The organism is Halorussus salinisoli, assembly GCA_005239435.1.
Taxonomy (GTDB): Archaea; Halobacteriota; Halobacteria; order Halobacteriales; family Haladaptataceae; genus Halorussus; species Halorussus salinisoli.
Genome location: SZNP01000007.1, coordinates 111,135 through 168,333 on the forward strand (window position 1 = coordinate 111,135; position 57,199 = coordinate 168,333).

54 protein-coding genes (2 of these 54 only partly in view) are annotated in these 57,199 nt (G+C 66.0%); 27 read left to right on the forward strand and 27 right to left on the reverse strand.

Features of this window, described 5'->3' with window-relative positions:
* A protein-coding gene (locus tag E2484_RS19215) for a transglutaminaseTgpA domain-containing protein (protein WP_137286814.1) crosses the window boundary here: on the reverse strand, positions 1–2,620 show its 5' portion. It extends 386 nt beyond the left edge of the window; the window shows 2,620 of its 3,006 coding nt (coding positions 1–2,620); the start codon lies at positions 2,618–2,620; its stop codon lies beyond the left edge, outside the window.
* Between the two features lie 445 nt (positions 2,621–3,065).
* On the opposite strand from E2484_RS19215, the gene E2484_RS19220 reads away from it, so the two are divergent.
* The 7 genes from E2484_RS19220 (at position 3,066) to E2484_RS19250 (ending at position 11,578) form a co-directional block, all read left to right on the forward strand.
* Positions 3,066–4,811 (forward strand): thiamine pyrophosphate-binding protein, encoded by a 1,746-nt coding sequence (locus tag E2484_RS19220; protein WP_137286815.1) that lies wholly within the window; start codon positions 3,066–3,068, stop codon positions 4,809–4,811.
* A gap of 144 nt (positions 4,812–4,955) precedes the next feature.
* Positions 4,956–5,843, forward strand: a complete 888-nt coding sequence (locus tag E2484_RS19225; protein WP_137286816.1) for an ABC transporter ATP-binding protein — start codon at positions 4,956–4,958, stop codon at positions 5,841–5,843.
* Positions 5,840–7,717: an ABC transporter permease subunit gene (locus E2484_RS19230; RefSeq protein WP_137286817.1), complete on the forward strand. Its 1,878-nt coding sequence runs from the start codon at positions 5,840–5,842 to the stop codon at positions 7,715–7,717. The genes E2484_RS19225 and E2484_RS19230 overlap by 4 nt, the downstream gene beginning before the upstream one ends.
* Positions 7,710–8,759: an ABC transporter permease gene (locus E2484_RS19235; protein ID WP_137286818.1), complete on the forward strand. Its 1,050-nt coding sequence runs from the start codon at positions 7,710–7,712 to the stop codon at positions 8,757–8,759. The genes E2484_RS19230 and E2484_RS19235 overlap by 8 nt, the downstream gene beginning before the upstream one ends.
* A gap of 42 nt (positions 8,760–8,801) precedes the next feature.
* A complete protein-coding gene (locus tag E2484_RS19240) occupies positions 8,802–9,017 on the forward strand; it encodes a hypothetical protein (RefSeq protein WP_137286819.1) in 216 nt (71 codons plus the stop codon).
* Positions 9,018–9,058: 41 nt separating this feature from the next.
* Entirely contained in the window at positions 9,059–10,087 is a 1,029-nt protein-coding gene (locus E2484_RS19245; RefSeq protein WP_137286820.1) for a hypothetical protein, read from the forward strand.
* A gap of 102 nt (positions 10,088–10,189) precedes the next feature.
* Complete coding sequence (locus E2484_RS19250; RefSeq protein ID WP_137286821.1) at positions 10,190–11,578, forward strand: cytochrome P450; 1,389 nt, start codon at positions 10,190–10,192, stop codon at positions 11,576–11,578.
* A 107-nt stretch (positions 11,579–11,685) separates the two neighbouring features.
* Here the strand turns inward: E2484_RS19250 and E2484_RS25785 are convergent, their stop codons facing one another.
* Entirely contained in the window at positions 11,686–11,817 is a 132-nt protein-coding gene (locus E2484_RS25785) for a hypothetical protein (RefSeq protein ID WP_321112747.1), read from the reverse strand.
* 44 nt (positions 11,818–11,861) lie between these two features.
* Between E2484_RS25785 and E2484_RS19255 the strand changes: the two genes are divergently transcribed.
* From E2484_RS19255 to E2484_RS19270, 5 genes are all read left to right on the forward strand, one after another.
* A complete protein-coding gene (locus E2484_RS19255; RefSeq protein ID WP_137286822.1) occupies positions 11,862–13,295 on the forward strand; it encodes an FAD-binding oxidoreductase in 1,434 nt (477 codons plus the stop codon).
* Positions 13,296–13,391: 96 nt separating this feature from the next.
* Entirely contained in the window at positions 13,392–13,556 is a 165-nt protein-coding gene (locus E2484_RS25195) for a hypothetical protein (RefSeq protein WP_170977427.1), read from the forward strand.
* Entirely contained in the window at positions 13,553–13,978 is a 426-nt protein-coding gene (locus tag E2484_RS25200) for a hypothetical protein (RefSeq protein WP_170977428.1), read from the forward strand. The genes E2484_RS25195 and E2484_RS25200 overlap by 4 nt, the downstream gene beginning before the upstream one ends.
* Positions 13,933–14,469, forward strand: coding sequence for a sensor histidine kinase (locus tag E2484_RS19265; protein ID WP_137286824.1), 537 nt, complete (start codon positions 13,933–13,935; stop codon positions 14,467–14,469). Before E2484_RS25200 ends, E2484_RS19265 begins: the two co-directional genes overlap by 46 nt.
* 164 nt (positions 14,470–14,633) lie before the next feature.
* Positions 14,634–15,416 (forward strand): DNA-directed RNA polymerase subunit epsilon, encoded by a 783-nt coding sequence (locus tag E2484_RS19270; protein WP_321112749.1) that lies wholly within the window; start codon positions 14,634–14,636, stop codon positions 15,414–15,416.
* A gap of 313 nt (positions 15,417–15,729) precedes the next feature.
* Here the strand turns inward: E2484_RS19270 and E2484_RS19275 are convergent, their stop codons facing one another.
* Positions 15,730–16,296, reverse strand: a complete 567-nt coding sequence (locus tag E2484_RS19275; protein WP_137286825.1) for a HalX domain-containing protein — start codon at positions 16,294–16,296, stop codon at positions 15,730–15,732.
* 145 nt (positions 16,297–16,441) lie between these two features.
* Entirely contained in the window at positions 16,442–17,533 is a 1,092-nt protein-coding gene (locus E2484_RS19280) for a helix-turn-helix transcriptional regulator (protein ID WP_137286826.1), read from the reverse strand.
* Between the two features lie 282 nt (positions 17,534–17,815).
* Here E2484_RS19280 and glmU point away from each other — a divergent pair, with 282 nt between their 5' ends.
* Positions 17,816–18,997: a bifunctional sugar-1-phosphate nucleotidylyltransferase/acetyltransferase gene (glmU, locus tag E2484_RS19285; protein ID WP_137286975.1), complete on the forward strand. Its 1,182-nt coding sequence runs from the start codon at positions 17,816–17,818 to the stop codon at positions 18,995–18,997.
* Between the two features lie 240 nt (positions 18,998–19,237).
* Here the strand turns inward: glmU and E2484_RS19290 are convergent, their stop codons facing one another.
* Together E2484_RS19290 and E2484_RS19295 are read right to left on the reverse strand one after the other, a co-directional pair.
* Positions 19,238–19,666 carry a DCC1-like thiol-disulfide oxidoreductase family protein gene (locus tag E2484_RS19290; RefSeq protein WP_137286827.1) on the reverse strand — a complete coding sequence of 143 codons (429 nt, stop codon included), beginning with the start codon at positions 19,664–19,666 and terminating at the stop codon, positions 19,238–19,240.
* Positions 19,667–19,779: 113 nt separating this feature from the next.
* Entirely contained in the window at positions 19,780–20,142 is a 363-nt protein-coding gene (locus E2484_RS19295) for a 2Fe-2S iron-sulfur cluster-binding protein (protein ID WP_137286828.1), read from the reverse strand.
* A 153-nt stretch (positions 20,143–20,295) separates the two neighbouring features.
* Here E2484_RS19295 and E2484_RS19300 point away from each other — a divergent pair, with 153 nt between their 5' ends.
* Positions 20,296–21,645 carry an FAD-dependent oxidoreductase gene (locus E2484_RS19300; RefSeq protein ID WP_137286976.1) on the forward strand — a complete coding sequence of 450 codons (1,350 nt, stop codon included), beginning with the start codon at positions 20,296–20,298 and terminating at the stop codon, positions 21,643–21,645.
* A 113-nt stretch (positions 21,646–21,758) separates the two neighbouring features.
* On the opposite strand, the gene dps is transcribed toward E2484_RS19300, so the two are convergent.
* Positions 21,759–22,418: a DNA protection during starvation protein gene (gene dps / locus E2484_RS19305; RefSeq protein ID WP_137286829.1), complete on the reverse strand. Its 660-nt coding sequence runs from the start codon at positions 22,416–22,418 to the stop codon at positions 21,759–21,761.
* A gap of 120 nt (positions 22,419–22,538) precedes the next feature.
* On the reverse strand, positions 22,539–23,426 hold the full coding sequence (locus E2484_RS19310) for a DUF4352 domain-containing protein (RefSeq protein WP_137286830.1): 888 nt from the start codon (positions 23,424–23,426) through the stop codon (positions 22,539–22,541).
* A 351-nt stretch (positions 23,427–23,777) separates the two neighbouring features.
* Between E2484_RS19310 and E2484_RS19315 the strand changes: the two genes are divergently transcribed.
* The 5 genes from E2484_RS19315 (at position 23,778) to E2484_RS19335 (ending at position 28,669) form a co-directional block, all read left to right on the forward strand.
* Positions 23,778–26,102 (forward strand): DEAD/DEAH box helicase, encoded by a 2,325-nt coding sequence (locus E2484_RS19315; protein ID WP_137286831.1) that lies wholly within the window; start codon positions 23,778–23,780, stop codon positions 26,100–26,102.
* 239 nt (positions 26,103–26,341) lie between these two features.
* Positions 26,342–26,737: a thioredoxin family protein gene (locus E2484_RS19320; RefSeq protein ID WP_137286832.1), complete on the forward strand. Its 396-nt coding sequence runs from the start codon at positions 26,342–26,344 to the stop codon at positions 26,735–26,737.
* Between the two features lie 161 nt (positions 26,738–26,898).
* The gene (locus E2484_RS19325; RefSeq protein WP_137286833.1) at positions 26,899–27,345 is read left to right on the forward strand and encodes a DUF7552 domain-containing protein; all 447 of its coding nucleotides are present in this window, start codon (positions 26,899–26,901) and stop codon (positions 27,343–27,345) included.
* The gene (locus E2484_RS19330) at positions 27,342–28,148 is read left to right on the forward strand and encodes a DUF7260 family protein (RefSeq protein ID WP_137286834.1); all 807 of its coding nucleotides are present in this window, start codon (positions 27,342–27,344) and stop codon (positions 28,146–28,148) included. Before E2484_RS19325 ends, E2484_RS19330 begins: the two co-directional genes overlap by 4 nt.
* 98 nt (positions 28,149–28,246) lie before the next feature.
* A complete protein-coding gene (locus E2484_RS19335; RefSeq protein ID WP_137286835.1) occupies positions 28,247–28,669 on the forward strand; it encodes a DUF7552 domain-containing protein in 423 nt (140 codons plus the stop codon).
* A gap of 25 nt (positions 28,670–28,694) precedes the next feature.
* Here E2484_RS19335 and E2484_RS19340 read toward each other — a convergent pair whose 3' ends face one another.
* The 3 genes from E2484_RS19340 to E2484_RS19350 form a co-directional block, all read right to left on the reverse strand.
* Entirely contained in the window at positions 28,695–29,711 is a 1,017-nt protein-coding gene (locus tag E2484_RS19340) for a DUF7544 domain-containing protein (protein WP_137286836.1), read from the reverse strand.
* A gap of 62 nt (positions 29,712–29,773) precedes the next feature.
* Complete coding sequence (locus tag E2484_RS19345) at positions 29,774–30,544, reverse strand: TrmB family transcriptional regulator (protein ID WP_137286837.1); 771 nt, start codon at positions 30,542–30,544, stop codon at positions 29,774–29,776.
* Positions 30,544–33,672, reverse strand: coding sequence for an MMPL family transporter (locus tag E2484_RS19350; protein WP_170977429.1), 3,129 nt, complete (start codon positions 33,670–33,672; stop codon positions 30,544–30,546). The genes E2484_RS19345 and E2484_RS19350 overlap by 1 nt, the downstream gene beginning before the upstream one ends.
* A gap of 308 nt (positions 33,673–33,980) precedes the next feature.
* Here E2484_RS19350 and E2484_RS19355 point away from each other — a divergent pair, with 308 nt between their 5' ends.
* Complete coding sequence (locus tag E2484_RS19355; protein WP_137286838.1) at positions 33,981–34,265, forward strand: HalOD1 output domain-containing protein; 285 nt, start codon at positions 33,981–33,983, stop codon at positions 34,263–34,265.
* A gap of 113 nt (positions 34,266–34,378) precedes the next feature.
* On the opposite strand, the gene E2484_RS19360 is transcribed toward E2484_RS19355, so the two are convergent.
* A complete protein-coding gene (locus tag E2484_RS19360) occupies positions 34,379–34,549 on the reverse strand; it encodes a S8 family serine peptidase (RefSeq protein ID WP_137286839.1) in 171 nt (56 codons plus the stop codon).
* A gap of 75 nt (positions 34,550–34,624) precedes the next feature.
* On the opposite strand from E2484_RS19360, the gene E2484_RS19365 reads away from it, so the two are divergent.
* Positions 34,625–35,713: a CNNM domain-containing protein gene (locus E2484_RS19365; protein ID WP_137286840.1), complete on the forward strand. Its 1,089-nt coding sequence runs from the start codon at positions 34,625–34,627 to the stop codon at positions 35,711–35,713.
* An 83-nt stretch (positions 35,714–35,796) separates the two neighbouring features.
* Here the strand turns inward: E2484_RS19365 and E2484_RS19370 are convergent, their stop codons facing one another.
* The 6 genes from E2484_RS19370 to E2484_RS19390 all read right to left on the reverse strand — a co-directional run bounded on the left by E2484_RS19370 (position 35,797) and on the right by E2484_RS19390 (position 38,601).
* Positions 35,797–36,579 carry a rhodanese-like domain-containing protein gene (locus E2484_RS19370; protein WP_137286841.1) on the reverse strand — a complete coding sequence of 261 codons (783 nt, stop codon included), beginning with the start codon at positions 36,577–36,579 and terminating at the stop codon, positions 35,797–35,799.
* Between the two features lie 93 nt (positions 36,580–36,672).
* Positions 36,673–37,200 (reverse strand): DUF7504 family protein, encoded by a 528-nt coding sequence (locus E2484_RS19375; protein ID WP_137286842.1) that lies wholly within the window; start codon positions 37,198–37,200, stop codon positions 36,673–36,675.
* The gene (locus E2484_RS19380; RefSeq protein WP_137286843.1) at positions 37,184–37,537 is read right to left on the reverse strand and encodes a hypothetical protein; all 354 of its coding nucleotides are present in this window, start codon (positions 37,535–37,537) and stop codon (positions 37,184–37,186) included. The genes E2484_RS19375 and E2484_RS19380 overlap by 17 nt, the downstream gene beginning before the upstream one ends.
* Positions 37,534–37,818 carry a hypothetical protein gene (locus E2484_RS19385; RefSeq protein WP_137286844.1) on the reverse strand — a complete coding sequence of 95 codons (285 nt, stop codon included), beginning with the start codon at positions 37,816–37,818 and terminating at the stop codon, positions 37,534–37,536. The genes E2484_RS19380 and E2484_RS19385 overlap by 4 nt, the downstream gene beginning before the upstream one ends.
* 51 nt (positions 37,819–37,869) lie before the next feature.
* Positions 37,870–38,019, reverse strand: coding sequence for a hypothetical protein (locus E2484_RS25205; RefSeq protein ID WP_170977430.1), 150 nt, complete (start codon positions 38,017–38,019; stop codon positions 37,870–37,872).
* Positions 38,020–38,070: 51 nt separating this feature from the next.
* A complete protein-coding gene (locus E2484_RS19390) occupies positions 38,071–38,601 on the reverse strand; it encodes a GNAT family N-acetyltransferase (protein WP_137286845.1) in 531 nt (176 codons plus the stop codon).
* Positions 38,602–38,976: 375 nt separating this feature from the next.
* Between E2484_RS19390 and E2484_RS19395 the strand changes: the two genes are divergently transcribed.
* Positions 38,977–40,008: an NAD(P)-dependent alcohol dehydrogenase gene (locus tag E2484_RS19395; protein WP_137286846.1), complete on the forward strand. Its 1,032-nt coding sequence runs from the start codon at positions 38,977–38,979 to the stop codon at positions 40,006–40,008.
* Between the two features lie 3 nt (positions 40,009–40,011).
* Here the strand turns inward: E2484_RS19395 and E2484_RS19400 are convergent, their stop codons facing one another.
* A complete protein-coding gene (locus E2484_RS19400) occupies positions 40,012–41,121 on the reverse strand; it encodes a phosphotransacetylase family protein (RefSeq protein ID WP_137286847.1) in 1,110 nt (369 codons plus the stop codon).
* The gene (gene acs, locus E2484_RS19405) at positions 41,118–43,238 is read right to left on the reverse strand and encodes an acetate--CoA ligase alpha subunit (protein ID WP_137286848.1); all 2,121 of its coding nucleotides are present in this window, start codon (positions 43,236–43,238) and stop codon (positions 41,118–41,120) included. Before acs ends, E2484_RS19400 begins: the two co-directional genes overlap by 4 nt.
* A 284-nt stretch (positions 43,239–43,522) precedes the next feature.
* Between acs and E2484_RS19410 the strand changes: the two genes are divergently transcribed.
* On the forward strand, positions 43,523–45,073 hold the full coding sequence (locus tag E2484_RS19410) for a phosphoenolpyruvate carboxykinase (ATP) (RefSeq protein ID WP_137286849.1): 1,551 nt from the start codon (positions 43,523–43,525) through the stop codon (positions 45,071–45,073).
* Between the two features lie 71 nt (positions 45,074–45,144).
* Here the strand turns inward: E2484_RS19410 and E2484_RS19415 are convergent, their stop codons facing one another.
* Positions 45,145–46,029, reverse strand: a complete 885-nt coding sequence (locus E2484_RS19415; protein WP_137286850.1) for a mechanosensitive ion channel family protein — start codon at positions 46,027–46,029, stop codon at positions 45,145–45,147.
* A gap of 105 nt (positions 46,030–46,134) precedes the next feature.
* The gene (locus E2484_RS19420; RefSeq protein WP_137286851.1) at positions 46,135–46,575 is read right to left on the reverse strand and encodes a GIY-YIG nuclease family protein; all 441 of its coding nucleotides are present in this window, start codon (positions 46,573–46,575) and stop codon (positions 46,135–46,137) included.
* A gap of 246 nt (positions 46,576–46,821) precedes the next feature.
* On the opposite strand from E2484_RS19420, the gene E2484_RS19425 reads away from it, so the two are divergent.
* The gene (locus E2484_RS19425) at positions 46,822–47,466 is read left to right on the forward strand and encodes a trimeric intracellular cation channel family protein (RefSeq protein ID WP_394347934.1); all 645 of its coding nucleotides are present in this window, start codon (positions 46,822–46,824) and stop codon (positions 47,464–47,466) included.
* Positions 47,467–47,508: 42 nt separating this feature from the next.
* Here E2484_RS19425 and E2484_RS19430 read toward each other — a convergent pair whose 3' ends face one another.
* The 5 genes from E2484_RS19430 to E2484_RS19450 all read right to left on the reverse strand — a co-directional run bounded on the left by E2484_RS19430 (position 47,509) and on the right by E2484_RS19450 (position 52,293).
* A complete protein-coding gene (locus tag E2484_RS19430; protein ID WP_137286853.1) occupies positions 47,509–47,985 on the reverse strand; it encodes a YbaK/EbsC family protein in 477 nt (158 codons plus the stop codon).
* 132 nt (positions 47,986–48,117) lie between these two features.
* The gene (locus E2484_RS19435; protein WP_137286854.1) at positions 48,118–48,657 is read right to left on the reverse strand and encodes a hypothetical protein; all 540 of its coding nucleotides are present in this window, start codon (positions 48,655–48,657) and stop codon (positions 48,118–48,120) included.
* Between the two features lie 64 nt (positions 48,658–48,721).
* Complete coding sequence (locus E2484_RS19440) at positions 48,722–50,290, reverse strand: alpha,alpha-trehalose-phosphate synthase (UDP-forming) (protein WP_137286855.1); 1,569 nt, start codon at positions 50,288–50,290, stop codon at positions 48,722–48,724.
* Positions 50,291–50,463: 173 nt separating this feature from the next.
* Positions 50,464–51,438 (reverse strand): carbohydrate kinase family protein, encoded by a 975-nt coding sequence (locus tag E2484_RS19445; RefSeq protein ID WP_137286856.1) that lies wholly within the window; start codon positions 51,436–51,438, stop codon positions 50,464–50,466.
* Positions 51,439–51,510: 72 nt separating this feature from the next.
* Complete coding sequence (locus E2484_RS19450; RefSeq protein ID WP_137286857.1) at positions 51,511–52,293, reverse strand: sugar phosphate isomerase/epimerase family protein; 783 nt, start codon at positions 52,291–52,293, stop codon at positions 51,511–51,513.
* A gap of 338 nt (positions 52,294–52,631) precedes the next feature.
* On the opposite strand from E2484_RS19450, the gene E2484_RS19455 reads away from it, so the two are divergent.
* The 3 genes from E2484_RS19455 to E2484_RS19465 all read left to right on the forward strand — a co-directional run.
* Positions 52,632–53,306 (forward strand): cupredoxin domain-containing protein, encoded by a 675-nt coding sequence (locus E2484_RS19455; protein WP_137286858.1) that lies wholly within the window; start codon positions 52,632–52,634, stop codon positions 53,304–53,306.
* A gap of 76 nt (positions 53,307–53,382) precedes the next feature.
* Positions 53,383–56,061, forward strand: a complete 2,679-nt coding sequence (locus E2484_RS19460) for an NEW3 domain-containing protein (RefSeq protein WP_137286859.1) — start codon at positions 53,383–53,385, stop codon at positions 56,059–56,061.
* Positions 56,062–56,786: 725 nt separating this feature from the next.
* Positions 56,787–57,199, forward strand: the beginning of a protein-coding gene (locus tag E2484_RS19465) for a hypothetical protein (protein WP_137286860.1). 2,530 nt of this gene lie beyond the right edge of the window; the window shows 413 of its 2,943 coding nt (coding positions 1–413); it begins with the start codon at positions 56,787–56,789; its stop codon lies off the right edge, out of view.

Consider the following 57,199-nt stretch of genomic DNA (forward strand, 5'->3'; position numbering starts at 1 on the left):
GGAGCCACGCCCGAAGTCGGGCGAGGAGTTCTCCAATCGTGGTCTCGCCCGCCCGAAGGTCGCGGAGGGCGTCGACGACGGTTTGGACCGCCCACGAGAGGCGGTCTGCCGCACCGAACAGCGCCGCGACCACGAGGTCCGGAATCGCTCGGATTGCTCCGAGCAGAACCGCGAGGAGTCGCCGCGGCCCGACTCCCCGGCGGTAGGCCGCGAAGCCGAGAGCGCCGAGGACCAGCGCGGCCCCGCCGAGGACGCCCGCGAGGTTGACGAACAGGCCCGAGACGGTCGTCCTGCGGGTCTGGCCGCGGGCCGAGACGACCACCTCGGCGCTCCCCTGGAACGGGAGCGAGGCGGTGGCGGTGCCGTTGATACCGGTCGTTCGATTCGCGTCCGCGACGCCCGTGACGCCGACGCTGGCGTTCGTGAGGGGGTCGCCGCCGTAGGTCGCACAGATTTCGACCGGCGTTCCGGGGAGCGCGACCGGGAGCGCCGGACTCACGGCGACCCGGAGACGCGGGATAGAGACCGTCTGCTCGCCCGTAACCGAACCGCGAGAGACCGCGATGGTGACGTTTCCGGGCGAGTCGGGGAGTCGGACCTCCACGCGGCCCTTCTCGTTCGTGGTGCCTACCGACTCGCCGTCGAGGGTCACGTCGGCGTTCCGGACCGGCACGTCTCGGACCGTCGCAGTCACGACGACTACGTTTCCGGTCGCGACGTCGCCCGAAATCGTGAGCGTGGCGTTCGTGGACAGCGTGTACTCGGTACCGTTGCCGTCGCTCTCGTTTCCGGGCGAGAGCGTTCCGATTGCAAGCGTTTCGGGCGACAGCGCGCGCGGCGGCCCCCCGTTCAGCGCCATCGGCGCGTCGAAGTTCGCGGGAGGCGGGGCTATCGCCATCGGTTCGGTGTTCGCGGGAGGCGAAGTCATCGACTCGGCCTCCTCTCCGGATTTGCCGCCGACGGAGATTCGGAGTTGCTCGGCGTAGGGGACCTGCGCGGTCACGGTTCCCGAGTCGTCGGTGATTCCGACGCGCTCGCCGTTGAAGTAGACCGGGACGCCGATGGCGAGGGTCGCGTTGTCGCTGACCGTGACCTCGACGGTCGCGCCGGGGACCGGGGTGCGGTTGAGTCGGACCTCGTACCGAGTTTCGGACCGTGAATCCTCGGGGTCGCTGGTGGTCGTCCCGTCGTCCGTCGTTCCGTCACCGTCGCTGGTGGTCTCGTCGGTCGTTTCGCCAGTTCCGTCGGTGGCCGTCGAGGACCCGGAGTCGGTCGCGGTGCCCGATTCCGTGGCGGTTCCGGAGGCGGTGGCGGTGCTGGAGTCCGGCGTGGCGGTTCCCAGGTCGCTCGGCGTTCCGCCTCCGGCGGTCGTCCCGGTTCCGCTCTGCCCGCCGGTCGCGTCGTCGTCAGATTCGTTCGGCGAGAACTCCTCGTCGGGGCTGCCCGACTCGGTGGGGTCGTACTCGCTCGCGTCGGCGTCGGTCTGGTTCTCGAACGCCTGCTGTTCGGCCTCCAATCGGGCCTGTCCGGGCGTCGGGTCGAAGCGGACCCAGCCTACGTCGGGGAAGTAGGCTTCGACCCACGCGTGGGCGTTCATCGCCCGGACGCGGTAGGTGTTCGTGCCGACCGATTGGCCGGTCGAGTATCCCACGACGTACCGGGCGGGGACGTCCTGCGACCGGAGCATCGTGACCATCGAGGTGGCGAAGTACTCGCAGTAGCCCTTCTCCATGTCGAAGATGAACTGGGAGGCCACGTCGTCGCCCGCGGGTTCCGAGACGTTCAGCGAGTAGTTCTTGTTCGACTCCAGCCACGCCTCGATTCGTTTGGCCGACTCGTAGGGCGACCCGGCGTCGCTGGTGAGTCCGTCCGTGAACTGACCGACCCGGCGGTCGGTCTCCTCGGGGAGCGCGGTGTACCGGCGCTCGATTTCGGCGGGGTAGTTCCGACCGGCGGTCCGGAGAACCGCGGGGTCGCGCGCCGGCAGGTGGCTGACGCCCGAGTAGGTCGTCCCGGCGGGCACGGGGTCTTCGGTCACGAACGCGCGCTGGTCGGTGACCGACAGCGAGTCGCTACCGGTCTGAGAGACGGAGTTGGCCCGCCAGACGCTCGGCAGGGCGGTGGCCGGCTGGCGCAGAGTGACGCGATACTCGACTTCGCGGCCACGAATCCCCTCGCCCTCGATGGGACCGGTGTAGGGTCGTCGGTCGCCCGACTTCTCCCACCCCGACCCGGTGTAGGTGTCGTACGCGCCGGTCCGCCAGTACGACGCGGTCGAACTCCGGACCGTGAAGTGGGTCTCGGCGTTCTGGGACCGGAAGGCGCTCTCGTCGCTGGCGAGCGACCCACCCACGGAGGTCTGGTCGCCGGGATTCAGCGCGCCCAGACCGCCGCCGCTCCCGAGACCACCGCCACCGCCTCCGGACGGGCCGTAGGGGTTGACGTTGGGTTGGGGCACGACGGACCCGAGCGGCGTCTGACCCAGTCCGGCACCCGAGACGGCGGGGACGACGGTGCCCGCGAGGACGACCGCGAGGACGCAACACAGCGCCAGCGCGGCGCGGAGTCGGTCGCGCGTCTGTTCGTCGTCGGGCAACAGGGGCGAGGACTTCTCGGACATGGGAGGTTTGGAACTGGTCGGCGGTCGGGTCGCAGGCGTCGGCTGACGGTCGATTCGAGGGTCGTCGCGGACTTCGGTCGTCGACGCGACGACCCTCGCGCAGAGTCTGGATGCAACGTGCACAGAGACACGTAAAAAGACTGGTGGAGATCCAGAGGGTTGACAGAAACCACGGTTTGTGGTCTCCGCGAGCGAAGCGAGCGCAGGCTCGTCAGAGTTTTCGCTGGCGGTGCTGTGCAGTTATTCCGTGATTCGGGGGCCAGCGCGCGCCGAGGTGACTGATTCCCACGACCGCCGTGAAGGGCGTGTAATTCTTCTTCTAAGCAATATATAAAGTACTGATAAACGACTATATGTTTCTCGAACACGACGAAACCGTTCCACACCCAACGTCGAGGCGTGGCGAGACGAACATCTTTCACGTACGCTTGCGAACGACACACTCATGACCGACGAGTACACCGGAGCCGACCTGTTCGTGGACGCGCTGGAGCAGTACGGCGTCTCGAACGTCTTCGGCAACCCCGGAACCACGGAACTCCCCGTGATGAAGGCGTTGGGCGACAGCGACCTCGAATACGTCCTCGGACTCCACGAGGACGTGGCCGTCGGGATGGCCGCCGGATACGCCAGCACCCGGCGCTACCACGCCGACCGCGCCGAGCGCGACGGTGGCGTCGAACGTGACGGGGACGACGACGGCCGCGAGGACGACGACCCCGTGATGCCCGTCGGCGTCGTGAACCTCCACGTCGCGCCGGGGTTAGCCCACGGCCTCGGCAACCTCTACGGCGCGAGCGTGGCGGGCGCGCCGCTGGTCGTGACCGCCGGAAACCACAGCACCGACTTCCGCCACGAGGAGCCGATTCTGTCCGGCGACCTCGTGGACATGGCCGACGAGTTCGCCAAGTGGAGCGCCGAGGTGGGCGACGTGTCGGCCCTGCCGACGATGCTCCGGCGGGCGTTCCGGGTCGCGCTCACGCCGCCGACCGGCCCGGTGTTTCTGGCGCTCCCGCTCGACGTGATGATGACCGCGACCGACGCCGACCCGGAGCGTCTCGGCGAGATTCCCGACGCGGGCCGGGGCGACCCGACGCAGATAGAGCGCGCCGCGGAACTCCTCACGGACCCGTCCGAGGACGTGGCCCTCGTCGTCGGCGACGGCGTGGCGCGCTCGGGCGTCGACGCGGTCGAGGCCGCGGTCGAATTCGCCGAGAGCGCCGGGGCGCGGGTCCACGGCGAGATTCTCGCCTGCGAGGTGGACTTCCCCACCGGCCACGACCAGTGGGTCTCCTACATTCCGCCGGACGAGGACCTCGCTTCGACCCTGCTGGGCGTGGACAACCTCGTCTTCGCGGGGTGTTCGACCAACACGACGCTGACCCGCCACGAGCGCGAACTCGTCTCGACGGACACCACCTGCGTCCACGTCAGCGACGACGCGTGGCAGGTCGGGAAGAACCAACCCGCCGACGCCGCGGTCGTGGGCGACCCCGGCCGCGTCCTGTCGGAACTCGCCGACCACCTCCGAGAGCGCCTGTCCGACGAGGACCGCGACGAGCGTCTCGAACGCGTCGGCACGGTCAAGCAGATGGTCGAGTCCCAGATGGCCGCGATGGGCGAAGACAAGGCCGACGACCCACGGGCTTCGAAGGCCCAACTCGTGGACGCGATGCACGACGTGGCTCCCGACGCCTACGTCGTGGACGAGGGCGTCACCGCCAAGTACGCCATGCTGACCCGGTGGCCCTTCGAACCGGAGCAGTACGTCTCGAACAAGGGCGGCGGACTGGGCTACGGTCTCCCGGCGTCGGTCGGTGCCGGAATCGCCGAGAGCCAGACCGACGACCCCCGCGACGTGGTCGGATTCATCGGCGACGGCTCGTACCTCTACTACCCCCAGACGCTCTACTCGGCCGCTCGCTACGACGTGGACCTGACGGTCGTGATTCCCGACAACCGCAACTACCGCATCTTGAAGGACAACGCGCTCGACCTGTTCGGCGGCGACGAGGACGACTACGAGTTCGTCGGCATGGACTTCGAGCCACCGGTCGACATCCCGGCGAACGCCGAGAGTCACGGCGCTCGCGGCCGTCTCGTGGAGGACCCCGACGAAATCGGGTCTGCGCTGGCCGAGGCACTGGACAGGGACGGACCGGACGTGCTGGACGTGCTGGTTCACGACTGAATCGGGGATTCGGGTCGACCATCGTGTAAGTGGCGACGAACAACGGATTCGTGGAAGTAGAACGAAGCCCACCACGAGGGCACCTGATTTCTCGCCAGTAACCACAAAATCAAGTCCCCCCGGTGACGACTCCGAAGTGTCCCGATGATAGAAGTCGAAAATCTACGCAAAGTGTACGGCGACTTCACCGCCGTCGAGGGGAGTAGCTTCTCGGTCCCCGAAGGCGAAGTGTTCGGCGTCATCGGCCCGAACGGCGCGGGCAAGACCACGACCCTGAAGATGCTCGCCGGACTCGTGGAACCGACCGGCGGGTCGGCCCGAGTCGCTGGCTACGACGCCCAGGACTCCGAGATGCGACAGCATCTCGGGTTCCTGCCCGAGGAGTCGCCGCTCTACGAGGACATGACCGCCGTCTCCTATCTCCGGTTCTTCGCCGACCTCTACGACGTGCCGCCCGACGCGGCCCGCGAGCGCATCCACGACACCTTGGACCGCCTCGACCTGGACCACCGCGACCGCAAGATCGGCGACACGTCGAAGGGGATGACCCGGAAGGTCGCCATCGCGCGCTCGCTGGTCAACGACCCCGACGTGCTCATCTACGACGAACCCGCGAGCGGACTCGACCCCCTCACCACCAACTACATCATCGAGTTCACTCGCGACCTCGCCGAATCCGGCAAGACCGTCGTGTTCAGCGCGCACAACCTCTTCCACGTCGAGAGCATCTGCGACCGCGTGGCGGTGATGAACGACGGCCGCATCGTCGCCCGCGGGAGCGTCGAGAACATCCGCGACGAACACGGCCGTACCGAGTACCGGGTCTACACCACGGTGGAGGTCGAGGGGTCGGTCCGAGAGAACGGCCACTACTGCCGCGCTGTCGAGAGCATGGACGCCGTCGAGGAGACCCGCGAACTCGCCGAGGCCGCGGGCGGCGAAGTCGCCGACATCCAGACCCACACGCCGAGCCTCGAAGACATCTTCCTCGACCTCGCCGAGGAGTCTCCGGACGTGGAGGGCCGCCCGTGAAACTCCGAAAGACCCTCCGCATCGCGCGCTGGGAGGTCTCGAAGAACGCGGGGCAACTCGACCGCCGGACCGTCGCGGTCGGAGTCGTCGTCCTGCTCGCGGTTGGCGCGCTCACCCCGATGGTCGCCAGCGAGGGCGTCACCCTCGACGACGGCATCTACCGGGTCGGCGTCTCGCAGGACAGCCCGTACTACGAACCGGTCGCGCAGGACCCGACGTTCGTCGCGGTCGAACCGAACGACGGCAGGGCGTTGCGAGACGACGTAGACGTTCGCATCGATTCGGACGGGTCGTTCGCGTGGGACGATACGCCGAAAGGGCAGGCTGCACTTGCGGAACTCCAGAAGTCCCTCGAGCGGTACAACGACCGGATGATGTCCCGGGAGTCCGACCAGGCCGCCGCTTTCCCGGTGGAAGTCTCGGTTCGCTACGAATCGCAGGACGACCTCCGCGCGACCGGTGGAGGCTCCGGGTCGGCCGCCACGCGCACGGCCCGAGAGGGCGAGAAACGTCTCGGCGGCGGCGAAAGCCAGAGTTCCGGCGGCGACTCCGGCGGTGAGTCCGGCGGGTCGGCCACCGCCTCGCCCGGCGATAGCGAGGAGACGAGCGACGGACCCGTGCAGGCACCCTCCGTCGGAAGCGGCGGGTCGCTGTTCGGCGGGAACGAGCGCAGTGGGACCCCCGCCGACGTCGCGCCGCCGTTCCCCTTCGAGTCGCTCGTGCTGGCGTTCGCGTTCGTCCTGCCGATGAACTTCGTGATTCAGGCGTACGCCTCCACCATTCTGGACGAACGCATCAACGACCGCGGCGAACTCCTGCTGGTCTCGCCGGTTTCGCGCGGCGACATCATCGCGGGCAAGACCCTGCCGTACCTCCTCGGGATGGTCGCCATCGCCTCGGTGACGGCGGTCGGCATCGCCACCCTGACGCCCACTGCGGAGGGGGCCGTGGCGGTCCTCTCAACCGCCGCGGCGTCGGTCTCGGCAGTGATTCCCATCGCGCTCCTGTTCCTCGCGTCGTCGTTCGTGGGCGCGATGTTCGCCCGGTCGTTCAAGGAGTTGACGTTCGTTACGGTCACGCTTTCGGTGTTTCTGACGAGTTACGCCTTCGTGCCGGCGATTTTTACGAACGTCCATCCAGTCGCGGCCATCTCGCCACTGACGCTCGTCGTGAAGGCCCTGCGCGGAACCGCGTTCTCGCTCGGCGAGTACGCCTTCTCGACCGGGCCGCTCTACCTCTCGGCGGGCGTCCTCTTCGCGCTCGGGGCGGGCGTCTACCGCGAGGAAGACATGTTCACTCAGCGCCCGGTTCCCCTCAAGTTCCTCGACGCGCTCGATAGCCAGATTTCGGGTCGGCGCTCCGTGGCGAAGTTGAGCGCGCTCTCGATTCCGTTCGTCTTCGTCGGGGAACTGCTCGCGGTGGCGCTCCTGTTCGCGCTCCCCGTCTCGCTCTCGATGCCGGTCCTGCTCGTCGCCATCGCCTTCGTGGAGGAGGTCGCCAAGAGCGTCCACGTCTACGCCGGATTCGTCCACTCGCGGTTCGAGCGGACGCTCCGGTCGGCCGCGGTTCTGGGGTGTCTCTCGGGACTGGGCTTCTTCCTCGGCGAGAAGGCGACCGCGGTGGCCCAGTTGGTCGGTCTGCCCGACCTCGAACTCGGGCAGGCGGCGTTCGGCACCGTGACGGGCCTCGGCGTCGAAACCTCGCCGCTGGTCCTGCTCGGCCTGCTGTTCGCTCCCCTCGCGCTCCACGCCGTCACGGCGACGATTACGGCCTCTGGGGCGACTCGGGACCGAAACTGGTACGTCGCCACGCTGGCGGTGGCGACCCTCGCTCACGCCGTCTACAACCTAACGGTGGTGAGCTACCTTGGGTAAGCGCCTGACGGTCGCTCGCAGGGAGTTGGCGTCGCTCCGGAGCGAGAAGACCATCGTGCTGGCCATCCTCATCCAGTTGTTCGTCGCGGCGTTCTCGTCGTTCCTCGCCGTGGGGTTGGTCTCGCTCTACGACCCCGGGTCGGTGTCGAACCAGTTCGTCGTGGAGTTCGGCGTCACGGGCGAGGCGGGCGAGGACCTCACGCCCGTCATCGAGGACGAGCAGGGTTGGCGCGCCGTCGAGTACGGCGACGAGTCGGCCGCGATGCGGGATTTCGACCGAGGTGAGATTCACGCCGTCCTCTGTGTCGAGCGTGCGCCCGACGGCCGGGCGCGCGTCCGCGCAGTCGCGCCCGACGGAAACGTCCGGACGACGCTGGTCGTGACCCAGATAAAGGGCGTCTTGGAGGCGTTCGAGCGCCACGAGCGCGGTCGACTGAGTTCCCGACTCGAGCGCCTACCGGTCGAGCTCCCGCCCGATTCGTCGTCCAGCCCCTACTTCGGTTTCACCTACACCGTGCTGGTACCCCTCCTCACGTTCCTGCCGGTGTTCGTCAGCGGGAGCATCGCGGTGGACGCCATCGCCGAGGAGTACGACAGGGGCACGCTGGAACTCCTCCGGGTGACGCCACTGACCGCGACCGACATCGTGGACGGGAAGATGCTCGCGATGGGAGTCCTCGCGCCCGTGCAGGCTGGCGCGTGGCTGGCGCTCCTGTCGTTCAACGGGACCAGTATCGCCAACCCCGCCGAAATCCTCCTGCTCGTGACGGGCTTCTCGGTCGGCGTAGTCACGATGGGCGCGACTGCCGCGCTGGCGTTCCGCGAGCGCAAGCAGGCCCAGTTCCTCTTCTCAATGGGCGTGGTGGTCGCGTTCAGCGCGACCTACCTCCTGCCGGAGTCGCCCGCCAACGCGGTGGCGAAACTGGCTATCGGGAGTCCGACCCAGTCGACCCACCTCTCGGTCGTGGGCTATCTGGTGGTCTCGCTCGTGGCGTTCGCGGGGCTTCGGCGACTGGTGGGTCGGCGAGGACTCGATTCGTAGGGCCGTCACCTTTAGCCCGCTCACTCCCGCCAGTTGTAGCACATGAGTTCCGACGCGCCTCCCCGGTGGGAGTACCGAGTCGTCAAACCACCGCGCGAACCCTCGCAGAAGGAGGCCCGCGACCCCACGGCCACGCTTGACGAGTTCGCCGACGACGGGTGGGAACTCGACCAGACAATCGACTACGTCGGCGGCGGGACCAAGTTCCTCGTCTTCAGACGACCCGCCGGAGCGGACGCCGAGGCCGACGATGAGTGAGAGTGGAGGTCCGACGGTGAGAGAGACCGGAGGCTCGGACGATGAGTAAATCCGGCGAGTCAGACGCGATTCGGTCGGCCAACACGCTCCGCGAGCGCGTCGAACTCAACCGATTCTACAACTGGTTCCTCCTCGGGGGCAATCGGTTCGTCGTGACCGGCCTGTTGGCGGTGGTCGTCTTCGGGACGTTCGTCGCGGTCAGCACCGTCGTCGTCCCGTCGCTCGAAGTCGCAATTCGGTCGGCCGACACCGTAGAGACCATGTTCTCGACCATGATTGGGACCGTCATCACGGGGACGACGCTGGTCGTCACCATCAGCCAGTTGGTCATCTCGCAGGAGAACGGACCGCTGGGCGACCAGCGCCAGCGGATGAGCGACGCGATGGACTTCCGAACCTACGCGACCGAACTGTTCGAGACGGCCCCCGAAGCAGACCCCGCGGCGTTCCTCGGACAACTCCTCGAAGCGAACCGACGCCGGGCGGACGCGCTCGAGGAACGACTCGCCGACAACGACGACGAGGACCTCCGCGAGGAGGTCGGCGAGTTGCTCGACAGTCTGCGGAACAACACCGAGACGGCGCTGAGCCAACTCGAAGGAGCGCAGTTCGGCACGTTCGAAGTGGTGGGTGCGGCGCTCGACTACAACTACTCGTGGAAGATATATCAGATAGAACGACTCACCGACACCTTCGCCGACAGTCTGGACGAAGGCGACCGAGAGGCGTTCCGCGAGTTGGAGACGGCGCTGACCATGTTCGGCCCGGCGCGCGAACACATCAAGACGCTGTACTTCCAGTGGGAACTCATCGACCTCTCGCGGTACATCCTCTACGCCGCGGTCCCGGCGCTGGTCGTGGCCGGGACGATGCTCGCGTTCGTCGGCGCCGAGACGTTTGCGGGCGCTATGCTCGGCGTTCCGACCGTCACGTGGGTCGTCGGGGTCGCGTTCACCGTCACGCTCGTCCCGTTCCTGCTGTTTCTCACCTACATCCTGCGAATCGTCGTCGTAGCGAAATACACGCTCGCAATCGGGCCGTTCGTCCTCCGGCAGTCGTTCAGTGAGTGACGACCAGTCGAATCTTCGAGATGCCGGTCGGCGTGAACCCGTCTCTGGTTGTACTTCGTTGCTAACGCGGTGTACTTGGGTCTCCACGGTGTACCGGACTGCATGACGAACCGAGGGAACGCCAGAACCCCGCCCGGCCCGAACGGTCTCCCGGTCGTCGGGAGCCTGCCCACGTACGCCCGCGACCCGTTCGACTTCGAGCGCCGGATGCACCGCGAGTACGGCGACGTGGTTCGCTGGAAACTTCCCGGTGGGTGGATGTACCACCTCGCGGACCCCGATCACATCGAACACGTCCTCGTGCAGAACAACGGCAACTACGTGAAGGGCGAGGCGTTTCAGGAGACGCTCGGTCCTGTTCTGGGAAACGGCCTGCTCAACGCCGAAGGCGAGTTCTGGCGGCGACAACGCCACCTCGTCGAACCCGCGTTCCACCCCGACCGCATCTCGACGTACGCCGAGATGATGGTAGACGCCTCCGAGCGCGGAACGACGGGATGGCGAGACGGTGAGACTCGAGACGTTCACGCCGAGATGACCGCGCTCACGCTCGAAATCGTCGGCCGGGCGCTGTTCGGCGTGGATTTACGCGACGAGTCCGTGCGCGTCGGCGAAGCGCTGGAGGTCGTGATGGCCGGATCGGAGTTCTCGCTGACCGACCTGCTCCCCGAGGCGATTCCGACGCCCGGCCGCCGCCGGTTCGACGCGGCAGTCGAGACGCTGGAGCGCGTAGTCGCCCGCATCGTCCGCGAGCGCAAGCGGAATCCGACCGACGAGGACGTGGTGTCGATGCTCCTCTCGGCCCGCGACGAGGCGGGCGAGGGGATGAGCGACCGGCAGGTCTACGACGAGGTGATGACCCTCCTGCTCGCCGGCCACGAGACCACCGCGCTGGCGCTCACGTTCACCTTCTTCCTGCTCGCCCAGCACGGCGACGTAGAGCGGAAACTGGTCGCGGAGTTGGAACGAGAGTTGGGCGGCGACCCGCCGACGATGGCGGACGTAGGCGACCTCACCTACCTCGAACGAGTCGTGCAGGAGTCGATGCGCCTTTACCCACCGGTGCCGGGCATCGTCCGCGAACCGGTCGAGGACGACCGCGTGGGCGACTACCGGATTCCCGCTGGCGTGACGGTCAGCATGAGCCAGCACGTCGTCCATCGCGACCCCCGTTGGTACGACGACCCGATGGCGTTCCGACCGGAACGCTGGACCGACGGGTTCCGCGAGTCGCTGCCGCGACTCGCCTACTTCCCGTTCGCGGCCGGGCCGCGCCGGTGCATCGGCGACCGCTTCGCCCTGCTGGAGGCCCGCCTCGTGTTGGCGACGATTCTTCAGGAGTATCATCTCGAACTGGTCTCCTCGCCCGCGCTCGACCTCCGGCCGAGCATCACAGCCCGGCCGAAGAACCCGGTCGAGATGAAGGTTCACGAGCGAGAGGGAAGTCGATGGGACGTGTCGCAGAGCGAAGTCGAGCCGGCGATGGACTAAATTTATATTTCTTATTACATATTTTTTATTTGTGGTAGTATTATATAGTTGTCTTTAGATTGCGTATTCGTTTGCTCGAATCGGTGGGTGGTCCCGTCGGTGGTTGGCTACCGCGTGCGTTCGCGCTCGGCCGTGACCGCACCGCAGATGCGGCCGAGCGCGAACGCGGCGCGTCCTGTAGTCTGTGGCGATTCGCGGACCCGTGGTCTGAGAAGGTTCTCGAACTCGTGGTCGGACAAGATTCGCGTCCAAAGTTTAAGCCGCTCCCGAACCACGTTAGCGTATGGCATACGACTGTTCGTTCCTCTCGGACCTCGCGCTCGACGGCGAGGTGTCGTTCGGCGACTCGGCGCGCGAGAGCCACGCGGCCGACTTCGGCGCGGACGAGCGCGGACAGGGCGTCACGCCCGACGCCGTGGTCTGGCCCGAAACGACCGCCGACGTGTCGGCCGTCCTGTCCGCGGCGGACGACCGACGGGTCCCCGTCACGCCCTACGCCGCGGGGACCAGTCTGGAGGGCAACGCCGTCCCCGTCCATCGCGGAATCAGCCTCGACTGCTCGCGGATGGACTCGGTGCTGGACGTGCGCGCCGACGACTTCCAGATCGACGTGGAACCCGGCGTCTACGGCTCTGCGGTGGACGAGGCGGTCGCCGACGAGGGCCTGTTCTTCCCGCCGCTCCCCTCGTCGGGCGACATCTCGACCGTCGGCGGGATGGTCGCCAACGACGCCTCCGGCATGAAGACCGTGAAGTACGGCGAGGTGTCCGACTGGGTGCTGGAGTTGGAAGTCGTCCTCGCCGACGGGTCGGTCGTCACGGCGGGGAGCAAGGCCGCGAAAACGTCGAGCGGCTACAACCTGAAGGACATCTTCGTCGGGAGCGAGGGCACTCTCGGAGTCGTCACGCGCGCGACCCTCGAACTCGCGGGCAGGCCAGCGCAGATTCGCGGCGCTCGCGCGCTCTTCCCGTCGCTCGACCACGCCGCCGAGGCCGTCTTCGACGCCGTGCGCTCGGGCGTGGACGTGGCGACCATCGAACTCGTGGACGCCGATTCGGCCCGGATGGCCAACGCCTACACCGGCACCGACCTGCCGGACGTGCCGACCGTCTTCCTCGAGTTCCACGCCGACTACGGCGTCGAACGCGAGATCGAGTTCTGCCGCGAGGTGTTCGCCGACCACGGCGTCCGGCAGTTCGAGACGGCCGACGACGGCGCGGCGATGGACGACCTCTGGGAGGCCCGCGAGGACCTCGCGTACGCCATCCAACTCTGGGACCCCGACCTGACCGCGCTCCACCCCGGCGACGTGACGGTGCCCATCAGCGACTACCCCGAGATGGTGAAGTTCGTAAAAGGTCTCGCCGACGACCGTGACCTGCTGGTCCCTTGCTTCGGCCACGCCGGCGACGGCAACCTCCACTACTCGGTGCTGGTGGACGAGGACGACGACGAACAGGTCGACGCCGCCGAGGAGGTGTACCGGGCCACCGTCGAGATGGCCATCGACCTCGGCGGCACCGCGACCGGCGAACACGGCATCGGACTCGGCAAGCGCGACTTTCTGGAGGTCGAACACGGCTCCGAGTCCGTCGAGGCGATGCGCCGCCTCAAGCGCGCGTTCGACCCGCGCGACACTCTGAACCCCGGAAAGATATTCCCCGAGACCGCCGGGGGCGAGCGCGTGCGAGCGGACTCGGCCGACGACGTTCGATGAAGTCGGGTCTGCACCGTGTTACGGGGCGGGCGGTCTCGGACGTCGACCGTGAACTCTGTCCCAAAGCTAATGGAATTCTCTCTGGAAGTTACCGTCATGGTGCGCCGCGCTCTCTGGCGGTGGTCCCCGGCGGTGGTCCTCGCGGTCGGCGGGACGCTGTTCGCCGCGTCCGTGGCGCACCACGTAACGGAAGTCGGCCGGCTCGACCGACTCAACGGTCCGATGTTGGCGCTAGCGCCCGACACGGGACGTTGGCGATGACGGTCGCGTACGGCGGCTACCGGTTGGCCGACTCCGAACTCGCGCCCGAACATCGGTGGCAGGTCGCCAAGTGGTGTCTCCTCGGAATCGTCGTCCTCGTCGGAACCACCGCGGCGGGCGTCCTCGTCCGTCGATTCGAGGGCCGAATCGTCGCCGAACCGACGTTCCAACTCCTGCTCACGGCCGACGCGGGTGCGGTCGCGGGACTGGTTGCCGGCTACTACAACGCCCGAAATCGGACGAACGCCCGGCAGGCCGAGCGAGCGACGACGACGCTCCAGTTCGTCAACGACCTCTTTCGACACGACGTCAAGAATCACACGAGCGCCATCTTGGCCCACGCGGGCGTCATCCGGGCCGAGAGCACGACGAACGGGTGGCCGACTCCGTGGCCACCATCCGCGAGCAGGCCCGCGAAGTGAACGCGCTCGTCGAGAACGCGGAGGCGATAGTCGAGACGGTCTCGGAAGACGCCGGGGTCGGTCGAGTCGACCTCTCGACCGTCGCCGCCGAGTCGGCCGACCACGTCGCGGAGACGTTCGACGCCACCGTCACCACCGACCTGCCCGAGCGTGCGCCTGCGGCCGCCAACGACGCGGTTCAGTCCGTCGTGAACAACCTCGCGGAGAACGCCCTCGAACACAACGACGCCGACGACCCGCGGGTCGAACTGGCGGTCACGAACTGCGACGAGTCGGTTCGGCTTCGCGTGGCGGACAACGGCCCCGGCATCGCCGACTCGCGCAAACCCGAACACTTCGAACCGAACGACGGAAGCCGACACGGCGGCGGTCTCCATCTGATGGAGACGCTCGTCGAGAGCTACGGCGGGGAGGTCCGGGTCGAAGACAGCGACGCGGGCGGTACGGCGTTCGTCGTGGAGTTACCTCGATGCGACTCGGACTTCCTTTAAGTGCTTCTGGCGACAAGGGATAGATACGAGGGAAGACGGCTCGTTCTACCGGACTCAGTTCTCGACAGTCACGTCTCTCGACACGGGATGGTCGAATCTCCAAACTCGTCGGCGCTTCGTCTCAGGCACATGTTTAAACTGTCCCCGCGAACTACAGACCAGTAATGACCGAGGGGTGGACCGACCCGCAGACGCCATCGTGGCAGTCCGGGCCAGTTGCAGACGAGCGAGATGCGGAACGACCGTTCAGTCAGCGTCCCGGCGACGGTTCGGTCGGCCGGGCCGACCTCCAGCGCGACCAGACGGTCCGACAGTGGGGGCCGGTCACGCCGAGCGCGACCCAGATCGGCCGGGCGGAGTCGCCCGACGCCGACCTCTCGGAGAGCGTCCGCCGACTCCACGAGGAGCGCCACTCCGCGATGGCCGGACACAGTTCGCGGATGCACCGCCTCGACAAACTCCGGATCGCCCACGCGCTCTGCAACGACCTATCGCTGACGCCGTGGCAGCGCGACAGAGTAGTCGGCATCATGTCGGACCTCGACCTGACGGCGTTCGGTAGCCAGCGCGCGATTCCGAAGGTGGCATTGGTGGTCATCCGGCACGTCGTTGACCACGAGCGCGAACACTACCTCGGTCTCCACGACCAAGAGTGGATTCGTGAACTATCACCGGCCGAACTGAACGAACTCTACGACCAGTTCCGGTCGATAACCGACGAGGAGCGGTTCTCCGAACTCGTCGCCAAACACGGGTTGAACGTCACGAACCTGAATCGGCTCCGGCGCACTCTGAAGGACCAACTCCGGGAGCAGGACCTCGAAGACGCGGTGTACGGCCGGAATCCGCACCGAGACCCGAACCTACCGAGTCTCGGCGCTCGCCGGGCGGACGACTCTCACGAGGAGCGCTCTCACGAGAAGCGAGTAGACGTAGACGACGAGTGAAAGGCGGAGTAGTAGGCGAAGACGGAAAAGCGGAGTAGACGAAGACCGAAAACGAACCGAAGTACGAATCTTCCTCGTATCTGCTCATTGTCGCCAGAAACAGTTAAAGGGACCCCGAGTCGCCGGCTCGACTCGCCGACTTTCGTTCGACTTTCGGGTACGGTTTCAGACGGTACGAATACCAGTCGCTACCGAGTACAACTCCGTCAGAACGGGACCGTCTTCCCTCGTATCTATCCCTTGTCGCCAGAAGCACTTAAAGCCGGACGAGGCGACTGAGTGACCCACGATTTCGGACCCGCGTTCCGAATCGCTACTCGTCGCGGTCGTAGAACTCCGCGCGCAGGTCGTCGTCGTTGAGGTTCGTCGCGGTGTCCGAGAGTTGCGTCCGGAGCTCGGTGAGTTCGTTCGTGAGCTCCTCGTACTCTTCGTTCGCCTCGAGTTCCTCGGGACTCTTCTTCGTCTCCAGCGCCGCCTTCTTGTTCGCCAGCGAGAGGAACCGTTGCATCTGCACGTCGTAGGTCGAGCGCCGGAGAAGCGTCTCGACGGTTTCTAGCAGTTCCTCGGCCTCCGAGACCGGCTTTTCGAGGTAGGCGTCGAACCCGAGATCGAGAATGTCGAAGTCGGGTTCGACCGCCGAGACGAGCGCGACTCGGCAAGTGAACCCCTCCTCGTGAATTCGGTTCAGTACGTCCTCGCCCGAGAGGTCCGGCATCCGTCGGTCGAGGAGAACTACGTCCACCTCCTCGTCCAACTTTTCTAGGGCTTCGGACCCGCTGTACGCGGTTCGCACGCGGTATTCGTCGTCCAGCCATTGGGCGTAGGCGTCCGTAATCGGCTTCTCGTCGTCGACGATTAACACTGTGGCGTCGTTGGGCATAGTTCCGGTATCGCTTGCGGTCTGTATTGAGTCACTCATGCTCCGTTGATTCAAGCGGCGATGTCCCGGCGACGCTGGCCGTCGGTCGCCGGAACTCGTGTGACGAGCGGTCGATCGGTGCCCGTCGAATTGTCTTCTTCATCTATCAGTCCGTCTCCTGTTCGAAGGGTGATTTGGCTGTCTCGGGTTCGTACCCGCTCAAGAAGACGAGGTTCCCCCGTCCTACCTGTACGCGGGTGATGAGGCCCTTCTCCTCCATCTTCGAGAGCTTCCGACTGACGGTCGATTTCGACCAGTCGGTCTCCTCGGTCACGTCGGCCTGCTTCATCCGACCGCCGTACTGGGTGAGCAGTTCCCGGATTCTGTCCTCGTCGGTCAGCATCGCCTCCTCCGGGAGGTCGTCGACGCCCGTTTTCGGTCCCGACTGCGAGACGGACGCCTCCGCGTCTTCGACCGCGCTCGGCGAGTCGGAGGCCGCGGCGTCGCCCGACCTGGAATCGCTCTCGGCCGAGAAGACGCCCGTCAGTGAGTCCCGAATCGACGTAAACAGGCCACTCTCGGTCTCGGGAACGGACACGTCCGTGTCGTGAGACTGGACGTGTTCGCTGGTCACGCTCCTGTCGCCGTAGGTCTCGGCGACCGACCACTCTTCGCCGTCGTCGGACACCTCGACGACCGCGTCGAACAGGGTCTTCAGCGTGTTGACCGTCTCCTCGTCGTGGATGTCCGGGTCCATGTGGTAGAAGCCGATGGCGTCGGCGGCCTGTACCCGGTGGGTGAGGATGTGGAGATATCGGAATGCAGTGTCGAAGTCCACGTACTCCAGTAGGATGGTCAGCGTCTGAACCGAGACGACCGTCTGGTTTCTGTTCCCCTTCCACCGAGTCAACTGCTCGCTCAGTGGCGCGATGATGTCCATCGGCTGGTTCGGGTCCACCCGAGCGACGGACACGTCGAGGGGAAGTTCGGTACTGTCGTCTTCGCCCGTCTTCTCCACCGTGTTGGCGTGGATGAACGCGAGTTCTGCCGGAAGTTCTCCGTTGTGTTCCTTCCAGTCGGAAATCCACGTCTCGGGCGGCGGCGTGTACGTCACTGCGGCGACGTTCGCCCTCTCCGGTGACGTCGTGGAGGCAAGCAGTTCGAGACACGCTCGGTTGCCGGTCGGTGTCAGGGGTGCCAGCAAGAGAACGTTCGAGGACTGCTCCAGTTGTCTCCTGTCGGATGTATCGATGTTCATTCGTTAGTTGTCATATTGCGCGGTTGTTTCCTCAGTTTTGAAGATGTCACGAGACTATTTGCAGGTAGTAGGTGTTGACGGCCCGATGGATATTAAGTCGTTTCCCACGCAAAGGGGTACCGAAAACGCCGTGACCGACAACACGCTGGCCCAGTGCTTTACTACGAAGAAGAGACCCTGAACGTAAAAGGGGCCGGCAGTACCAATCACGGTAGTTAAATGGGGGAAGGTGTTCTCGGCGACTCCGGGAGACTGAAACGGGTCGCTATCGAAGCGACGACCATGCAAGCAGTGATCCTCGCGGCTGGAGAGGGAACCCGGATTCGGCCGCTGTCGGCGTCGCTCCCCAAACCGATGTTGCCAGTCGCCGACCGGCCCCTCGTCGCTCACACTGCCGACGCGGCCGTGCGGGCGGGCGCGGACGAACTAATCCTGGTCGTGGGTTACGAGGCCGACGCGGTCAGGGACTACTTCGGCGAGGAGTACGCCGGCGTTCCGGTCGGCTACGCGGTCCAGGAGACGCAGGCCGGAACCGCCGACGCGGTCCACGCCGCGGCCGACCGGTTGGACGGCCCCTTCGCGGTCCTCAACGGCGACAACCTCTACGACCCCGAGGCTATCGCCGATCTGTTCGCGGCCGGTCCGGCGGTCGGTGCGGCCCGGGTCGAGAACCCCTCGAACTACGGCGTCCTCTCGACGAAGGGCGGGGTCGTCACCGACATCGTGGAGAAACCCGCCGACCCGCCGACCGACCTCGCCAACGCCGGGGCCTACGCCTTCCCCGAAGAAGCGCGAGCGTGGTTGGACGTGCCCGAGAGCGAGCGCGGCGAGCGAGAGATCACCGACGTTCTCGCGCGCGCCATCGAGGAGTACGACGTGAGTTACACCGCGATGGACGGGTGGCTCGACGTGGGACGACCGTGGGAACTGCTGGAAGCCAACGAGTGGAAACTGGGAGAACTCGCCCGCGACGTCCGCGGCGACGTCCACGAAACCGCCGACCTCCGGGGGCCGGTCGTCGTCGAGGAGGGGGCGACCATCGACGCCGGAGTCGTCGTCGAGGGTCCCGCGCTCGTCCGCACAGGCGCGAGCGTCGGCCCGAACGCCTACGTCCGCGGTGCGACTCTCGTCGGCGAGGGCGCTAAAGTCGGCCACTCGGTCGAGGTCAAAAACAGCGTCGTCGGCGCTGGCTCGCACGTCGCGCACCTGAGCTACGTCGGGGATAGCGTGTTGGGTCGGAACGTCAACTTCGGGGCCGGGACGAACGTCGCCAACTTGCGGCACGACGACGAGGCGGTGAAGCTGACGGTGAAGGGCGAGCGCGTCTCGACCGGCCGCCGGAAGTTCGGCGTCGTGGCGGGCGATGGAACGAAAACCGGCATCGACACGAGTCTGAACGCGGGCGTGAAACTCTCCGCGGGCGCGACGACGACTCCCGGCGAAGTCGTGACGCGGGACAAGTAGAGTTCGTTTCCCCCAGGTTGTTCTTTCTCTCGAACTTCTACTTCTGTCCGACGCGCAAGCTCGACTTTCGACTCGGCACGTGCTGGTGCGACGCCGGTGGCGTCGCACCCAACCGCGCGAGCGAAGCGAGTCGGGCCCGGAGGACGAGGGTCGTCTTCCGAGGCGGGGCTGCGTGGTGCTGTGCGGTTGCGGTACGATCGGGAGAACACGAGCAACTGACTGACCGCGACAGAACCCGTACTACCGACTCACTTTCGCGGTGTGCCACGCGTTCGCCGCGAGAGTATCGAACGTCTCCTTCGCCGCTTCGGCCATCGGGTACTCGCCGTGGTAGGGGTCCGGGTCGCCCTCTACCCCCGTTACGGTCCGAATCGCGTCGGCCAGCGACTCGTAGTTGTCGCCAACCACGTCCTGAATCAGCACGGGCATCCCGGCGCGCTCACAGAGTTCACGGGCCGCCTCGCGGCCGACGTACACCCGCTCTTCCCGTCCGTCGGCGAAGACCAGCGCGAAGGGCGTCTCGCCGAACTGGGCTTCGAGGAATGATTGGGCCGGGTCGTCCTCCCACGCGATTGCGCCGACGCCCTCGACTCGCCGGAGCGCAGAGGCGGCCGCCGAGCAGAAGGGACACTCCCCGTCGTAGACGAGTACGCCGTGGTAGTCGCTCATGGGGCGTCGGTAGGGTCGCTAACGGTAAAACTGCGGTGGGGTGGTGAGCCGAGAAGATACGAAAATACGTCTCGAAGAGAGGTAGATGTGTTTGTAGAAACGAGAGAGTTTTCTCACCGCTTCGACTGACCCGGCGGGTTGTCGTGTTCCGCACGATGGTCCAGCATCTCGTCGTGCTGGCAGGCCCGAATCCGGAGGTCGGACCGGGGCTTGGCGGTGCAGGGCAGAATCATGCCGGCCTCCTCGTCGGACTCGTAGTACCGGCGGGCGTCCGACTGGTCCACCTCGCCCTCCAGCAGTTCCGCTGCGCAGGTGGTACACCACCCTTGCTGGCAGTCGGCCGGGAGCCAGATGCCTTCGCTCCGGGCGGCCGAGAGGACGTACTCCGTCTCGGGGACCTCGATTTCGACGGTCTCTCCTGCCTCCTCGACGTCGCAGTCGTCCGGTACTTCGATAGCGACGGTGTGGCTACTCACAAGTCCGGTTAGCGGGTACGCGAGGATGAACGTGTCGGCCTCCGTGCAGAGTGACGTGCTGTGATACCGTCTTACTATCTGTCTCCGAACGGCAAATTGTGGGAAGTATTAACACACTCATCGGCGAGGTTCTCGAAGGGGGAAATGGCCATCGTGACCTTAACAACAGTTCCGCGGTACGACAGCGACCGGATTTCCGAGCGGAAGGGCCGAGCAGTGGTCGTCGGAGCGGGCATGGCGGGTCTGCTCGCGGCCCGCGTTCTGGCCGACGGGTTCGAAGACGTCACGGTCCTCGACCGGGACTCGCTCGCCGACGAGGCGACCCCTCGGCGCGGCGTCCCGCAGGGCCGTCATCCCCACGCGCTCCTCGAAGCGGGACGCGCCACGCTGGAGGACCTGTTTCCGGGGTACGGCGAAGACCTCGTCTCGGCCGGAGGGGTGGTCGTCGATTTCGCCAGCGACGTGAACTTCTACGACGAGGGGGACTTCCTCGCTCACGGCCCGTTCCGGATGGAGACGTACTCCGCGAGTCGGCCGCTGTTCGAGCAGATAGTCCGCCAGCACGTCGCCGGCCTCGACGGCGTCCGGATACGACCGGACTGCCAGGTCGCTGACTACCGCTTCGACGGCGCGCGCAGGTCCGTGGACGGTGTCGCAGTCCAAGAAAACGGCGAACGGACGGAGATTCCGGCCGACCTGGTCGTGGACGCCACCGGCCGGACGAGTCGGACGCCGACGTGGCTTTCGGACCACGGCTACGCGCCGCCGCCGGTCGACGAAGTCCACATCGACCTGTCCTACAGCACCACCTACGTCGAGCGACCCGCCAGCGACCGCCGGACGTATCTCGTGCCGCCGTCCTCGCCGCGGACCCGCGGTGGCATGGCCGCGCCCGTCGAAGGGGACCGCTGGGTGGTGAACTTGCAAGGCGTCCACGGGACCGACCCGCCGACGGGGTTCGAGGAGTTCACGGAGTACGCCGCGAGCCTTCCGACGCCCACGCTGAAGCGACTCCTCGACGATCGTCCCAACCGTTCCGAGACCGTCGAACACTACCCGTTTCCGTCGAACAGACGCCATCGATACGAGAGCCTCGACCGATTTCCGGATGGGTTGGTCGTCGTCGGTGACGCGGTCGCTAGCTTCAATCCGGTCTACGCACAGGGAATATCGGTGGCCGCGCTCGAGGCGCTGGTCCTCCATCGAACCCTCGCTACGGGCCGCCGTGGGAATCTCGCGCTCCGCTTCTTCGACCGGGCCGAGGACGTCGTGGACGTCGCGTGGATGCTGGCCGTCGGCAGTGACTTCGGGTTCCCACAGACGACCGGCCCGAAACCGCGGGGTACCGACCTGGCCGCCCGGTATCTCTCCCGATTGACCCGGAGAGCCCACACGGACGGCGAGTTAGCCGATGCCTTCGTCCGGGTGCTCTCGATGGAACGACCGCCGACCTCGCTGTTTCGCCCGGGCGTCCTGTGGCGAGTATTCGGGCCGCCCAATTGACCGCCAGCGAGACCGAGAGCAGTCGAGTTAGCCGCCGGCAAAACCGAACGCAGTCGAGTGGTCCGTTTCAGGCCCACTCCGTCGCTGATTCGTCGCGCGACGCATCTCGGTCGCTACGCCGAGTCGTTGATGCGCCTGTTGGTCGAGTAGGGCGCGTCGCCGGGTTCGCCGCGGACGAAGTGGCCCGCCGGGTTGATTTCCCCGTCGCGCTCCATGCTGAGGAGTTCGATGAACCACGCCTCGTGTTCTATCTCCTCCTGTAGGATGCGACTCGCCATGTCGTATGTCCGCGGGTCCTTGCCCTGCGTCATGTCGCAGATTTCGCTCCACGTCCGGATGGCGCACCGCTCGGCTTCGAGCAGGACCTCCAGCACGCCCTCGGCGTCGAGGTTCGAGAGGTCCGGTTCCTCGCCCTCGTAGGGCACCGGCATCTCGGCGTGCGGACACGACGCCCGGCCCATGAAGTCGCCGATGTCGTAGGGCAAGTGGCCGCCGAGTTCGTAGACGCGCGGCGCGACCAACTCGAAGTGCGCCCGGTCTTCGAGGCGGGCGTCCTCTGTGATCTCCTTGTAATCCTCGTGGCCAGCGAGGTGCATCCGGAGGTTGGTGTAGTAGTAGTACGTCGAGAACTCCGCTCCGATGGCGTCGATGAGTCGTTCGCGGAGTTCCTCCGGGTCGAGGCCGCGCTCGCGGAGCGCCTCCATCCCCACGCGAGTGTCGGTCGTCCCCGGTTCGACGCTTCCTGAACCGTGTCGTCGTTCGTCGTCTGCCATAGTGGTCTCCCCCAACGGCGGGGACGACTCTCAAACCCTTAACTATTCTTCCCAGATTAAAAACACACGTTCGTGTGATTGGAAAATTTCGTATCGGGAATCGCCGTGGAGATGCCGCTATCAGGGTTCAGTCGCTCCCTCTACTACCTCGATGACTGCCTCGCGGTCCGTGTCGGCCGACCGGAGGTGGAATCGGGCCCGTCCGGTTCCCGACGGGAGGTACTCGCCGAAGGTCCACGCCCGCTCGCGTCGCTCGCCCGCGGGGACTCGTATCTCCGCACGGTTGGGACTGTACATCGCTCCGGCCTGGTTCAGACTCGCCCGGAAGACGCCGTCGCTTTCGCCGACGTTCTCGACCGTGAGCGACACCTCGAACGACTCGTCGTGGACGACCTGCTCGGGCGCGTCGAACGAGACGACCTCGAAATCGGCGGGCGGTGCCCGGAGGTCCGCGAGAATCGTCTCGTCCACTCGCTGACTCCGACCGCGATACGCCAGTTCGACTTCCTCGGCGTCGAGGGGGTTCGGCACCTCGAAGGCGACCCACCCGGACCCGGTTTCGTCGGCGCGATAGCCCGGCCCCAACTCGGAGAGACGGTTGGGACCGCCCACCTCGCCCGGCGCGAGCGTCCCCCAGAAGTGGCGGCCGTCGGCGACCAGCGAGAAGTCGCTCGGCGGCGGCGAGTCGGTCTGCGGGTAGACCTCCACGAACACGAACTGGGTTCCCTCTACCGCTTCGACGTCCATCGAGTCCGGCGTCGTGAGATAGAAGAACGACGACTGGACGCCGACGGGGACGAACTCGACCGCAGACGGTTCTCCGGGCGGAGTCCCCGTCGACGACCGATTCCTGTCCACGGTGGTCGTCTCGCTGGGACGCCGACGAGTCGTCTCGGTCTCGTTCGGTTCGTCGTCTCCGTCGCGGAGGCCGCCGACGCAACCTGCGAGACCCGCGATTGCGACTACACCGCTTTGGAGGAGGGCGCGTCGACCCCGACTTCTTATCATTTTAACCAACATTCAACTATAGATGGAATAAGTTTTGTGACATCAAAGGCCGGTCGGGCACGCATGCCAGGAGGCCCCGGTCGTGCGTCAGTCGCCCGAGGGTACAAGTACAAAGACGGGACCAACCCTTCTCGTGACCTGAGACCTGCCGCGAGGAGGCCAGCGATAGCACGGCACTCCTCCTCGCGTCGCGCCCGTGCCGTCTGTTCGCCACTCTCGCCAGTGGTCGCTACCGACCGACTGGTCGGTCTCACTCGCGGTCGAACGCCGTCCTTCGAAGGAGAGCCTCGGCGTCGTTCACTTTCGGTCCGCGGCGAAAGCGGTTAGGTATCCCGACCCTATCGCCGACTCGTGGACGAGACAATCGACTGGCTCCGGGGACGACCGTACTACGAGGCGCAGGTCGAAGCTCACCGGACGCTGCCCGGCCGGGACGGTGACTTCTCCGAGGTAGACCTCGAACCCCGACTGGAGAGCGCGCTCGCGGAGCGGGACATCGAGGACCTCTACCGCCATCAGGCCGAGGCTATCGAGGCAGTCCGCGATGGCGAGAACGTCGTCCTCGCCACTCCGACCGCCAGCGGGAAGAGTCTCGCGTACACGGTGCCGGCGTTCGAGCGCGCGATGGACCACGGCGGGCGCACTCTCTACGTCGCCCCGCAAAACGCGCTCATCAACGACCAAGAGGAGACCCTCTCGGACCTCGCGCGGGACCTCGGATTCGGGAGTCGGGTCTCGGTCGAACAATACACCGGCCGACTCGACAAGGGCGAGAAGCGCGCGGTCAGGGACCGACAGCCGACCGTCGTCCTCTCGAACCCCGACATGCTCCACTACGCGCTCTTGCCCCACGCCCACCGGCTCTGGGACTGGTTCTTCAAAGGACTGGAGACGGTCGTGCTGGACGAGGTTCACGAGTACCGAGGCGTGTTCGGAAGCCACGTCGCGCTGGTTCTGCGACGACTCCAGCGGGTCTGCGAGCGATTCGACTCGTCGCCGCAGTTCGTCTGCTGTTCGGCGACCATCGGCAACCCGGTCGAGCACGCCGCGAGCGTGACCGGAACGCCGGAATCGAGCTATCGGCTGATAGACGAGGACGTGAGCGACACCGGACCGACTCACTGGCTCCTCTGGAACCCGCCGGAGTACGAGAACCCGCAGGCCGGCACCGCGGGCAGGCGGAAGTCGAACCACGCCGAGACCAAGCGCCTCTTCGCCGACCTCGTGTCGAAGGGCCACCAGACGCTGACGTTCACTCGCGCTCGACAGGCCGCCGAGCAGTGGGCGATGGAGAGCGCGCAGGAGTTGCGCGAGCGCGGACGGGGCGACCTCGCGCCGGACGTGACGGCGTATCAGGCGGCGCTCAAGAACGACCGCCGGAAGGAAATCGAGGAGGGCCTGAACGACGGCGAGGTCCGTGGCGTCTGGAGTACCAACGCGCTCGAACTCGGGGTCGACATCGGCGGACTCGACGCGGTCCTGCTCGACGGCTACCCCGGCACGCGGATGGCCGCCTTCCAGCAGGCCGGGCGTGCGGGCCGCGGGGACGACCCGAGCCTCGTCGCGCTCGTGGCGGGCGAGGACCAGTTGGACCAGTACCTCGTGGCGAATCCCGAGGACTTCTTCGCTGGCGACCCCGAGCGCGCGGTCGTCAACCCCGCGAACGACCAACTTCTGCCCGACCACGTACTGTCTGCGGCCCGCGAGACGTGGCTCGCACCCGAGGACAGCGACTACTTCGGCGAGGAGTTCCCCGACCTCGTGGCCGACCTCGAAGCCGAGGGACTGCTGGAGCGCCGGAACACGTCGGAGGGCGTGCGCTGGACGTACGACGGCGAGGGGAGCCCACAGCACGAGATGAATCTCCGTTCCATCGACGACCGAGAGGTGGAGTTGATGGACCGGCGCAACGGGGACACCATCGCCAGCCTCCCCTTCGAGGACGCGCTGAACGACGCCCATCCGGGGGCTATCTACCACCATCAGGGGCAGTCCTACGAGGTCGTGGACCTCGACCTCTCGCGGCAGGTCGCGGAACTCTCGCCGACGTGGGCCGACTACTACACCAAGGTCCTCCACGAGAAGGAGATTACGGTCGAGGAGGACCAGCGCGAGAAACACCTCTCGACCCGCGAGGACGTGCCGGTCCGGTTCGCCGACGTGACGATGCGCAAGCAAATCACCGGCTTCGAGCGCCGCGACCGGTCCGGTGAGACGCTGGCCCGCGAGTCGCTGGACTTGCCGGAGGTCTCGCTCCGGACGAAGGCGCTCTACTTCACGGTGCCTCGTGACGTGGAGTCGGCGATGCGCGAGGCGGGCGACTTCAACGGCGGCATCCACGCCGCCGAACACGGCATGATTTCGCTGTTCCCACTCGAACTGCTGTGCGACCGCGGCGACATCGGCGGCCTCTCGACGCCGATGCACCCGCACACCGGCAAAAGTACCATCTTCATCTACGACAGCTATCCCGGCGGCGTCGGCCTGGTCCGGGAGGGCTACGGGACCGTCGAGAACCTGATGGAGAACACCGCCGAGATGATCGCGGCGTGCGAGTGTGAGTCGGCGGGCGGGTGCCCGGCCTGCGTCCAGTCGCCACACTGCGGGAACGCCAACGACCCGCTGGACAAGGCGCAGGCGGGGTTCTTGCTCGAAGAACTCACCGAGGCCGAGTGAGCGGCGGTCCCCGAAAGCGAGACGGCGGAACCGCCCACCAGTAGCGAGACGGCGAACCAACCGACAGCTTGGCGGTCTGCGCGAGCGAAGCGAGTGCCGGCCCGGCGGACGCGGGTCGTCCGCCGGTGTACTGAAAGGGTCCAGTCGCGCGAGGGTGCGAGTGTTGCAACCGCGATAGGGCGGGGCTTTCCGAGCGTAGCCGTAAAATTAAGTCACCAGCCTCTCAACCTCCTCCCAGCATGGACGACGAGGACCTCGAATCGGTACGAGAGCGCAAGAAGCGCGCGCTCATGCGAGAGCAGGGCCTCGGGGCGCCATCCTCGCCGGTCTACGTCGACGGCTCGAAGAACTTCGAACAGACCGTGGCGGCCCACGACGTCGTCCTGGTCCACTACTACGCCGACCGCGGCGCGGGCCAGCGACTCCATCCCGTCGTGGAGTCGGTCGCGCGCGAGACGTTCGCGGCGGTGGCGAAAGTGAACGTCGTACATCACCAGAAGCTGGCTCTGAAGCAAGCCGTCGAAGCCACGCCGACGTTCGACCTCTACGCCGACGGCGAGTGCGAGGAGCGCGTGCGGGGGCAGGTCGAGAAGTCCGAGTTGGTGGAACTGGTCGGGGAGTACACGCGGTTCTGAAGGTGGTCAAGTTTGCTCTCGAATATATTTTTACCGTTATTAGGTGTATAAACCAATTCCTGAGCAACAATTAAGTTGCTAAAGTGCGTCCAGACGAGTTCGTCCTATCTATCCGAAAGCCATTTTAGGTCGACCTAACTTAGATTAGGCCAGCCTAAACCATGGTCGATTCCCTCGACAGCATCCGGAAGCAGATTGGCGATTTAGCCAGCGACGACGGCGAATTCTACGTCGCGTGCGCCGAGACCGACGAGTGTCCCGCGCCGCTGACCGGTCGGCGGTTCCCGACAGAGGAGGCCGCGAACGAGGCCACCGCCCTCGCCCGCGAGTATCGCGCGACCCTCCGCGAGTCGGACCCCGACCTCCCGGAACACCGCCTCGCAGTCTACGAGAAGTCCGGCGGCCCGCTCACGATGGTCTCGACCCGCGAGCGCGCCGCGGGCCAGCGCGAGAACGGCTTGCCCCGTACCTCGCGGTCGGTGATGGTCTCGGGCGAGGGAGAGCGCGAGTGGCTTCGGATGGACAACGCGCCGCTCGTCCACGTCCGGCGGGACGGCGAACCGCTCCCCGACGACGCCATCGAGCGTCAACTGGACTCGAAACTGTGACCGTCGAACTCCGAACCCACGCCGCCAGTGAGCGCGCCGAGTCCGAGCGCGAGCGCATCGAAGGGAAGGTCGCGGCCTTCGAGACGTTCGCCGAGCGCGTCCACGACGTGTCGTCCGACGTGGGCGGGAAGGTCGGCACGGGCCAGCAGGTCGGCGCGTCCGCGCAGTCGCCCACCGGCCGATCCCCCGGAAACGCGCTCGCCGTCGGAGCGTCCTCGACCGGGACCGCCGGCGGAGCGGCGGCCGTCCGCGAGGCGTTCTGCGAGACGGTGCTTCCGTACGCCGAGACCGACTCGCCGACCGAGGCGATGGCCGACGAACTCTCTCCCGACCTCGCCGCCGCGCTCTCGCCCGCGGCGGGCGCGTTCGCGCCCGGTCTCGCGGCCCAGTTGGTCTCGCGCGCCGAGAGCCGTCGCGACGAGTGCGAACTCCTCGCGGACGCCATCGGGACCGAGCGCGACCGCCTCCGAGCGGTCGCCGACGAACTCGACGGAATCACCGACTGGCTCGCGGAGGCCGACGAGACTCCGCTCCTCCAACTCGGCTTCGAGGAACTGCGGGAGCGCCACGACCGACTGACGGCGTTCCGAGAGACCTGCGACCGCCTCGCCCGCGAGCGACAGGCGACAGTCCGGGGCACTCGGCGCGACGGACTCACCGGAATCAGGGAGCGCGAACTGTTAGACCACCTCTACGCCGACTTCGCGGACGACCATCCGGCGCTGGCCGACCTCGCGCAGGTGGACGACCTGCTCGCCGACGGCCAGCGCGCGGTCCGTCGTCACCTCTGCGCGCGAGTCTGAGGGGGGCGACGTGTCGCCGAGCGATTTTGTCAACGTCGCGGCCGATGCGGATTCCGAAACCTCTTAACGGTTGGTCTGCCCTCTCGAATCCGACCGCCATGCCCGACCGTCTCGAAGTCCTCCACCGACGAATCGACGAGTTGACCGACCCCGAGGGCGACTTCGCCGTCGTCTGCCCGCGCTCGGGCAAGCGCCCGGTGCCGGTCAGGGGAGCGTCGTTCTCCTCGTCCGGCGACGCCGAACGGGCCGTCGAACTCGTCCGCGAGTACCGCAACCTCCTGCGCGACGTCGACCCGCACCTCGAATCGATTCCCATCGTCGCGGCCGAGGAGACCGCCGACCCGCTCGCGCTCGACGGGGCGTCCGAGAGTCTCGGGCGCTCGTCGCGGTCGATTACCCTCTCGGGCGACGGCGACGGCGAGTGGCTTCGGATGGACGACGCGCCGGTCGTCCACGTCCGGCAGGACGGCGAACTATTAGACGACTGGAACGTCTCCCGGCAACTCCGGTCGAAGCTCTGAGACGGGGCACGCTTCCCCTCCCGGACTACGCGGTTCTGCGCACGTCCCGGCGGAGTTCGGGTATCAGATCGAACTCCGACTCCGTGTCCCCGAGGACGAGCAGAGCGTGATATCGGAGATACGTCTGAATCGGTACGAAGACCACCGCGAGTCCCGCCGTCAGGAGTACGAGGTAGCCGAGCAGGAAGGCGACTGCGACGGCGATTGCGATTGGGTTCGAGACGATTGCACCGAGACCGCCGAGCGCGGGCACTGCCAGCACGCCGATCACCGCGAGCGGGGCCAGGAGTACCGCACTGAAGACGCCGCCGACCACGGACGCCAGCAGGCCGACTCCGAGCGCGAGACCGACTCGGACGAGGACGTAGACGCCGTACTGCTTCCACTGGCCGGTCAGCGTGGGCCAAAATCGACGCCAGCCGTCGAGTACGCCGACGTTCCCGAGTATCATCACCGGCACGACGAAGTTGGTGGTGAAGCCGTCCACGAGAGCGACGGCGATTCCGAGGAGGACGAGTAGGGGTACGAACACCACGAACAGGCCGGCCGAGAACTGTAGTTCCCCGCTCGCAAACGAGACGACCGACGCTACCAGACCGAGTACGGGAACGACGACCAGCAGGCCGAGCGCGACCCGGAACGCGAACAGACCGAGGGCCTGTCCGAAGTGCTGGTCGACGTACGGGCGAATCCGGACGCGCTGGCGTCGGAGCGACTCCACGAAGACGAACTCCATCACCGACCCGACGAGACCGTACAGCAGACCGACGACCAGTGCGACGGCGACGACGGCGACGACGACCGGCAGGACCTCGCCGAACGTGAACGGGAAGTCCATCTCGACACCTGTCGGGCCGGGTGGACCGCCCGCGGGCGTACCGGACGAACTTCCGGCCGTCCCCGACGAACCGCCGCCTCCGACGTTTCCGAGGAAGAAGACGACGAGCGTGAGTTTGAGCCACTGGCGGGCGTCGAGAGGAGTCAGTAGGGACTTGGTGGTCTCGAACGCGTCGTCGAGCGCCTCCACGGCGTACCACGGCATGGGTCGGACTACGAGACCGACCGAGAAAACTGTCTGGGTCTCGAAAAAACGTCGTTACCGACTCAGACCGACACGGCGTCGCCCAGTCCGCCGTCGACGAGTTGGATGAGGACCGCCGCGATGCCAGTCCGAGACGACCAGATGGCGGTCTCGTCGTCGAGTTCGGGGTCGTCGCGCTCGTCGCGGACGCTCAGCAGAATCGTCTCGCCGTCGACCACGACGACCCGTCCCACCGGGTCGTCGCCGTGGGGATGGTCCACCGGGAGTACAGCGACTTCGACGCCGCTGTCCGCGAAGAGTTCGCCGAGTGCGGCGTCGCCGATGACGACCACCTCGATGCCCGAGTCGGCCCGCTCGCGCAGGAGGTCCGCGAGGTCGTCGGTCAGTCCCCGGGCGTCCCGACCCACGGCGAATACCACCCGACGCTCGGCCTCCTCCAGCAGTTGCTCGACTCGGCCGTCGATGCTGGTCCGGCCGTGGACCGTCCAGATGTCCTCGCGCTGCTCGTCGCCGTCGCCGCCCTGTTGGCGTGCCGCTTCGAGGTAGTCGAAGGCTCGCTCCTGGGTGCGCTCGAACTCGCCGCGGAGGTGCGACTGGGCGGCTTCGAGGCTGACCGGTCGGTACTGGATGGGCTTGGACTGCTGGACCTCCACGAGACCGCGGTCCTGTAGCGACTCGGCCGCACCGTAGACCTGCGACCGGGGTACGTCGGTCGCGCGATGCACGTCGCGGGCGGTGCCGGTGCCCAACTTCTGGAGTGCGGTGAACACCTTCGCCTCGTAGTTCGATAGCCCCAGATGTTCGAGGGCCTCGATAGCGTCGTCTTCGTCCATCAGTCCTCCCTCACCTCGCCACCGTTCGCGACTGCGGCGCTCGGTTCCGCGGCGCTGGTCTCGCCCGGCCCGAGGTAGCGCGTCCACAGCACCAGCAGACTCGGCAGGACGAGGACGCTGGCGAGGAACGCGTAGATGATGGTCAGGCCGGTGATGATGCCGAACTGCTGGAGCGCGGGAAGTATGGCGAACGCGAGGACGCCGAACCCGCCCACCGTGGTCGCGGCGCTTCCGAGGAGCGCCCCGCCGGTGCCGGTGACGCTCTCGTTCATGGCCTCCCAGATGGTGTCGCGCCGCCCGAGTTCCATGGTGTAGCGCTCGCTGAGGTGGATGCTGTAGGCCACGCCGAGACCGACCGTCAGGGACGTGATCATCCCCGTCAGGACGTTGAACGGCATCCCGAGCAGGAACATCGTCCCGAGAATCCACGAGACGCTGAACGCCACCGGGAGCAGGGTGATGGCTCCGAGCGTGGCGCTCCCGTGCGCCAACCGATAGGCAATCATCAGGAACGCGAAGGTCGCACCGAGCGTGATGAGCAGGCTCTGGATGACCGTCTCCAGAAGCTGATTCTGGACGATCTCGAAGACGATGGGTTGGCCGGTCGCGGTGGCGATCAGTCCGCCGCCGTCGATTCCGGCGGCCACGTCGCGCATCTCCTCGGTCACGGTCGAGGAGGACGCGCCGCCCTTGACCGAGACGACCATCCGGACCGAGCGATACTCGCCGTCCTGACGGTCGATGACGCCCTCGGCCTCCTGGGGAGCGACCGCGAACAGTTCGTCGTACACCTGCTCTACGTTCCGGTCGGGGACGCCGTCGCCGTCGGTGTCGGCCGCGGCGAGCGTCGCGTTGAACGACTCGTTCTGCGCGGCAACCTGTTCCATGACGGAGATGGGACTCCGGATCTGGGGTTCGCCGTTCGAGAGGACGACCACCACGTCGTCCTTCTCGGCGGCCGCGTCGTTGGCCCGCTGGAGTTCGTCGAGGGTCTCCGGCGTGGCTACGTCACCCTCGACTAGAATCTGGGCCTGCGAGTCCTGTCGCAGGAAGTTCTGGTTGACGTATTCGAGGTTCGCCTTCGCCGAGTAGTCGCCGGGAGCGAACGGTTCGGGCAGGTCCTTCATCCACCCCGGCGGGTCCTCTGCGAGGAAGTCGGTCTGCTCGAAACTGGTGTCGACCTGCGTCGCGCCGTACGCGCCACCGGCCGACAGCACCAGCGTCAGCGCCAGCACGACGACGGGTGCTTTCCGCGCGGCAATCGAACCGGCCGAGAGCAGCGACCCGAGAGCGCCGCCGCCGGTCCCGAACGCTCGCTTCTTGCGGTCGAAGCCCTTCGATTCGAGGAAGCCGTCGATTTCGACCTTGAGGGCCGGAATCAGGCCGCCGAAGACGATTAGCGCGGCCACGATACCGACAGAACTCACGACGCCGAAGTCCTGAATCGGCGGCAGGGGACTGACCAGATTCGAGAGGAAGCCGATGACCGTGGTCGCAGTCACCCAGACGAGAGCGACCCCGACGCTGGCCAGTGCGACCGACATGCCTTCACGGACGCTCTCACCCTCGTGTTCCTCGCGCTCCTCGCGGTGGCGCATGAAGACGTGAATCGCGTAGTCGATGGACAGTCCGATGAGCAGGACCGGCACCGCGATGAATATCTGGTTGAAGGTGACGCCCGCCCACCCCATGAAGCCGAACGTCCAGACGAGGACCGCGAAGATGCCGAACACTCCGAGCAGGATGTCGAGCAGGTCGCGGTAGGCGACCAGCAAGGTCAGGACGACGAACAGCAGCGCCATCGGGCCGACGATGGCGATACTGTCCGCCATCGACTGGTCGGTCTCCTCGCTGATGATGCCCGACCCGAACACCAGTACCTCGCGGTCCATCGACCGGTCGGCGATCTGCTGGATGGCGGTCTGGGTCTCCACGAGGTCGGACGACGCCATGCCCTGTACGGTCTGGTCCCCCTGATTCTGGAAGACCACGAGCATCGTCGCGTTGGACTCGGTGCTCCCCGGGTCGTAGGAGGTCGGCATGAACGCGAACGCCCGTTCCGACGGGCCCTCGCCGTCCTCGCTCAGCACCGTCTCGACGGTCGATTCGACCTCCGACTGGTTCATCGACTGGAGTTGCTCTATCTGCTCCTGTAGGCTGGGTCGGGAGGCGTTCTGCAACTGCTGGCGCTGGGTCTGTAACTCCTCGGCGTCTTCCCGGAGTTGCTGCCCGCGCTCTTTCAGGTCGGCCGTGCGCTGTTGGAGTTCCCGATACTCGTCGGCCAACACGCCGCGAGTGCCGAGCTGGTACACCTGCTCGAACTGCGACCGAATCTCGGCGGCGCGTTCGCGGTACGTCGACCGGTTGATTTCGCCCTGCTGATACGAGGCGTTGAGTCGGTCGAGTCGCAGTTGCAGGCCCCGAGTCTCGCGGAACGCCTGCTCGAACGTCGCCGACTGGTTCGCGGTTAGATTCGCAGTCGCCGAGGTCCGGACCTGTCGGAGTCGCGTTTCGATTCGCTCCGACCGTTCTCGATAGGTCGAGTCGTTCACCTCGCTCCGCTGGTGGGAGGCGTTCAGTTGGTCGTACTCTGCCTGAATCGCCCGAGTTCGATTCAGTGCGTCGCTCAGTTGCGCCGCCGTCTCGTTCAGTTCCTGACCGCGCTGTTGGAGTTCGGCGCGCGACTCGTCGAGCGACTGTCGGCGTTGCTGGAGTTCGGCCCCCGACTTCCGAAGGTCGGCCACCTGTTCCTGGCGGAGCGCGGTGGTAGCGACGATGTTGGCGACGCCCGCGGTCGGGGTGTCGTCGGACAGCGTCTCGTTTACGGTCCGGTTGTTCTGCAAGTTCTGCTGGAGTTGGAGGGTCTGGGTCAGTGCCTTCTTCGAGAGGACGTTGTCTCCCCTGACGATGAGTTGGACCGTCGTGGTGTTCTGCTGGCCGCTGGCGAAGTTGGTTTCGACGTAGTCCAACTTCTCGGCGGCCGTGCTGTCGCTCTGGAACTGGTCCAGCGACGACGACTGGTCGACCATCGGCGCGCCCGCCCCGACCAACACGGTCAGGACGAGCAACACCGCGATGACGATTCGACTGTGTTCCGTGACGGCTTCGAAGAGATCGCTCGCGTTCACCGGGCGACCCTCCGCGTGACTGGTTCTCTGAACATGTGTTCGACGCTGTTGTTAGAAAGGTACTAACAGTACGAGCATAAACCCCACGGATTCGAACATGTCTACGTTAGATATGATAATCGCCCGACTACGACGGGTTTCGGACGGGGCGGCGTCGGGTGGGCGATAGTCTCCGAGCGTGCGACGAGGAGAACCGACTCGCGGAACGGTCGAGTTTTCGGCAGAAAATCGAGCTGTGGATGCAGATACTGTAATAAATTTTACGGCCCTCGATACATTTTAGGCGATAGCGTTACCATGGCTGGTGTATGTCAGTTTCGCGGACCGCTCTCAGCGACGACCAGAACGTCAGTACGACAATCGTGGCCGCGGTGGCCGACGCCGAGGGTATCTCTCCGACCGAAGTTAATCCACCGCTACACAGTGCTATCGACCCGGAAGCCCTGAACGACTTGTTCGGGTCTCCGTGGAGTGCCTCCGAGAGCGGGCCGCGCGTCTCGTTCACCTACAGCGGATACGACGTGACCGTCAGCGGAGACGGAAACGTAGTCGTTCGCCGAGCGAGCGACTCCGAACCCGAGCAGACCATCTGATTCGCGAGGACGACCTGATTCACGCAGACCACCTGACTCGCCGGAAGCAGTCGCTACGCGAAACGTCCGGACGAATCGCCGACTAAAAGAGGGAACCGAACGTCGAGTCGCTCTTACTCCAGTGCCGCGTAGGGGTTCAGCACGCCCGACCTGTAGTAGGTCTTGTCGAACTCGTCGGGCACGGTCGCGGTTTCTTCGAGTCTCGCGCGTACATGGTTCGCGTCGAGGTTGGCGTCCTGACTCCGGAGGAGTGCGACCGCACCGGCGACCTGCGGGGCGGCCATCGAGGTGCCAGCGAGCCACGCGTCCCAAGTACGTTGGCGACAGGTTTATTCTCACCTCGTCGCCACAGCTACTCGATGGTAGAGCTCGCGACGGTCGCTCGGGTAGTCGGTGGACTCGTCCTCCTCTTCGGGAACGCCTACTTCGTAACTATCGAGTTCGCCATGACCCGCGTCCGACAGTTCACCGAGGGCGAATTCGAAGGGGCGCTCGGACTCGAACGAGCGTGGGAGATGACCGACCGACTGGAAATCTACCTCTCGGGGTGTCAGCTCGGAATCACCATCTGTAGCGTCGGACTCGGCGTCGTTGCCGAACCCGCGCTCGCACACCTGCTGGCTCCGGCCATCGAACTGACCGGCGTCGGTTCGCGCACATTGGCGGCTATCGTCGCACTCGCCCTCATCAACCTCCTGCACGTCGTAGTCGGCGAGCAGGCACCAACGTACCTCGGCATCGAGCGGACCAAACTCGTCGCCAAGTACGGGTCGGCCCCGCTCTACTACTGGACGAAGGTCATGTCACCGATTATCGTACTTGCGGACAAGACCGCGAAGGGGTTGCTCTCGCTGGTCGGCGTCGAGATAACCCGGTCGTGGACCGAAGCCGAGACCGAGGAGGGCGACGGACACGAGGTGTCGAGTCGCGGTGACGCTCGGCGCGAGATGGGTGACATCCTCAGCCGAGTCGGTCTCGAAGAAGAGCGCGAGGAGGAGGTGCTGGCCGCCCTCGACATCGGAACGATTCCCGTCCGCGACGTCATGGTCCCGCGCGAGCAAATCGTCGCCCTCTCGACGGCGGACGATTTCGAGGAGAACCTCCGTAAGATGCAGGAGTCGCCACACGTCAGGTTCCCGCTGGTCGGTGAGACGCTGGACGACTTCCTCGGCATCGTCTACACGCCGCCACTCGTCGGCCGCGAGGGCGACTTCTCCGACGGGTCGCTCACGTGGGAAGCAGTCGCGGCCGACCCCGTGGCGGTCGAGCCCGACCTCCCAGTGAGCGACGTTATCGACAGATTTCAGGAGGAAGGTCAGGAGCTCGCGCTGGTCGCCGACGACGGCGAGGTCGTCGGCATGGTCACGTCAACCGACACGTTCGAGTCGGTCATCGGTGACCTCGAAGACCCCTTCGACGAGAGCGAGTGGCCCGACGCCCGGTCGTGAGCGAGCGCGCTAGCCCGCGTCTGCTGGTCTCACGTCCGATGGCCTCGCATCCGCTAGTCCCGCGACCGCTAGCCTCGAATCCGCTACCCCTGAACGGTTCCGGCCGCCAAGTCCTTCAGTTTGCCTTCGACTGTGTAACTCGGCGTCTCGACCTCTATGTTCGAATCCGGCCCGACCTCGTGGAACTTGAGGTGGAGTTCGTAGCTCCCGCCGTCGGCGATGTCGGTCGATTCCACCTGCTCGGAGGGTCGGTGGCGCGCCCACGCGTTCCGTCCAGTGAAGGCGGCGTCGGTTTCGCCGCGGATGACCCAACTGTTGGGCTTGTTACCCACGTCGTTCCCACGCATCGGATAGCCCTGCTCGTGCCACTCCCAGAACCCCTCGTCGATGACGTAGACGTTCTCGTAGCCCTCGTTGATGAGTTGGGACGCTCGAATGGAGGACAGATGGTGGGGGCACCCGCAGTAACAGATGATACGGTCGTCCTTCGGCCAGTCCATCACGGGGTCGTTCGACACTCGTCGATCCGGCGACGCCTGACTCAGGACCGCGCCGTAGATGTGAGACTTCTCGTAGGCCTTCACGCTGCGAGCATCGACGATTCGGGCCTCTCCGCGCTTGTACCAGTAGTGAGAGACGTCGATGGGGGCCAGCGGAACGTTCACGCCGTTCTCCGTGACGGTACCGAACGACAAGGTGTCGACGTTGCGCTCGTCCGGAACCTCGTCGAACTCCGGAGGGTAGCCGTCCACGTTGCCGTCGGTCGGCGTCACGTCGAGGTCACTTCCGCCTCCACCTCCACCGAGGCAACCGGCGACTGCCGAGAGAGATACCGCACTGCCCGTCAGAAACGTTCGGCGTTTCATCTATGGATAGTCTTAGCAAACGACGAGCTAATAATTTTATCATCAGTTCTTTCGGAGACAGACTGTGGAAAATCAGCGAGCGCGTGGCCTGAACTATTCGACGGAAATTTCCTGGTTGCAGACCCCCCGGAGGCGGGAGTACGTCTCGTCGGTGACGGCCTCGCGGACCGTGCAGTACGCCCCGCAGGCACCCCTTTCGCGGGTGTTCGACACCACCGAGTCGAAGAGTCGGAAGACCTGCTCTTCGCGGCCGTACATCAACAGGACGTTCACGTTGTCGACGACGACCCAGCCGCCGCGCATGACGTACTTCATCGCCTTCGAGAGGCGGATGCTGATGCCAGTCAGGTCGCTGGGGTCCACCGGGTCGGTCGTCCAGAGCGGGCCGTCGTACTGACTCGGCGACCCCGTGACGGGGACGACTCCGACCCTCTGGGGGTCGCCGCCGCGGCGCTTGACCAGCGACTCGACTTTGTTCGGCGAGGCGGTCGCCGACACCACCAGCAGGTTCTCGAAGGCGTCGTCGGGGAGAGCAGACAGCGGTGACCCCATCGACGGCACCGACACCAGCGCCTGGTCGCCGGGCGCGAGCGAGAACTTCCCGTCAGTCGTCTCCGGCACTCTCGAACCCTCCGGTGGTATCGTCGACTGCGGTCGTCTCCACCTCGCCGCCGTCGAGTCGGACGAACGGCCGGGCGAACTGCCAGACACCGCCCGCCGCGAGGAGCGCGGCCGTGAGGTCCAGCACCGACGAGACCAGCGTCATGCCGAACGGAATGGCCGCGACGTAGGAGACCGTCAGCGTGAGGAACGCGCCGGCGAGCAGGAGCAAGCCTCGCGTGTGCGCGACGTTCCGGGCGTACGCGACCACCGGATACGCCAACAGGACGCTAGTGATGACCAGCATCGTGGTCTGGGCGATGAAGACGAACGAGAGGAGGTCGCTCGTCGAGGTCATAGTTTCCTCCGCTCGGTCAGCAGAACGAGGACGTGTGCGGCCGCGACCAGAGCGCTCACGGTCGCTACCGCCGACATCACGATGTCGTAAACCGGCGGCACGGCGACCCCGACCACCACGTTCGCGTTGAGCGCGACGTACGCGAGGAACACGAGCGGAAGGGGCCGCAGGACCGAACCGAACGGCGCACCCCGGAACCCGCGTGCCGCGATGACCGCGACCGGGACCGTGCCCGCGAGGACGAGCGTCGTCGCCAGCGCGAGTATGCGTTCGAGTAGCATTCGGCCCGGGGTTTTCGCTCCCGGATTAAATAACCCGCAGTTGATCGCGAACTACGGGCGGTTCTCGGGGTCGAGTGCGACCGACGAAATCGTCGACGGGACGGTGACGCGGACGAGGTCACGCCCTCGCTCGAAGCGGTGAATCACCTCCGCGCTCGAAGGAGGGAGGATGTTCGCTACAGGCGCTCGAAACACATTCATGTTGTTATAAGAATTGAAATCCATTCTCTTAGAAATTTATGTATTTCTCACCTACCCCTCCCACTCGTCGTCCAGCACGCCGAAGTACCGCACATCGACGTACTCGCCGCCGGTGAACGCCTCGTCGCGGTGGACGCCCTCCTCCTCGAACCCGAGTTTCTCCCAGATGCGCGCCGACGCCTCGTTGGTGGCGAGAACGCGGGCCTGCACCCGGTGCATCCGGAGCTCGCGGAAGGCGTAGTCGGTCAGCACGCGCGAGGCGTCGGTACCGTAGCCCTGCCCGTGGAATTCGGGCGCGAGCCAGATGCCGATTTCGCAGGTACCGGACCGCTGGTTCAGGTCGTGGAGACCGATGGTGCCAGCGATTTCCCCGTCGGTACAGACGGCGAGGTTCACGTCTTCCTGATTCGAGATGCTCTCCTCGAAGTACTCCCGTTCCTGTTCGGCGTTGAGCGGAAAGGCCGTCGTCAGGCCCTCGCGTACTTCGGGCAGGTTGATCGCGTCTCGCATGAACTCGACGTCCTCCTCTTCGATGGTCCGGAGCGTCACGTCGTCGCCCCGGAGGAACACTGCGCCGGGCATACGCCGAGATATTCGGAGTACGGACATAAACGACGGGGATGGTGTGCGAGTTGTTGTCGTTCCATCGTTCTGTTGTTCGTGTCGTCCTCGTCGTTCGTGGTGACGGCGTGACACGAGAGTGGAAAGCGACGGGAAGCTAGCTACTGCCGACGCCAAGGAGTACCGCAACCGCACTGCACAGCACCGCGACCGCGGGCCTCACGCCTCCCCAGCCTCTTCCCTCACTTCGTTCGGTCATCCCTCGCGCGGTTGGCGCTGTCTCGAACCACGAGACAGCGCCAGCGCGCGCCGGCCCGGGGCGGTAGTCAGTTCCAGAGAGGTCGCGTCGAATCCTGTGCACGAACCGATTTACTGCTCGACGCCCAATCACCCTCCATGCGCACGGCAGTCTTACGAGAACCGGGAGAACTCGCGGTCGAGGACCGGCCTCGACCCGACCCCGCGCCCGACGAGGTACTGGTCGCAGTCGGCGAGGTCGGAATCTGCGGGTCCGACCTCCACTACTACGAGCACGGCCGAATCGGCGACTACGTGGTCGAGAACCCCCTGATTCTGGGGCACGAGAGCGCGGGCGAGGTGGTCGAAGTCGGCGCGGCGGTGTCGGACCTCGCGCCCGGCGACCGCGTGGCGCTGGAACCCGGCGTCCCCTGCCGACGGTGCGCCCACTGCAAGCGCGGCGAGTACAACCTCTGTCCGGACGTGACCTTCATGGCGACCCCGCCGGACGACGGCGCGTTCGCCGAGTACGTCGCGTGGCCCGCCGACTTCGCCTACCGACTCCCGGAATCGGTCTCCACCCGCGAGGGCGCGCTCTGTGAACCGCTCAGCGTCGGCATCCACGTCGTCAACCGCGGCGAGATCGGCGTCGGCGACTCCGTTCTCGTGACCGGGGCCGGACCCATCGGACTGCTGGCGATGGAGGCCGCGCGCGCCGCGGGGGCCACCGAAATCTTCGTCTCGGACGTGGTAGACGCCAAACTCCGACTGGCGGCCGAGCGCGGCGCTGACGCGACCGTCGACCCCCGAGACGACGACCTGGGCGCGGCGATTGCGGACGCCACCGACGGCGACGGAGTGGACGTGGTAATCGAAGCCTCCGGCGCGGAGTCGGCCATCGCGGGGTCGCTCGACGCGGTTCGTCGCGGGGGGACCGTCGTCTTCGTCGGGCTCGCGGACGAGGCCGAGGTCCCCCTCGACGTGCTGGACATCGTGGACAACGAACTCGACGTTCACGGGTCGTTCCGCTACCGGAACACCTACCCGACGGCCATCGAACTTCTCGCCGACGACGCGGTAGACGCGGCGGGCATCGTGGACTTCGAGGCGACCCTCGGGGACGTGGACGACGCCTTTCGGCGCGCGATGGACCCCGAGACGGTGAAGGGAGTGGTGACGGTCGAGAAGTAGGAACTACTCTTCGGACCGCTCGGATTCGGCGTCTTCCCCGGTCGATGCTCCGCCACCGTCGCCGACGATGGCCTCCACATCCGCGTGGTCGTGGAGCAGGTCGCGCATCCGGTCGACCGTCTCGGCGTCTCGCGTGCGACCGCTCCGAACGATATCCTCGGCGCGCTCTATCGTCGTCAGGGTGTCCGACTGGACCAGCAGGACGGGCACGCCCTTCTCCTCGGCCTTGCCGACGACTGCCCCCGGCGGGCGGAACCCGCCCGTCAGAATCAGACACTTCACGCCCGGCGCTTCGAGGGCGACTCGCTGGAGGTCGGGCCGGTCGCCGCCGGTGATGAGCGCGGCGTCCTTCGTCCGGCGGAGATGTCGCAGGGCCGAGTCGCCGGACATCGCGCCGACGAGGAATCGCTCCACGAAGGCGTCGCCGGGCGCGCTGTTCAGTTGCTCGGCCGAGAGTTCCTCCGCGAGGTCGGCGACGGTCACGCCCGCCAACTCCTGCTCGCGCGGGACGACGCCCAGGACCGGGACGCCGCGGCCTTCGAGGAAGGGCACGACTTCGGTTTCGAGACCGTCGAAGTTCCCCTCCTGAACCGCGTTGAACAGCACGCCGAGGAGTCGGTCACCCACGTCGTCGGCCGCGGCCAGCAGGTCGTCCACGTCGCCGGCCTGCGCGTACTTCGAGAGGAGCAGGACCTCGGCGTCGAGGAGGTCGGCCACGTCGGGGTCGGTGAGACCAACGATGCCGCCCGTGGTGAGTTTCCCGCCGCCCTCGACTACCATGAGGTCCTTGTCCGCCGCGAGTTCGTCGAAGCTCTCGCGGACCTGCTCGCGGAGTTCGTCGGGGTCCTCGCGGCCCCGAATCGCCTGCTCGACGAACGTCGGCGAGTAGACGACGGGTTCGAGGTCGTGCATCTCGGCGTCCAAGTCGAGCAGTTCGCGGGCGAGCATCGGGTCCTCGTCCAGCGTCTTGCCGACGTTGCTCTGGAGTCGGGTGCCCTTGGGTTTCATGTATCCGACCGACAGGCCCCGCTCGGCGGCCAATTTGGCCAGCGCGAGCGCGACAGCGGTCTTGCCTGTGCTCTCTTCCGTCGCAGTGACGAGTATCGTTTTCATGATTCTTCCAGTTCGTCGGTGTCCACGGTCAGTCGCACGTCCACGGCCTGCACCCCGTCGGGTCCGGCCACGAGGGGGTTCACGTCGAGTTCCAGTATCGCGGGGAAGTCGGTCACGAGTTGCGAGAGTCGCTGGAGGCTCTCCACGATGGCCTCGCGGTCGGCGGGGTCCCTACCTCGCGCACCCCGGAGGAGCGGGGCCGACCGAATCCCGTCGACCATCTCGGTGGCTTCGCGCTCGCTCACGGGAGCGACTCGCGTCTCGGTGTCCTCCAGCACCTCCACGAAGATGCCGCCGAGTCCGAACAGGAGGAGCGGGCCGAACTGCGGGTCCCGGTTCATCCCGATGATGGTCTCGGTGCCCGAATCGAGGTCCACCATCTCCTGGACCTGAACGCCCAGAATGTCGGCGTCCGGCTGGTAGTTCCGGGCGCGAGTCACGAGGTCCTCGAAGGCGTCGTACACGTCCTCGGGAGAGACTCCGACCTTCACGCCGCCGATGTCGGACTTGTGGAGGATGTCGGGCGAGACGATTTTCATCACCACGTCGCCTTCGATATCCTGCGCGGCGGCGACCGCTTGCTCAGGGTCCTCGGCGATGGTACCCTCTGGCGTGGGAATCCCGTAGGCCGAGAGCAGGTCCATCGCTTCGACGCCGAGTCGGTTGTCGCCGCGCTCCTCGGCGCGTTCCAGGACTTCGCGGGCGCGCTCCCGGTCCACGTCGAATTTTTCGGGGGCCTCGTACTCGCGCTGGCTGATTTCGCGGTAGCGCGAGAGGGAGTCCAGGCTCCGGACCGCGCGCGCGGGGTCGAAATAATTAGGGATGCCACCCTCGCGCAGTACTTCCCTGGCGGACTCGGTACTCTCGCCGCCCATCAGCACCGAGGCGATTGGCTTGCCGTGCTCGGCCTGCAAGTCGGTGATGACCTCGGAAAGGTCGTCGAAGTCGATGACCGCGGTGGGTGCCGACAGAACCACTGCACACCCGACGTTCTCGTCTGCCAGCGCGATGTCGAGTGCTCGCTCGAATCGCTCGATGTCGGCGTCGCCGATGGCGTCGATGGGGTTGTAGATGTTGGCCTCCTCGGGCATCGCCTCCGAGAGTTCGGAGAGGGTCTCGTCGGAAAACGACGCCAACGAGAGGTTCGAGTCGCCCACCGCGTCGGTGGTCATCACGCCCGGTCCGCCCGCGTTGGTCACGATGGCCACGTCGTCGGACTCGGGAATCGGTTGGCCCGACAGAATCTGGGCGAAGTCGAACAGTTCCTGGACGTTCTCGACCCGGAGGACCCCGGCCTGCTCCAGTCCGGCCTCGTAGGCCTGCTCGCTCCCCGCGAGGGTTCCCGTGTGCGAGGAGACCGCCTGCGCTCCGGCCTCGGTCCGGCCCGATTTGACCATCACGATTGGGGTGTCGTCGGTGACTCGCCGGGCCGACTCGATGAACTCCGCGCCGTCCTCGACGCCCTCCAAGTAACCGAGTATCACGTCGGTGTCGGGGTCGTCGCCCCACGCTTCCACGAAGTCGGTCTCGTCCAGCACGGCCTTGTTGCCCAGCGAGACCACGTCCTTGAAACCGATTCCCTCGTCGTTGGCCCAGTCGAGGACCGCGGTGATGAACGCGCCCGACTGGCTCATGAAGGAGATGGACCCCGAAAGCGCGTTTTCGGGGCCGAACGTCGCGTTCAGGCCGGTCGGCGTACTCATCACGCCGAGACTGTTCGGTCCGACGAGGTTGAGGTCGTACTCCGCGGCCACCTCGGTCAGTTCCTGCTCCCGACTCGCGCCCTCGCTCCCGGTCTCGCCGAACCCGGCGGTGATGACCACCACGTTCCGGACTCCGGCCTCGCCGCATTGGCGGACCGCCTCGACCGCGATTTTCGGCGGCACGACGACCACCGCGAGGTTCAGTTCGCCCGGCACGTCGTCGATGTCGGGGTAGCACTTCAGCCCCAGCACGTCGTCGTAGTTGGGGTTCACCGGGACGGTCTCGCCCGCGAAGTCGGCCTGCAAGTTCTGCGTAATCGCGCGACCGATGGACCCCTCGCTCTCGGTCGCGCCGATCACTGCGACTCGCTCGGGCGCGAACAGCCCCGCCAACCCTCCTGTGTTCTCGTCCACGACAGGAGATTCGCCGGATTCGCGCTTAAAAGTGGTGTCCGGTTTCGGGACGGTGGGAATCGGCCGAGTCGAGGAGTCTACGTTTCCCGTCTCGGGCGAACGATTCGGTCGAAACGCTCCCGGTGGCGGTTGTAATAACGGACTCCTAATCGAACGCAATCGCCGCTATCCGTCTGTGAACCCAAATTATTTACTCGCATGTGAAATCAAAAATCCGGAGTAGAGGCCCCAGATCCCGGGTAAATGGTGCATAATTATACGTCCGGGTACTCTGTCTTCACTCGATGTCAGAATCCGGGAAGACAGTTCGTTCGTTGGAGACAACACTCCCAGACCCGGCCCACGCCGACGACGTGGTCTACAATCCGTCGATGGACCGACTCCGAGCGTTCTCCGACCACCTCGAAACCACGACGGAGTTCGGCTCTCCGTCGTACGTCAGCGACGAGCGTTCGAGAAACGCAGACAAGACCAAGAACGCGGTGGACGACGACTTCGGCGCGGACGACTACGACCGCATCGAAGAGGCGTTCGAGGCGGCCCGGGAACGCGAGATGGTCTGCGTGGACCGCCTGATGGGGCGCCACGACGACCACTCGTACGTCTGTCGGCTCTACGTCCCGAAGGAGTACGGCCGCATCGCGCTGGCGTGGTCGAAGCTCTTCGAACCGGTGGAAGACGGCGCGGACGGCGACGGCCACCCTCACCCGGACCCGGACTTCGTGACGGTTCAGATTCCAGACGTCGAGGAGACGGCCATCCGAATCCTTCCCGACGAGGGCGTGACCGCCGTCCTCGGGAGCGACTACACCGGCGAGGCCAAGAAGTCGTTCCTCCGCCTGTTCATGTACTACGCAAAGAGGCAGGGCGGACTCGGTCTTCACGCCGGGAGCAAGCGCGTCTGCCTCCGGAGCGAGGACGGCGACGGCGACCTCGAAGCGGTCGGACAGGCGTTCCTCGGTCTCTCGGCGACCGGAAAGTCCACGCTGACCGCCCACGGTCTCTGGTTGGACGAGGACGCGGGCGAAGAGGCGACGATGCTTCAGGACGACGTCTGCGCCCTGCTCCCCGACGGGACGATTGCCGGAAGCGAGGGTAACGGTCTCTACGTCAAGACCATCGGACTCGACGCCGACGAACAGCCAGCGATGTACGAGGCCGTGACCCACGAGTCGGCCGTGCTGGAGAACGTGGACGTGGCCGACGACGGAACCGTGGACTTCGAGAGCGACCGCCACACCTCCAACGGTCGGGCCGTCATCGAGCGCGAGGAACTCTCGTCGGCGGGCGAGGACATCGACCTCGGCGGCGTGGACCAGGTGTTCTTCATCACGCGCAACCCCGTCATGCCGCCGGTCGCCAAGCTATCGCCCGAGGAGGCCGCCGTCGCGTTCATGCTCGGCGAGTCCATCCAGACCAGCGCGGGCGACCCCTCGAAAGCCGGCGAGTCCATCCGCGTGGTCGGCACCAACCCCTTCATCATCGGGTCGAAGGGCGAGGAGGGTAACCGCTTCCGTGACCTCGTGGCAGACCTCGACGTGGACTGTTTCGTCATCAACACCGGCCACCTCGGCGCGAAGCAGAAGGACATCGGCGTCGAGGAGTCGGTGACGATACTGCGCGAAATCGCCCGCGGTACCGTCGAGTGGACCGACGACGAACCGACCGGTCTCACGGTGCCGAGCAGAGTACCGGGAATGGAGATCTCGGAGTTCGACGTGGCCGACAACGTGGAGAATCTCGACCGAAAACTGTCGAAACTTCAGACCGAGCGTCGGACCCACCTCGACACCTTCGAGGACCTCGCCGACGAGATTCGAGACGCGGTGTACTGACCGCTTAGACTGCTCCTCGTCCCTCTTTCTTCTCACTCTCTCTCCTTTACCCCGGCATTTCCGCGACTCGACTAGTCCGCGATGCCGCCGCCCTCGGTCGCCGACTGGTCCACCCGGAGGTTCCCGCTCAGTTCGCGCTCGGACGCCGGACTGAGCGTGATTCCCGCCGCCTCGAAGCGGGATTTGACCGCCAGCGAGAGTTCCGACCGAACGCGCATGGTGTCCCTGCGCGTCGGATTTCGAATCCAGTACTGCATCTGCAGTATCACCGCGTCGTCGCCGAACTCCACGAGGTAGACGCGGGGTTCGGGGTCGCCGAGAACTTCGGGATGGGAGTCCGCCGCCTCCCTGAGTTGGGTCATCGCCACGCTCGGGTCGTCGTCGTACGAGATGCCGACCTCCTCGGCCACGCGGAACTCCTCGCGGCCGTACGGGCGGACGATGCTGTTCGTCGTCAGTTCCGTGTTCGGCACCGTGACGGTTTCGTTGTTCGCGGTCCGGACGCGAGTCGTCCGGAAACTGATGGCCTCGACGACGCCCTCCCGGTCGCCCCACGCTATCCAGTCGCCGACGTTGAAGTTCGAGTTGGCGACCAGAAAGAGACCGCTGACTACCGCGCCGATGACCTCCTGACCCGCGACGCCGACGGCGAGCGTCGCCGCGGCGATGATGAGCGCCGAATTCGTCAGAATCTGTCCGTAGCCGCTCGACGCGAGTCCGAACGCGATTGCCACGAGGACGACGAACAACCGCAGGTAGCGCTCGAACGCGTCCTGTATCGTCGGGTTGTCCGGGTTGCGTTGCCGCACGACCCGGTTGATTGCTGGCTCGGCGACCGTTCGACCGACGAGGTAGACGACGAGGAACGCCGCCGCGAACTTACCGAACGGAAGCAAGAGTTCGCGGTACACCTCGTCGGGGACGTCGGAGAGTTCTTGGAGTGGATACAGTCTCATCGGTTCGTCCTTACTCGTATGCCCGCCTGAAGGATAATCGCCGGGGCGGATACGTCCGTTTCCGACCCTGATGGGGCGAGCACGTGACCGAGAGCGAAGGTTGGTCTACCGCTCGCCGTCCCGAGCGTCCGCGTGCGCTCGCCGAACTGCTCGCTCCAACCGCTCGCGCTCCGGCCCGAATTCGAGATGCGAATCGCAGTCGCAGTCCGACGCCCCGAGACCTGCGACCGGTTCGACCCTGGTCTCGCCGTCGGCCTCGATTCCCCGATTCACCTCACACTCCACGTCCTCGCCCACCGTTTTCACCACGTCCGCGACGCGACTCGCGGGGTGGCCGAGCAGGTAATCGACGTGCCAGTGGCGGGCGTCGCGCTCCCCGGCGGCGAGTTCGCGGTGGCGCTCGACCCGCGAGAACCCGCCTGTTCCGAACGCGCTCCCGGTGTAAGCGTACCAGCCATCGGACAGGTCGCGCTCGCCCGCCGCGCCGAACTCGACGGTCGCGTCGTCGGCGAGTTCGACGAGCAATGTGTACGTTCCTTTCGGCATCGTATTCATTTCTTTAACGGTTGCGGAGTCACTTCAAACGTGCGAGAAGATTAGCGCGACGACGTTGGTGACGGTCGTGAGCGCGGTTTGGAGGAGTCTCACGGTCGGGAGTTTGGAGCGGTGGAAAATCAAGGATTCGGCCTTCGAGGCGAGTTTCGTTCGGACCTCGCGGCGGCCGATGCGTAGGGCTCAAGACGCTCGCAGTCGAGGCCGAACGTAGTGGTTCAGAACCTCGCCGAAGCATTGATGGTGAACCCGTTCACCGTGATGAACACGGTCGGATTGGTCGCGTTCGCGCTCGTCGGGGCGACCAAAGCGATACGCGAGGAGTTCGACGTGTTCGGGGTCGCAGTCGTCGGACTGGTCACGGCGTTCGCTGGCGGGGCGACGCGCGACCTGCTCGTGAATCGCGTCCCGTTGGCGCTCAGGTCCCTCGGCGAGATTAGCCTCGGGATGCTCGGCGTGGGTCTGGCGGTCGGACTGAGCGTCGTCCTCGACTCCCCGGACGACCACCCGATAACGCTGTTCTCCGACGCCGTCGGACTCGCCGCGTTCACCACGGCCGGGGCCATCGTAGCGAGCGACGCTGGCGTCTCGGCCTTCGGCGTCGTCGCCGTCGGAACCATCAACGCGGTGGGTGGCGGTGCCTTCGCGGACATCCTCCTCGACAGGTCGCCGTTCATCCTCTTCGACGATTTTTACGCGAGTTGTGCGGTGCTGGGCGGGAGTACGTACTGGGCAGTGACGGCCGTCGGCGGGACCGGGAGTACCGCCGCGGCGGTGTGTGCTGCGGTGACGGTCGGGACGCGGATGGCGGCGGTCAGCTACGGATGGAATCTCCCTACGGCACAGACCCTCGGGTTGGCTCGCGAAGGGACCGACGACCGATAGCGGGGGTTCTGCGACGACCCCGGAATCGTAGTCGACGAAAATTCACTCCGCCACGTCGGTGACTTCCGCACCCGAGAGGTCCCGGAGTTCGTCGGGCGCGATGGGGAAGACCGCCTCCGGGGTGCCCGCGGCGGCCCAGACCGTCTCGAACTCGGTCAGCGTCTCGTCGAGGTAGATCGGAACTTCGGCGTCGTGGCAGAACGGCGGCACCCCGCCGATGGACCAACCGAGCGCGGCCTTGATTTCCGCGGCGTTGGCCATCTCCACGTCGCTCTCCGCGATCGAGAGGAGGTCGGCGAGTTTGGCCTTGCTGACCCGGTTCGCCCCGCTGGTAACGACCACGACGAGTCGGTCACTGGCCTGCATGGCGATACTGCTGGCGATCTGGGCCACGTCACAGCCGATGGCTTCCGCGGCGTCCTCGGCGGTCTTGGTCCCCTCGGGGAACTCCTTCACCTCCACATCGAAGTCGTACTCCCGTCGGGCGCGGTCGGCGAACTCCTGCGCTCGGTCGTGCATGCCAGTGGGTTGTGTGGGCATGGCTCAAATAGGTCGGGGGTCGAGTGGCGATTTCGCCTTCGAACGTCCTCCGACGGTAGTTTGGGTAGACGCTCGTCCGGCGGTGGGTTTGTCCGTGCTCTGGCGGTTGTTTCACCCACCGATTCCCGCCTCCTCGGTTTCGGCGGGCGACCCGACCCGAGCGATGGCGGCGTACACCGCGCCGAGCAACACGCCGTAGACGAGATGCGACGTGACGACGACGAGCGGGAACGCGAACTCCCCGACGAGGCCCGGAATCGGCAGAAGCGGAACCGGCAGTTCGGTCGCGCCGACCGCGTTGAGACCGACCGGGAGCAAAAACCCACCAGTCAGGATACCGAGCGCCGCACCGTACCCCACGCCGAGACCCACGAGTTCGGCCGCGCTCGACGTGTAGTCGCTCAGGAGCGTACGGGAGACCACCGCGACGAAAATAAGCGCGAACACCACGCTGTGAAACAGGTGTAGGACCCATCCCACGAGGACGGTGGGCCGACCGTAGAGCGCGCCGATGAGCGCCATCGTGCCCGCGCCGAACTGGATGACGAGTCCCATCCCCACGCCAGCTATCAGTCCGGCGACGACCGCGCCGCCCCATCTCCGAAGACCCCTCCCGGTCTCGACCGTCGATTCTGTCGTTCTGGTTGCCATTTCCCCACCGATTCGACTATCGACCTACCCCGGTTTAGCTACTCTCGGACGTGAGTGGGTTCTGTCAACTCTGCTCGGTCCGACCGGCCGCGTCGGTTTCCGCGCCGCGCCGGTCGCTCCGAAGGTCTGTGACCGTGCCGAAGATGTCGTCCATCCACGCGTCGAGGTCGTAGGCCGCGACGAGTTGGCGCAACTGGCGCATGCGCCGCTTGCGGTCCGTCGGCGAGTCTGTGACCGCCTCGTGGATGGTGTCGGCGAACTCCTCGGTGGCGTAGGGGTTGATGGTGTAGGCGTAGTTGCCGAGGTCCTCCACCGCGCCCGCGAACTCCGAGAGGACGAGCGCACCGTCGTTTGCGACCTGTGCCGCGACGTACTCCTTGGCGACGAGGTTCATCCCGTCTCGGACCGGACTCACCAGCGCGAGGTCGGCGTGCCGGTAGAGACCGTACAGCGACTCGGCCGGGAGCATCTCGGTGACGCCGACGATGGGTTGCCAGTCGTCGGTTCCGAACCGGTCGTTGACGCGCTCTACGGTCTCGCTGACCTCTCGCTGGAGTTCTCGATAGGCCGGAATCTGGCTCCGACTCTCGCTGGCCTTCTGGACGTAGACGAACTCCCCGCGGTACTCGGGCCGGGTTTCGAGCAGGTGTTCGACCGCCCGGACTCGCTCGGGGATGCCCTTGGTGTAGTCGAGACGGTCCACCCCGACCGCGACGGTGGCGTCCGGTGCGATGGCACGGGACTCCCGGAAGTCGGCCCAGAAGTCGTCGGCCCCCTCGCTGCCGGCGAGTCGCTCGATGCGGTCGGTGTCCACGCCCATCGGGAACGACCGCACGAGGGTTTCGTGGCCGTCGTGAATCACCCGGCCCTCGTCCCAGTCGATGGCGGCCCCTTCGATGCAGGCGTCCACGCATTCGAGGAAGTGGGCGCAGTGGGGGTCCACGTGGAAGCCGAGGAGGTCGTTAGCGAGCAGGCCCTCCAGCAGTTGATGGTGCTGGGGACACACCTCGAAGCTCTCTAACGAGGGCCAAGGGATGTGCCAGAACTGCGCGATGGTCGTCTCGTCGCCGACCTGCGACCGGGCTATCGCCGGCGCGAGGCCGAAGTGGTAGTCCTGAAACCAGATCAGTCCGTCGTCTTCCGAGTCGTCCCGTTCGACGCAGTCGCTGGCGGCGTCGGCGAACCGTCGGTTGACTTCCTCGTAGCGCTGCCAAAACCGCGGTTCGTAGGTGATGTTACCCACGTCGCCGTGACAGAGCGGCCATAACACCTGGTTGCTGTAGCCGTAGTAGTAGTCCTCGACCTCCTCGTCGGAGAGCCAGACGCGCTGGAGGGTGTAGGCCGGGTCCTCGGGAGGCACTCGGACTCGACCTCGTTCGTCGGCGACTTCTCGGTCGGCGTCACCGTCGCCCCACGCGACCCACGTTCCCGAGGCGGCCTGCATCACCGGGTCGAGTCCAGCCGTCAGACCGCCGACCGGTCGTTGGACCTGGATTTCTCTCTCGGTGGAGTCGTCGCCCTCCTCGGCGTCGGCATCGGCCTCGTAGGTGTGACTGTACGGTTCTCGGTTCGAGACGACGACCAGCCCTTCGGTCGGAGCCGGGCCGTCGTCGGACGGCTGATTTCCTGTCATTCAGGTCTCTCGGCGCGGTCTCGGTTCGGTTTCGAATCGGCGGTGGCATCGACCGCTCGTTGTTGGCGAGAGACGTCCCGCCGTTTCTGGGGAGTAACTGCTGGAGAACGCATCTGTCCTCGAAGGGACGACGCGTTCCCCTTTGTCGTTTTTGGCTATGCCGGTGAATTCATTTACTCCCGAAACTCTCGGACCGCCTCGCGGGTCGGCAGTGCGGCCATCGCGCCCGCTCCCGTCGTCGTCACCGCTGCCACCGCGTTGGCGAATCCGAGCATCTCCGAGAGCGAGATCTCGTCCCTCTCGGCCTCGGCGAGCGCCGCGAGCGCTCCCGCGGTGAAGGCGTCGCCCGCGCCCGTGGTGTCCACTGGTTCGACATCGTAGCCGCCGTGAGAGGCCGTGCCACCGCCCCACGGTGCCCGGTCGGTCGCGTGGACGAAGGCCCCGGAACCGCCGAGCGTCACCAGGACCGTGTGCGGTCCCGTCTCCGCGACGGCTTTCGAGAGGGCCTCGGGCGACTCGCCCTCGAACCCGGCCGCTTGGAGTTCCTCGGTCGTCGCTTTCACCACGTCGGCGAACTCGAGCATCTCGGCGACGAGTCCCGAGAAGTCGCGGTCGGTTCGCTCCCACAACTCGGGCCGGGCGTTGGGGTCGAACACGACGGTGCAGTCGCGCTCTGTCGCACGCTCGGCGAGGTCCAGCGTGGCCGACCGGCCGGGTTCTGCCGCGAGCATCACGCCGCCGACGTACACCCACTCGACCGATTCGAGGGTCTCGTCGGGGACGCCGCCGGGTTCGACGCGGGTGTCGGCGGTGCCGTCGCGGTAGAAGGTGAAGGCGCGGTCGGCGTCGGCGTCGTGGCTGACGAACGCCAGTGCGGTCTTGGCTTCGGGGTCGCGCTCGACGAATCGGTCGGGGACGCCGAACGACGAGAGGGTCGCCGCGAGGTGGTCGCCGAAGGGGTCGTCGCCCACGCGCGTCCAGAACCACGGGGTCGCGTCCAGGCGCGCGAGCGCGACGGCCACGTTCGCGGGCGCGCCGCCCGCGCGCCGGGAGAAGTTCTCCACGTCGGAGAGGGGACCGGTGCTGTCGGGCAGGAAGTCGACGAGCGCCTCGCCAGCGACGAGGACGTCCGGGTCGGAGTCGGTCATCGGTACGTATCGTCGGCGGGACGCCGGAAAAGGATTTACGAGACTGGCAGAAGTTAGCTTTCGTTCACGGAATCAGTCTTCCACGTTCGCCAGTACGTCGTCCAGATACTCCTTGCTCACGCCGATATACCCGTACTCCAGCGTAAATACCTCCAGCGAGAGCGTACCGTTCCATCCCTCGGGGAGCGCGCTCAGAATCCGCTCGAAGTCGAGCGTTCCCGACCCGAACGGCAGGTGTTCGTCCCGTGGCTTCCGGGTGTCGTTGAGGTGGAAGTGCGAGATTCGGTCGCCGTGGTCGCCGACGAAGGCCGCCATCTCCGCCGAATCGAGACCGTCCACGCGGGCGTGGCCCGTGTCGAGGGTCATCGCGGCGTCGGTCTCGGCGAACAGGTCGGGGAAGTTCTGCGTCGAGAAGACGCCGCGGGGGATGTTCTCGAAGCAGACCTCGAAGTCGTCGGGCGTCTCGGCGTCCACCTCGCGGACCGAGGCGAGGACGACCTCGCGGAGATCGGCGTCGTCCCACGCCGGTCTCCACGCTTTCGAGTCGGCGTGGGCGACTCCCTTCTCGGCCCCCATCTCGGCCGCGGTCTCGGCCGCCGCGACGAGTTCCCGAATCGCGCCCTCCCGGACGTGTTCGTAGGTAGACCCCACGTCGAGCGCGAACGGGAGGTGGACCATCAGGTCGAGGTCCCGTGCCGCGGCGGCCTCGCGGACGGCCGCGGGGTCGAACTCCCGGCGCTCGTAGTCGCCGTCCATCAGCAGTTCCACGTAGTCGAATCCGAACTCCTCGGCCGCGTCGAATGCCGTCTCGTGGTCCATCCCGATCTGGGTGACGAATCCGGTGGTGGCGTCCATACCGGGACCACGCCGGGCGACCAGTTAGTCGTTTTCGGGGCGAACCGTCGGGGGAGGGCGACGTCCGCGGCGGGAAGACGGTCGGTGGAGGTTCGTCGGCCTTCGGACAACTCTGTAATTGTCTCAAATAACAGAACGATTCTACGAGAATGGTATCGGTTTCTTTCCAGAGCAGACGGTCGGACCTCGTAATGGAGGTCCCGTCGAAGCGCCACCGCGTAACGGCCGATACGGTGTCTGGCCCGTGGTTTCTTACCGATTCCCGGCCAAGTCAGAGGGAGATGACGGGGGACCCGACAACTGCCGAGAGGGGGGATTCGACGCGCCGAGGGAATGGCGTGCGACCACCGGACGAGAAAGAGCAGGCGACCACCGACGCCGAGCGGACGGACGGGAGCGGATCCGATACCGACGCCATCGCTCGGCCCGCGAACGACGCAGGAGACGAGGGCGAGACGGTGTCGCGCCGGGCGTTCGTCCGGGCGGCGGGCGCGACCGCCGCGGCGGGAGCGGTCGCCGCGACCGGGGCCGACGAGGCGACTGCCCAGGCGGAGACCTACCGCTTCGGCGGCGAAGTGGCCGCGTGGCAGGGTCGAGAGCCGTCGGCAATCGAGGGGCAATCGAACCCGACCATCGAGTTGGAGGCCGGGAACGAGTACGAGTTCTGGTTCGAGAACCTCGACGGCCAACCGCACAACATCGTGATACAGGACGGCGACGGGAACGCTATCGCCGAGAGCGAACTCGTACAGGAGCAGGGCGCGACGGGTTCGATAACGTTCACCGCGACGCCGCAGATGACCCAGTACATCTGTACGGTCCACCCGACCACGATGGTCGGCGACCTCGAAGTGACCGGCGAACTGGAGGGCGGCCAAGGTGGCGGCCTCCCGTTCGAGTCCCTCGTGCTCATCGCCGGACTGGCCCTCGCGTTCGTCTCGCCCGTTCTGTTCGCGCTGTTCCTCTTCTCGCGCAGAGGCGGCGATGGCGACGAAGCGACGGTTAGACGATAGTCAATTCGTCGTTTCCGCAGTTCAACGACCCTGAACCGCGTGGGCCGTTATTGTCCTCCGGGACGAACCCCGTGGCATGAAAGCCACCGGACTCGTGATAGTCGTGGCGATGGTCGTCGCGGCTACCGCGACTCCTGCGGTCCCGGCACTCGTTCAGGAAGAGGGGACGGTCGTCGGCAGACCCAATCTGGACCTCTCGGCGACCGACAACCGGTTCGGGGCGGGCGAGCGGGCGACCCTAGAGATGTTCGTCTCGAACAGCGGTGACCTGGACCGCGGCGGGCCGTCACAGTACGAAGAACGCGTGACGACCGCGCGCAACGTCCGCCTCGAAATCGACGAGTCCCGGATGGACGAGGCGCTCGTAGGGAACGTCGAAGTCGAGACCGGGACGGTCTTCGCCGGGACGGTCCCGGAGGGTGTCTCCGGACCGTTCGCGTTCAACGTCGAACTCTCCGACTCGCTGGCCCCCGGTACGTACGAGGTTCCGGTCCGGGTCAGTTACGACTACACCAACTTCGTGCGCTACGGTCCCAACACCGCACCGGAGTACGGCGACTCTTCGCGGACCACCACGGCGTACGTCACCATCGTCGTGGAGGACCGACCGGAGTTCGAGATTCGAACGCAGAATCTCACGCGCGTGACCGCGGGCGACGACGCTACCTACCGCCTCGACGTCACGAACACCGGCACGCAAGCCGCCACGAACGCGCAGGTGACCCTCTCGGCCGCCAACTCCTCGGTCTTCTTCGGCGGGACCGACGCTCCCCAACAGCAGACCAGCGTCTTCTTCGACCGACTCGAACCCGGCGAGACCCGGTCGTTCGAGGTCACGGTCGGCGCGAGCGCCGACACCGCGCCCGGCACGTACCTCGCCGACGCCGTGGTCGCCTACGAGAACCCGAACGGCGTCGCCGACCGTTCGCGGCGACTCACCTTCGGGGTCGCGGTCGGCACCGAACAGACGTTCGCTCTCCGTAACGTGGACAGTTCGCTCCGGGTCGGCGACACGGGTCTCGTCACGGGCCGGGTCGTCAACACGGGCGAGACCAACGTTTCGAACGCCGTGGTCGTCCTCGGTGGCAACCAGACCAACTTCCGGCCCCGGGAGACCGAGTTCGCAGTCGGGAACCTCGCGCCGGGCGAATCGGCCAACTTCAGTTTCAATATCGATACCACCAACCGAACCGACCCCGGTCCCCGCCGGGTCACGTTCCGAGTCCAGTACCGCAACCCCTCGGGCGAAACCCGGACCAGCGACCCCATCGACGCTCGAGTGGCGGTCGCCCGCGAGCAGGAGTTCGGCGTGAGCGCGACCGCGACCGGCCTTCAGGTCGGCGAGCGCGGAACCATCTCGGGGACCGTCGCCAACACGGGCGAGGCCAACGTCTCGGACGCCGTGGTCGTTCTCCAGACCGAGGGGACCGGCCTCCAACCGACGACGACCGAGTTCGCGGTCGATTCGCTCGCGCCGGGTGAGGCCGCCGACTTCGCGTTCGAGGTGTCGGCTCCGAACGACACCGACCCCGGTCTCCGACAGGTGACGTTCCGGGTGCGTTACCGCAACGCCGACGGCGAAATCCGATTCAGCGACTCGCTTCCCGCCAGCGTCCGGGTCGGCGGGGAGCGCACCTTCGCGGTCCGAGGCGTCGGAAGTGACCTCAGCGTCGGCGACAGCGGTAACGTCTCGGGCAGGGTCGTCAACACGGGCGAGACCAACGTCTCGAACGCCGTCGTGGTCTTCGAGGCCGAGGCGACGAACCTCCAACCACGGAGCGCCGAGTTCGCGGTCGGCGAACTCGAACCCGGCGAGTCGGTCCCGTTCGAGTTCACCGTGGACGTACCCAACGATTCGGACCCCGGTCCGCGGCAGGTAGCGTTCCGGGTCCGGTATCGGAATCGAGACGGCGACCCTCGAGTCAGCGACGCGCTCGACGCACGGGTCACGGTGGGCGAAGAACAGGAGTTCAGCGTCGAGAGCGTCGAGAGCGACCTCCGGGTCGGCGACACCGGAGACGTCGTCGGCGAAGTCGTCAACACCGGCTCCCGGCGAGTGTCGAACGCGGTCGTGATTCTCCGGACGAACAATCCCAACCTCGACCCCCGGGAGACCGAGTTCGCAGTCGGACGACTCGACCCCGGCGAAGCCGCTCCCTTCGAGTTCACCGTGGACGTCAACGGCGACGCGGAGGCCGGGCCGCGACAGGTGTCGTACCGGGTGCGCTACCGCAATCAGAACGGCGACTTGCGCGTGAGCGACGCCTTGGACGCCCGGATCGATATCGCGGAGGAGGTAGACGAATTCCGCGTCGAACCGGCCGACGCGACGGTTCCCGCTGGCGGCTCAGAAGTCGTCGCGTTCCGCGTCACCAACACCGCGAACGAGACGCTGAGAGACGTCGAAGCGAAACTGTTCGCCAGCGACCCCTTGTCGAGCGACAACGACGAGGCGTTCGTCTCGCGTCTCGAACCGAACGAGTCCACGACGCTCCAGTTCCGGGTAGGAGTCGACGGTGGCGCGATTCCGAAGACCTACCCGGTGTCGGTGGACTTCACGTACGAGAACGAGCGCGGCGACACCGTTCTCTCGGACACCTATCGCGTCCCCGTAGACGTGACCGAGCGACAGCGACGCGGACTGCCGTTCCTCTCCGAAGTGCCCGCGATGGGGTTGCTCGCTGCCGGTGTGGCAATCGTCGCGCTCGTCGTCGCGTGGTGGAAGCGAGAGACCATCGTGCGCCTACTTCCGTGAGCGAATCGGAGTCTGATTTAAATGTATCGCCGTAACGACTCCGGATCGGTCCTCACATCCCGGATTACCATCGTTAGCTTCGTGTTGAGTTCCCACCACCCGCGTCACCCCGACACAACTGATGGATAACACCATATAAGCGGCCGTACGTGATGGTCGAACGGGAGCCGAATCAAAAATAATAAGTAGGACTACATGTTTGTTGGACTACCCTAATAAATCACCACAGTTACAATTGTTCTAGTGACACTTCCGTAGGCTTCGCTACGGGTGAAAAGACCGGTAACGTGGCGTTCTACACAGGTTCCTCTGGCAGACGGTAACGAAGGGACAGAACGTCACCGAATTTCGGAATGACCGAAGTTCGATACTACCCTCGGCCTATCTCCACTCCCATCGAGGAATATTCTCGTCCTATGTGAGCAACCTCGTCTGTCGGCAGTTCAGTCTGTCGTGGACTCGCAGTATTAGGGAATACTTAACCCGGACGGCCGAAAACGGTCGTCGCTATTTATAAATTAATCTGGTGTCCCAACCTTCCGAGGTGAAACCCGAGAGAGCAGGACGGCGAGCGACGATTTAGACGGACCGCGAGACTACGATGGGGGGTACAGCCAGTCGAACACTGATAGGGGTGAGAATCCCGTATCAGCGAGATAGGACAAAATATGATAAAAACACGGATATCGAGAAAGAAAGCGAGTGCGCTCGTACTCACGGCCCTGATGGTACTCTCCATGGTCGCCATGTCGGGGGCAGTACTGGGTCAAGAAGTACAGCGAGGCGGACAGGAACGGACGTTCAATCCGGGAGTCGGCGGAGCGAACGACATCGTCGTCTCCGAACAGAAACCGGTCGTCTTCCAAGGTGAGGACGACATCGACTTCGTCGGGCAGGATGGCCAGCCAATCGACGCCTCGAACCTCATCGGCGTCTCCGGCAACGCGGAGGGCATCCCGCTCGAATCGCCCGTCCCGGAGGACCAGGAACTCGGTCAGTACGCCATCGACGGTCGGGCCGCTAACATCGGCGTGACCGTCCAGCGACCGCGCGTGACCGACCTCGAAGTGTTCAACGAGCGCGGGGTCGACGTGGAAGGTTCGACCGTCCAGGAAGACGAGACCCTGCTCATCAGCGG

Coding starts and splice junctions, on each gene's coding strand:
- E2484_RS19255 (WP_137286822.1), top strand. CDS start 11,862: ATGGCATACGACTGTTCGTTCCTCTCGGACCTCGCGCTCGACGGCGAG.
- E2484_RS19435 (WP_137286854.1), bottom strand. CDS start 48,657: ATGGCAACCAGAACGACAGAATCGACGGTCGAGACCGGGAGGGGTCTT.
- E2484_RS19355 (WP_137286838.1), top strand. CDS start 33,981: ATGTCAGTTTCGCGGACCGCTCTCAGCGACGACCAGAACGTCAGTACG.
- E2484_RS19250 (WP_137286821.1), top strand. CDS start 10,190: ATGACGAACCGAGGGAACGCCAGAACCCCGCCCGGCCCGAACGGTCTC.
- E2484_RS19240 (WP_137286819.1), top strand. CDS start 8,802: ATGAGTTCCGACGCGCCTCCCCGGTGGGAGTACCGAGTCGTCAAACCA.
- E2484_RS19225 (WP_137286816.1), top strand. CDS start 4,956: ATGATAGAAGTCGAAAATCTACGCAAAGTGTACGGCGACTTCACCGCC.
- E2484_RS19365 (WP_137286840.1), top strand. CDS start 34,625: ATGGTAGAGCTCGCGACGGTCGCTCGGGTAGTCGGTGGACTCGTCCTC.
- E2484_RS19440 (WP_137286855.1), bottom strand. CDS start 50,290: ATGACAGGAAATCAGCCGTCCGACGACGGCCCGGCTCCGACCGAAGGG.
- E2484_RS19425 (WP_394347934.1), top strand. CDS start 46,822: ATGGTGAACCCGTTCACCGTGATGAACACGGTCGGATTGGTCGCGTTC.
- E2484_RS19245 (WP_137286820.1), top strand. CDS start 9,059: ATGAGTAAATCCGGCGAGTCAGACGCGATTCGGTCGGCCAACACGCTC.
- E2484_RS19325 (WP_137286833.1), top strand. CDS start 26,899: ATGGTCGATTCCCTCGACAGCATCCGGAAGCAGATTGGCGATTTAGCC.
- E2484_RS25200 (WP_170977428.1), top strand. CDS start 13,553: ATGACGGTCGCGTACGGCGGCTACCGGTTGGCCGACTCCGAACTCGCG.
- E2484_RS19385 (WP_137286844.1), bottom strand. CDS start 37,818: ATGCTACTCGAACGCATACTCGCGCTGGCGACGACGCTCGTCCTCGCG.
- E2484_RS19445 (WP_137286856.1), bottom strand. CDS start 51,438: ATGACCGACTCCGACCCGGACGTCCTCGTCGCTGGCGAGGCGCTCGTC.
- E2484_RS19460 (WP_137286859.1), top strand. CDS start 53,383: ATGAAAGCCACCGGACTCGTGATAGTCGTGGCGATGGTCGTCGCGGCT.
- E2484_RS19335 (WP_137286835.1), top strand. CDS start 28,247: ATGCCCGACCGTCTCGAAGTCCTCCACCGACGAATCGACGAGTTGACC.
- E2484_RS19390 (WP_137286845.1), bottom strand. CDS start 38,601: ATGCCCGGCGCAGTGTTCCTCCGGGGCGACGACGTGACGCTCCGGACC.
- E2484_RS19380 (WP_137286843.1), bottom strand. CDS start 37,537: ATGACCTCGACGAGCGACCTCCTCTCGTTCGTCTTCATCGCCCAGACC.
- E2484_RS19310 (WP_137286830.1), bottom strand. CDS start 23,426: ATGATAAGAAGTCGGGGTCGACGCGCCCTCCTCCAAAGCGGTGTAGTC.
- E2484_RS19420 (WP_137286851.1), bottom strand. CDS start 46,575: ATGCCGAAAGGAACGTACACATTGCTCGTCGAACTCGCCGACGACGCG.
- E2484_RS19220 (WP_137286815.1), top strand. CDS start 3,066: ATGACCGACGAGTACACCGGAGCCGACCTGTTCGTGGACGCGCTGGAG.
- glmU (WP_137286975.1), top strand. CDS start 17,816: ATGCAAGCAGTGATCCTCGCGGCTGGAGAGGGAACCCGGATTCGGCCG.
- E2484_RS25195 (WP_170977427.1), top strand. CDS start 13,392: ATGGTGCGCCGCGCTCTCTGGCGGTGGTCCCCGGCGGTGGTCCTCGCG.
- E2484_RS25205 (WP_170977430.1), bottom strand. CDS start 38,019: ATGAATGTGTTTCGAGCGCCTGTAGCGAACATCCTCCCTCCTTCGAGC.
- E2484_RS19320 (WP_137286832.1), top strand. CDS start 26,342: ATGGACGACGAGGACCTCGAATCGGTACGAGAGCGCAAGAAGCGCGCG.
- E2484_RS19430 (WP_137286853.1), bottom strand. CDS start 47,985: ATGCACGACCGAGCGCAGGAGTTCGCCGACCGCGCCCGACGGGAGTAC.
- E2484_RS19290 (WP_137286827.1), bottom strand. CDS start 19,666: ATGAGCGACTACCACGGCGTACTCGTCTACGACGGGGAGTGTCCCTTC.
- E2484_RS19360 (WP_137286839.1), bottom strand. CDS start 34,549: ATGGCCGCCCCGCAGGTCGCCGGTGCGGTCGCACTCCTCCGGAGTCAG.
- E2484_RS19280 (WP_137286826.1), bottom strand. CDS start 17,533: ATGAACATCGATACATCCGACAGGAGACAACTGGAGCAGTCCTCGAAC.
- E2484_RS19410 (WP_137286849.1), top strand. CDS start 43,523: ATGTCAGAATCCGGGAAGACAGTTCGTTCGTTGGAGACAACACTCCCA.
- E2484_RS19395 (WP_137286846.1), top strand. CDS start 38,977: ATGCGCACGGCAGTCTTACGAGAACCGGGAGAACTCGCGGTCGAGGAC.
- E2484_RS19400 (WP_137286847.1), bottom strand. CDS start 41,121: ATGAAAACGATACTCGTCACTGCGACGGAAGAGAGCACAGGCAAGACC.
- E2484_RS19340 (WP_137286836.1), bottom strand. CDS start 29,711: ATGCCGTGGTACGCCGTGGAGGCGCTCGACGACGCGTTCGAGACCACC.
- E2484_RS19345 (WP_137286837.1), bottom strand. CDS start 30,544: ATGGACGAAGACGACGCTATCGAGGCCCTCGAACATCTGGGGCTATCG.
- E2484_RS19270 (WP_321112749.1), top strand. CDS start 14,634: ATGACCGAGGGGTGGACCGACCCGCAGACGCCATCGTGGCAGTCCGGG.
- E2484_RS19370 (WP_137286841.1), bottom strand. CDS start 36,579: ATGAAACGCCGAACGTTTCTGACGGGCAGTGCGGTATCTCTCTCGGCA.
- E2484_RS19275 (WP_137286825.1), bottom strand. CDS start 16,296: ATGCCCAACGACGCCACAGTGTTAATCGTCGACGACGAGAAGCCGATT.
- E2484_RS19450 (WP_137286857.1), bottom strand. CDS start 52,293: ATGGACGCCACCACCGGATTCGTCACCCAGATCGGGATGGACCACGAG.
- E2484_RS19415 (WP_137286850.1), bottom strand. CDS start 46,029: ATGAGACTGTATCCACTCCAAGAACTCTCCGACGTCCCCGACGAGGTG.
- dps (WP_137286829.1), bottom strand. CDS start 22,418: ATGGCAGACGACGAACGACGACACGGTTCAGGAAGCGTCGAACCGGGG.